Source organism: Micrococcus sp. KRD070 (assembly GCF_017168435.1).
GTDB classification, from domain to species: domain Bacteria; phylum Actinomycetota; class Actinomycetes; order Actinomycetales; family Micrococcaceae; genus Micrococcus; species Micrococcus luteus.
In genome coordinates, this window is record NZ_JABFNH010000007.1 from 101,802 (window position 1) to 151,245 (window position 49,444).

Annotated in this window: 44 protein-coding genes; 28 read left to right on the plus strand and 16 right to left on the minus strand. The window is 74.1% G+C overall.

What is annotated here, in order from left to right; genetic code table 11:
* Positions 1-49 precede the first annotated feature (49 nt).
* Together tal and tkt are read right to left on the minus strand one after the other, a co-directional pair.
* Positions 50-1,168 (minus strand): transaldolase, encoded by a 1,119-nt coding sequence (gene tal / locus J1M38_RS02550; RefSeq protein WP_036338557.1) that lies wholly within the window; start codon positions 1,166-1,168, stop codon positions 50-52.
* A gap of 59 nt (positions 1,169-1,227) precedes the next feature.
* Positions 1,228-3,402: a transketolase gene (tkt, locus tag J1M38_RS02555; RefSeq protein ID WP_095353369.1), complete on the minus strand. Its 2,175-nt coding sequence runs from the start codon at positions 3,400-3,402 to the stop codon at positions 1,228-1,230.
* A gap of 262 nt (positions 3,403-3,664) precedes the next feature.
* On the opposite strand from tkt, the gene J1M38_RS02560 reads away from it, so the two are divergent.
* Positions 3,665-4,648: a heme o synthase gene (locus tag J1M38_RS02560; RefSeq protein WP_049147876.1), complete on the plus strand. Its 984-nt coding sequence runs from the start codon at positions 3,665-3,667 to the stop codon at positions 4,646-4,648.
* 87 nt (positions 4,649-4,735) lie between these two features.
* Here J1M38_RS02560 and J1M38_RS02565 read toward each other — a convergent pair whose 3' ends face one another.
* The 3 genes from J1M38_RS02565 to J1M38_RS02575 are packed head-to-tail and all read right to left on the minus strand — an operon-like array spanning position 4,736 to position 7,533.
* On the minus strand, positions 4,736-5,752 hold the full coding sequence (locus J1M38_RS02565) for a heme A synthase (RefSeq protein ID WP_049147877.1): 1,017 nt from the start codon (positions 5,750-5,752) through the stop codon (positions 4,736-4,738).
* 42 nt (positions 5,753-5,794) lie between these two features.
* The gene (locus J1M38_RS02570) at positions 5,795-6,571 is read right to left on the minus strand and encodes an ABC transporter permease (RefSeq protein ID WP_134377164.1); all 777 of its coding nucleotides are present in this window, start codon (positions 6,569-6,571) and stop codon (positions 5,795-5,797) included.
* A complete protein-coding gene (locus J1M38_RS02575; protein ID WP_230277980.1) occupies positions 6,568-7,533 on the minus strand; it encodes an ABC transporter ATP-binding protein in 966 nt (321 codons plus the stop codon). The genes J1M38_RS02570 and J1M38_RS02575 overlap by 4 nt, the downstream gene beginning before the upstream one ends.
* Positions 7,534-7,676: 143 nt before the next feature.
* Here J1M38_RS02575 and J1M38_RS02580 point away from each other — a divergent pair, with 143 nt between their 5' ends.
* From J1M38_RS02580 to J1M38_RS02600, 5 genes are all read left to right on the plus strand, one after another.
* Positions 7,677-8,369, plus strand: coding sequence for a metalloregulator ArsR/SmtB family transcription factor (locus tag J1M38_RS02580; RefSeq protein ID WP_223247562.1), 693 nt, complete (start codon positions 7,677-7,679; stop codon positions 8,367-8,369).
* A gap of 76 nt (positions 8,370-8,445) precedes the next feature.
* Positions 8,446-9,918: a Fe-S cluster assembly protein SufB gene (sufB, locus tag J1M38_RS02585; RefSeq protein WP_036315257.1), complete on the plus strand. Its 1,473-nt coding sequence runs from the start codon at positions 8,446-8,448 to the stop codon at positions 9,916-9,918.
* 1 nt (position 9,919) lies between these two features.
* Positions 9,920-11,158 carry a Fe-S cluster assembly protein SufD gene (gene sufD, locus J1M38_RS02590; protein WP_095695708.1) on the plus strand — a complete coding sequence of 413 codons (1,239 nt, stop codon included), beginning with the start codon at positions 9,920-9,922 and terminating at the stop codon, positions 11,156-11,158.
* Between the two features lie 46 nt (positions 11,159-11,204).
* Complete coding sequence (sufC, locus tag J1M38_RS02595) at positions 11,205-11,969, plus strand: Fe-S cluster assembly ATPase SufC (protein WP_127435201.1); 765 nt, start codon at positions 11,205-11,207, stop codon at positions 11,967-11,969.
* 1 nt (position 11,970) lies between these two features.
* Positions 11,971-12,297 (plus strand): metal-sulfur cluster assembly factor, encoded by a 327-nt coding sequence (locus J1M38_RS02600; RefSeq protein ID WP_002855327.1) that lies wholly within the window; start codon positions 11,971-11,973, stop codon positions 12,295-12,297.
* A 108-nt stretch (positions 12,298-12,405) separates the two neighbouring features.
* Here the strand turns inward: J1M38_RS02600 and J1M38_RS02605 are convergent, their stop codons facing one another.
* On the minus strand, positions 12,406-13,452 hold the full coding sequence (locus J1M38_RS02605; protein WP_241246418.1) for a neutral zinc metallopeptidase: 1,047 nt from the start codon (positions 13,450-13,452) through the stop codon (positions 12,406-12,408).
* Positions 13,453-13,574: 122 nt separating this feature from the next.
* Here J1M38_RS02605 and abc-f point away from each other — a divergent pair, with 122 nt between their 5' ends.
* Positions 13,575-15,173 (plus strand): ribosomal protection-like ABC-F family protein, encoded by a 1,599-nt coding sequence (gene abc-f / locus J1M38_RS02610; protein WP_144825459.1) that lies wholly within the window; start codon positions 13,575-13,577, stop codon positions 15,171-15,173.
* A gap of 30 nt (positions 15,174-15,203) precedes the next feature.
* Here abc-f and J1M38_RS02615 read toward each other — a convergent pair whose 3' ends face one another.
* Positions 15,204-16,016, minus strand: a complete 813-nt coding sequence (locus J1M38_RS02615; protein ID WP_342356195.1) for an SURF1 family protein — start codon at positions 16,014-16,016, stop codon at positions 15,204-15,206.
* A gap of 352 nt (positions 16,017-16,368) precedes the next feature.
* Positions 16,369-16,836 (minus strand): DUF3099 domain-containing protein, encoded by a 468-nt coding sequence (locus J1M38_RS02620; RefSeq protein WP_134416958.1) that lies wholly within the window; start codon positions 16,834-16,836, stop codon positions 16,369-16,371.
* 171 nt (positions 16,837-17,007) lie between these two features.
* Between J1M38_RS02620 and J1M38_RS02625 the strand changes: the two genes are divergently transcribed.
* Entirely contained in the window at positions 17,008-17,754 is a 747-nt protein-coding gene (locus tag J1M38_RS02625; protein WP_123243848.1) for a beta-ketoacyl-ACP reductase, read from the plus strand.
* A 37-nt stretch (positions 17,755-17,791) separates the two neighbouring features.
* A complete protein-coding gene (locus tag J1M38_RS02630) occupies positions 17,792-18,550 on the plus strand; it encodes an SDR family oxidoreductase (RefSeq protein ID WP_144825460.1) in 759 nt (252 codons plus the stop codon).
* Positions 18,551-18,623: 73 nt separating this feature from the next.
* Here J1M38_RS02630 and serB read toward each other — a convergent pair whose 3' ends face one another.
* The gene (gene serB / locus J1M38_RS02635; RefSeq protein ID WP_098092821.1) at positions 18,624-19,460 is read right to left on the minus strand and encodes a phosphoserine phosphatase SerB; all 837 of its coding nucleotides are present in this window, start codon (positions 19,458-19,460) and stop codon (positions 18,624-18,626) included.
* Positions 19,461-19,546: 86 nt separating this feature from the next.
* Here serB and J1M38_RS02640 point away from each other — a divergent pair, with 86 nt between their 5' ends.
* The 6 genes from J1M38_RS02640 (at position 19,547) to J1M38_RS02665 (ending at position 24,595) form a co-directional block, all read left to right on the plus strand.
* Positions 19,547-20,371, plus strand: a complete 825-nt coding sequence (locus J1M38_RS02640; protein WP_206481483.1) for an ABC transporter ATP-binding protein — start codon at positions 19,547-19,549, stop codon at positions 20,369-20,371.
* Complete coding sequence (locus J1M38_RS02645) at positions 20,368-21,213, plus strand: sulfite exporter TauE/SafE family protein (protein ID WP_206481484.1); 846 nt, start codon at positions 20,368-20,370, stop codon at positions 21,211-21,213. The genes J1M38_RS02640 and J1M38_RS02645 overlap by 4 nt, the downstream gene beginning before the upstream one ends.
* Positions 21,206-22,048 (plus strand): RNA methyltransferase, encoded by an 843-nt coding sequence (locus tag J1M38_RS02650; protein WP_206481485.1) that lies wholly within the window; start codon positions 21,206-21,208, stop codon positions 22,046-22,048. Before J1M38_RS02645 ends, J1M38_RS02650 begins: the two co-directional genes overlap by 8 nt.
* Positions 22,049-22,157: 109 nt before the next feature.
* Entirely contained in the window at positions 22,158-22,415 is a 258-nt protein-coding gene (locus tag J1M38_RS02655) for a type B 50S ribosomal protein L31 (RefSeq protein WP_049160177.1), read from the plus strand.
* Positions 22,416-22,518: 103 nt separating this feature from the next.
* Entirely contained in the window at positions 22,519-23,577 is a 1,059-nt protein-coding gene (locus tag J1M38_RS02660; RefSeq protein ID WP_206481486.1) for a biotin/lipoate A/B protein ligase family protein, read from the plus strand.
* A gap of 388 nt (positions 23,578-23,965) precedes the next feature.
* The gene (locus tag J1M38_RS02665; RefSeq protein ID WP_230277982.1) at positions 23,966-24,595 is read left to right on the plus strand and encodes a hypothetical protein; all 630 of its coding nucleotides are present in this window, start codon (positions 23,966-23,968) and stop codon (positions 24,593-24,595) included.
* Between the two features lie 81 nt (positions 24,596-24,676).
* Here the strand turns inward: J1M38_RS02665 and pepN are convergent, their stop codons facing one another.
* Entirely contained in the window at positions 24,677-27,325 is a 2,649-nt protein-coding gene (gene pepN, locus J1M38_RS02670; RefSeq protein WP_134377169.1) for an aminopeptidase N, read from the minus strand.
* Positions 27,326-27,428: 103 nt separating this feature from the next.
* Positions 27,429-28,673, minus strand: coding sequence for a glucose-1-phosphate adenylyltransferase (gene glgC, locus J1M38_RS02675; protein WP_044658929.1), 1,245 nt, complete (start codon positions 28,671-28,673; stop codon positions 27,429-27,431).
* A gap of 113 nt (positions 28,674-28,786) precedes the next feature.
* Between glgC and glgA the strand changes: the two genes are divergently transcribed.
* Positions 28,787-29,983 (plus strand): glycogen synthase, encoded by a 1,197-nt coding sequence (gene glgA / locus J1M38_RS02680; protein WP_044658928.1) that lies wholly within the window; start codon positions 28,787-28,789, stop codon positions 29,981-29,983.
* Between the two features lie 76 nt (positions 29,984-30,059).
* Here glgA and J1M38_RS02685 read toward each other — a convergent pair whose 3' ends face one another.
* Both J1M38_RS02685 and J1M38_RS02690 read right to left on the minus strand, forming a co-directional pair.
* On the minus strand, positions 30,060-32,183 hold the full coding sequence (locus J1M38_RS02685; protein ID WP_044658927.1) for an acyl-CoA dehydrogenase: 2,124 nt from the start codon (positions 32,181-32,183) through the stop codon (positions 30,060-30,062).
* Entirely contained in the window at positions 32,180-32,893 is a 714-nt protein-coding gene (locus J1M38_RS02690) for a TetR/AcrR family transcriptional regulator (protein ID WP_041103822.1), read from the minus strand. The genes J1M38_RS02685 and J1M38_RS02690 overlap by 4 nt, the downstream gene beginning before the upstream one ends.
* 127 nt (positions 32,894-33,020) lie before the next feature.
* Here J1M38_RS02690 and J1M38_RS02695 point away from each other — a divergent pair, with 127 nt between their 5' ends.
* The 3 genes from J1M38_RS02695 (at position 33,021) to mshC (ending at position 37,565) form a co-directional block, all read left to right on the plus strand.
* Entirely contained in the window at positions 33,021-34,364 is a 1,344-nt protein-coding gene (locus J1M38_RS02695) for an acetyl-CoA C-acetyltransferase (RefSeq protein WP_044658924.1), read from the plus strand.
* 32 nt (positions 34,365-34,396) lie between these two features.
* A complete protein-coding gene (locus J1M38_RS02700; RefSeq protein ID WP_049146795.1) occupies positions 34,397-35,746 on the plus strand; it encodes a 3-oxoacyl-ACP reductase in 1,350 nt (449 codons plus the stop codon).
* A gap of 604 nt (positions 35,747-36,350) precedes the next feature.
* Complete coding sequence (mshC, locus tag J1M38_RS02710; RefSeq protein ID WP_241246426.1) at positions 36,351-37,565, plus strand: cysteine--1-D-myo-inosityl 2-amino-2-deoxy-alpha-D-glucopyranoside ligase; 1,215 nt, start codon at positions 36,351-36,353, stop codon at positions 37,563-37,565.
* A 22-nt stretch (positions 37,566-37,587) separates the two neighbouring features.
* Here mshC and J1M38_RS02715 read toward each other — a convergent pair whose 3' ends face one another.
* Positions 37,588-38,538 (minus strand): proteasome assembly chaperone family protein, encoded by a 951-nt coding sequence (locus J1M38_RS02715; protein WP_052833426.1) that lies wholly within the window; start codon positions 38,536-38,538, stop codon positions 37,588-37,590.
* A gap of 91 nt (positions 38,539-38,629) precedes the next feature.
* On the opposite strand from J1M38_RS02715, the gene J1M38_RS02720 reads away from it, so the two are divergent.
* The 5 genes from J1M38_RS02720 to dop are packed head-to-tail and all read left to right on the plus strand — an operon-like array spanning position 38,630 to position 45,048.
* A complete protein-coding gene (locus tag J1M38_RS02720; RefSeq protein WP_060974154.1) occupies positions 38,630-39,370 on the plus strand; it encodes an HAD family phosphatase in 741 nt (246 codons plus the stop codon).
* Positions 39,367-40,494, plus strand: coding sequence for a site-2 protease family protein (locus J1M38_RS02725; RefSeq protein ID WP_036384807.1), 1,128 nt, complete (start codon positions 39,367-39,369; stop codon positions 40,492-40,494). Before J1M38_RS02720 ends, J1M38_RS02725 begins: the two co-directional genes overlap by 4 nt.
* Before the next feature lie 16 nt (positions 40,495-40,510).
* A complete protein-coding gene (locus J1M38_RS02730; protein WP_012750880.1) occupies positions 40,511-41,575 on the plus strand; it encodes a tRNA (adenine-N1)-methyltransferase in 1,065 nt (354 codons plus the stop codon).
* Entirely contained in the window at positions 41,576-43,330 is a 1,755-nt protein-coding gene (gene arc / locus J1M38_RS02735) for a proteasome ATPase (RefSeq protein WP_044658916.1), read from the plus strand.
* On the plus strand, positions 43,327-45,048 hold the full coding sequence (gene dop, locus J1M38_RS02740) for a depupylase/deamidase Dop (RefSeq protein WP_041103801.1): 1,722 nt from the start codon (positions 43,327-43,329) through the stop codon (positions 45,046-45,048). The genes arc and dop overlap by 4 nt, the downstream gene beginning before the upstream one ends.
* Before the next feature lie 15 nt (positions 45,049-45,063).
* Here the strand turns inward: dop and J1M38_RS02745 are convergent, their stop codons facing one another.
* Both J1M38_RS02745 and J1M38_RS02750 read right to left on the minus strand, forming a co-directional pair.
* On the minus strand, positions 45,064-45,657 hold the full coding sequence (locus J1M38_RS02745) for a cyclodeaminase/cyclohydrolase family protein (protein ID WP_041103799.1): 594 nt from the start codon (positions 45,655-45,657) through the stop codon (positions 45,064-45,066).
* Positions 45,658-45,697: 40 nt separating this feature from the next.
* On the minus strand, positions 45,698-46,162 hold the full coding sequence (locus tag J1M38_RS02750) for a pyrimidine dimer DNA glycosylase/endonuclease V (RefSeq protein WP_036384792.1): 465 nt from the start codon (positions 46,160-46,162) through the stop codon (positions 45,698-45,700).
* A gap of 124 nt (positions 46,163-46,286) precedes the next feature.
* Here J1M38_RS02750 and J1M38_RS02755 point away from each other — a divergent pair, with 124 nt between their 5' ends.
* From J1M38_RS02755 to J1M38_RS02770, 4 genes are read left to right on the plus strand one after another with little or no spacing between them, the layout of a single operon-like run.
* Positions 46,287-46,478, plus strand: coding sequence for a ubiquitin-like protein Pup (locus J1M38_RS02755; RefSeq protein WP_041103796.1), 192 nt, complete (start codon positions 46,287-46,289; stop codon positions 46,476-46,478).
* On the plus strand, positions 46,475-47,869 hold the full coding sequence (gene pafA, locus J1M38_RS02760; RefSeq protein WP_041103794.1) for a Pup--protein ligase: 1,395 nt from the start codon (positions 46,475-46,477) through the stop codon (positions 47,867-47,869). The genes J1M38_RS02755 and pafA overlap by 4 nt, the downstream gene beginning before the upstream one ends.
* A gap of 37 nt (positions 47,870-47,906) precedes the next feature.
* Positions 47,907-48,998: an FKBP-type peptidyl-prolyl cis-trans isomerase gene (locus tag J1M38_RS02765; RefSeq protein WP_041103792.1), complete on the plus strand. Its 1,092-nt coding sequence runs from the start codon at positions 47,907-47,909 to the stop codon at positions 48,996-48,998.
* 32 nt (positions 48,999-49,030) lie between these two features.
* Positions 49,031-49,426: an FKBP-type peptidyl-prolyl cis-trans isomerase gene (locus J1M38_RS02770; RefSeq protein ID WP_010078659.1), complete on the plus strand. Its 396-nt coding sequence runs from the start codon at positions 49,031-49,033 to the stop codon at positions 49,424-49,426.
* Positions 49,427-49,444: the final 18 nt, after the last annotated feature.

A 49,444-nucleotide genomic window follows, 5' to 3' on the forward strand; every position in this document is an offset into this window, starting at 1 on the left:
CCTTCCGTGCGCGTGGCGAGCGGGCGGCGGGGTCGGGGGGCGGGTGCGGTCAGCGATGGGCGTCGAGCCCGGAGCGGACCGAGCCGAGCAGCTCGTCCCACGCGGCCTCGAACTTCTCCAGGCCCTCAGTCTCCAGCACGTCCACGACGTCCTGGTAGGACACGCCTGCCGCGCCGACCGCGTCGAGCAGGGCATCGGCCTCGGCGTAGGCGCCCGTGACGGTGTCCGCCGCAATCACCCCGTGGTCGGCGACCGCCTCGAGGGTCTTCTCCGGCAGGGTGGTCACGGTGTGCGGTGCCACGAGTTCGGTGACGTACAGCGTGTCCGGCAGGGCGGGGTCCTTGACGCCGGTGGAGGCCCACAGGGGCCGCTGCACGGGGGCGCCGGCCGCCTCGAGCAGGCGCCAGCGCTCCGAGTCCAGGGCCTGCTCGAAGGCTCGGTAGGCCAGGCGCGCGTTGGCGACGGCGGCCCGGCCGGTCAGCGCCTCGGCCTCGGGGGTGCCGATCGCGCGCAGCCGCGCGTCGACCTCCGTGTCCACACGGGAGACGAAGAAGGAGGCCACCGAGTGGAGGCGGCGGACGTCGTGCCCGTTCGCCCGGGCCTTCTCCAGGCCGGTGAGCCAGGCGTTGAGCACCCGGCGGTAGCGGGGCAGGGAGAAGATCAGGGTCACGTTCACGCTGATGCCCGCGCCGAGCACGTCCGCGATGGCGGACAGGCCCTCCACGGTCGCGGGGATCTTCACCATGAGGTTGGGACGGTCGACGGCCGCCGCCAGCTCGCGGGCCTGCGCCACGGTGCCGGCGGCGTCGCGGGCCAGGCGCGGATCGACCTCAAGGGAGACGAAGCCGTCCGCCCCGCCGGTGCGCTCGTGGACGGGCGCGAGCACGTCGGCGGCGCGGCGCACGTCCTCGGTCGTCAGGGCGACGACGGCCTCGTCCACCGAGGCGCCGGCCGCGGCGAGTTCGCGCAGCTGTCCCTGGTAGGCGCCCGCGTCCGCGAGGGCGACCGCGAAGATGGACGGGTTCGTGGTGACGCCGGTGACCGAGCGGGTGGCGATCAGCTCTTCGAGCGTGCCCTCGTCCAGCCGCGTGCGGGAGAGGTCGTCGAGCCAGATCGACACACCGGCCTGGGCCAGCGCGGCGGTGTTCGGGTTCTGCGGGGTGCTCATGGTCTGCGGGTGCCTTCCCTTCGGGGTGGACGTGCTCGGGGCGCCGTGGGCGCCGGGCCTCAGAGGAGGCCGCGGGTCACCTCGGCGACGTGCTCGCCAGTGAATCCGTACTTCTCCATCAGGCGGGCGCCGTCGGCCGACTCGCCGTAGTGCTCGAGGCTCACGCGGGCGCCCGGGGAGGAGGCCGTCACCGTGTGCTCGAACCACGGCATCGCGATGCCGGCCTCGACGGAGACGCGGACCGGGGCGTCGGGGCCGTCGGGCAGGACCTCGGCCCGGTAGGCCTCGTCCTGCTCGGCGAACCACTCGAGGCAGGGGGCGGAGACGACGCGGGTCGGGACGCCGTCGGCCTGCAGCAGCGCGCGGGCCCGCACGGCCACGGAGACCTCGGAGCCGGTCGCGATCAGCAGCGCGCGGGCCGGCGTCGGCGCGCCGTCGGCATCCGTGGCGTCGATGAGGACGTAGGCGCCGCGGGCCACGCCCGAGGCGGGGGCGAAGCCGTCCGTGTCCCGGGGGAGCACGGGCAGGCTCTGCCGGGACAGGACGAGTCCGGCCGGGCGGTCCCGGTGCTCGAGCACCGTCCGCCACGCCCACGCGGTCTCGTTGGCGTCGGCCGGGCGGACGACGTCGAGCCCGGGGATGGCCCGCAGGGCGGCCAGGTGCTCCACCGGCTGGTGCGTGGGGCCGTCCTCGCCGAGGCCGATGGAGTCGTGCGTCCACACGTACGTGCTCGGGGTGCCCATGAGGGCGGCCAGGCGGACGGCGGGGCGCATGTAGTCGGAGAACGTCAGGAACGTGCCCATGTAGGCACGGGTCAGGCCGCCGATCGTGATGCCGTTGACGATCGCCCCGGCCGCGAACTCGCGGACGCCGAAGTGCAGGGTGCGGCCGTACTCGTGGCCCTGCCACGTGGCGGTGGAGCGGCGGGCCGGGATGAAGGAGGGCTCGCCCTTCATGGTGGTGTTGTTCGACCCGGCGAGGTCGGCCGAGCCGCCCCAGAGCTCGGGCATGACCGGCGCGAGGGCCGTGAGCACCTCTCCGGAGGCCGCGCGCGTGGCCAGGCCCTTCTCGTCCGCGTCCCAGGACGGGAACGCGTCCGCGAAGCCAGCGGGCAGCTCTCGTCCGGCCAGTCGGTCGTACAGCCGCGCGTTCTCCGGGTTCGCCTCGCGCCAGGCCTGGAACGCCGCCTCCCAGCCGCGGCGGTACTCTGCCGAGCGCTCGGCGATGGACCGGGCGCGGGCCAGGAGCTCGGGGTCGACGTCGAAGGTCTTGGTCGGGTCCAGCCCGAGGCTCTCCTTGAGGCCGGCGACCTCGTCCGTGCCGAGCTTGGAGCCGTGGATGCCGCCGGTGTTCTGCTTCGTGGGGGAGGGCCAGCCGATCACGGTGCGCAGCTTGATCAGCGAGGGCCGGCCGGTCTCGGCCTTGGCCGCGACGAGGGCGTCGTACAGGGCCTCCACGTCCTCCGTGTACTCGGTCACGGCGTGGCCCTGGGCGCCGTTGGTCCAGTCGACCTCCTGCACGTGCCAGCCGTAGGCCTCGTAGCGGCGGACCACGTCCTCGGTGAACGCGATGTCCGTGTCGTCCTCGATCGAGATGCGGTTCGCGTCGTAGACGACGACCAGGTTCCCGAGCTCCTGGTGCCCGGCCAGCGAGGAGGCCTCGGCGGCGACGCCCTCCTGGATGTCCCCGTCGGAGGCGAGCACGAACACGTGGTGGTCGAACGGGGAGGTGCCGGGGGCGGCGTCGGGGTCCATCAGCCCGCGCACGCGGCGCTGCTCGTACGCGAAGCCGACGCCCATCGCCAGGCCCTGGCCCAGCGGACCCGTGGTCACCTCGACGCCGTGGGTGTGGCCGTACTCCGGGTGGCCCGGGGTCCTGGATCCCTCGGTGCGCAGCCCCTGGATGTCCTCGATCTCGAGCCCGGCGCCCGCGGCGAACAACTGCAGGTACTGGATGAGCGAGGCGTGGCCCGCGGAGAGGATGAAGCGATCCCGGCCCTCCCAGCGGTCGTCCGTGGGGTCCAGGTGCATGACGTTCTGGTACAGCTGCCACGCCACGGGGGCCAGCGAGATCGCGGTGCCGGGGTGGCCGTGCCCGGCCTTCTCCACGGCGTCCGCCGAGAGCGCCTTGAGCGTGTCCACCATCCGGCGGTCCTGCTCCGAGTAGACGAACCCGCGGGCCGGGGCCACCCGGTCCAGGGTCGGGGGGGTGGACGGCTGCGCGGCGTCGGTCACGGGTTCTCTCCTGGCGGATCGGGAGCGTCGGGGTGCGGCCCCGGCCGACGCCGGGGCGTCGCGGCGCGGGGCCGTCGTCCCAGCCTAGCCGCGCGACGGCGGGGCGGGCCCGACCGGGCGCCTCATGACATGCTTCGCCCCCGGGCGAACAGCCGTTGACACGAGTAGACTGGGTCAAGGCCTGACCGCAGGCGGACCGCCCGAGTGGCCGATCCGAACCCCGGGACGGGCACGCCCACCGTCCCCTCACCGTGAGAAGCAGATGTCATCCTCCCTGGAGTCGCCGTCCGCCGCCCGCGTCGCCGCCGCCGAGCCCGGCGTCGTCGACCGGTCCCCGCTGCCCCTGCGCCGCAAGGTCCGGGCGTACGTCGAGCTGACGAAGCCCCGGGTGATCGAGCTGCTGCTGGTGACCACGCTGCCGACCATGATCTTCGCGCAGCGCGGCTTCCCGGACGTGCTCACCATGATCGCCACGCTCGTCGGCGGTGCGCTCGCCGCCGGCGCCTCCGGCACCTTCAACTGCTACATCGACCGCGACATCGACCGGGTCATGAAGCGCACCGAGAACCGGCCGCTCGTCACCGGCGAGGTCACCCCCCGCGAGGCCCTCGTGTTCGCGTGGGTGCAGACGGTCGTGTCCATCCTGATCCTCGGGTTCGGCGCCAACTGGCTGGCGGCCGGCCTGGGCGTGGCCGCCATCTTCTTCTACGTGGTCGTGTACTCGCTCGTGCTCAAGCGCCGCACGGAGCAGAACATCGTGTGGGGCGGCATCGCCGGCTGCTTCCCCGTGCTGATCGGCTGGGCGGCCGTGCGCGAGACCGTCGAGTGGCCGGCCATCGTGCTGTTCCTCGTGGTCTTCCTGTGGACGCCCCCGCACTACTGGCCGCTGTCCATGAAGTACAAGCGCGACTACCAGCAGGCCGACGTGCCGATGCTCGGCGCCATCGCCTCCGCGCGCCACGTCTCCAACCAGGTCGTGCTCTACGCGTGGGCCACCGTGGCGTGCTCCCTCCTGCTCGTGCCGATGGGCTGGGCCGGCATCGTCTACACCGCGGTCGCGCTCGTCGTCGGAGGCTGGTTCATCTGGGAGTCCCACGTGCTGCAGGTGCAGGCCCAGCGCGAGGACTTCGAGGACCGCAAGGCCATGAAGGTCTTCCACCTCTCCATCACCTATCTGACGCTGCTGTTCATCGCCCTGGCCGTGGACCCGTTCGTGGGTGCGCCGCTGATGCACTTCGGCGCCTGACCTCGGGTCCGCCCCGGGCGCTCCCCGGGACGCAGACGACGACGGCCCCGCACCAGCCGGTGCGGGGCCGTTCGCGTGCGCGGGGTGTCAGCCCGCAGCGACGGTGCGCGCGGGCGTGGCGGTCTCGACCGCGGCACCGGGTCCGGCCGTGACGTAGCGGGCGACCTGCCGGTCCCAGGCCTCCGTCGCCGACGCCACGAGCAGTGCCGAGCCGAGCATGTGCAGCAGGACCACACCGATCGGCAGGCCCGTGAAGTGCTGGGTGTAGCCCACGGCGGCCTGGAACACGAGGGCGAGCAGGAGCCGCAGCACGGCGGCGCGCTGCAGGCGGGAGGCGCCGGCCGCGCGGCGCACCGTGAAGAACAGGACCAGGGCGGCCGCCAGGAGCAGGTACACCGGGACCACGTGGGCACGCGTGACCAGCAGCGGGTCGAACTCGTGGCGCGGCGAGCCGGGGTCGCCGGAGTGCGGGCCCGTGCCGGTCACCACGGTGCCCAGGTACACGGCGGCCCACGTCAGCGCGAACGCCGCCCAGGCGGCGGCACGGGACCGGCCGGTGGTGGCGCCGTCCACGAGGGGCACCCCCGCCCGGCCGGCACGGCGCTCGGCGGCGATGCGCACCACGAGCAGGGTCGCCACGGCCACCATGATCGAGGACACGATGAAGTGGCCGGCCACCCACCACGGGTTCAGATTCGTCAGGACCACGACGCCGCCCACGAGGGCCTGCGCGGGAATGCCGGCCAGCAGGCCCACGGAGAGCCAGAAGGGGCTCCGGTGGGTGCCGCGCAGGTTCCACAGGGACAGGAACATGGCGGCGGCGATGACCACCAGGACGAACGTCAGCGTCCGGTTGCCGAATTCGATGTAGCCGTGGATGCCCATCTCCGGGGTGTTGGTGAGGGACTCGGGCGAGCACTTGGGCCACGTGGGGCAGCCCAGGCCGGAGCCGGTGAGGCGCACGGCGCCGCCGGTGACGATGATGCCGATCTCGGACGCCAGTGACGCCACGGCGAGGGCCATGGTGGCCTTCGAGAGGCGCTGCGGCAGACGGGCGGCGAGTCCGGCCGGGGCGGTCCGGGCCGCGGGGGTGGTGGTGGACACGGTGTCCTTCCGATCGTTCGATGCAGGGGGACGGGGAACGGCTCAGGGCCGCCAGCGGAACCAGCGGAGCGCGGCCGCGACGGCCACGGCGCCCCACAGGGTGAGCACGAGCAGGGGGACGGGCGACCAGGCCCCGTCCAGGAGGGCGGCCCGCAGGGCCGTGCCCAGCGCGCCGGAAGGGAGCAGGCCCACGCCGGGGACCCGGGCGGGGAACACCGTGCCGCCGACGGCGCCGAACAGCACCCACAGCAGGTTGGCGACGGCGAGGGTCGCCTCCGGCCGGGCCGTGCCGGCGAGCAGCAGCCCGAGGGCCGTGAAGGCGGCGGCCCCCAGTGCGAGGGCGACCAGGGCCGGCAGGATCCCCTCGGGGTCCGGACGCCACCCGAGCGCCAGGCCGACGCCGCCGATCACGCTCACCTGCACCAGCAGGAGGGCCACCACCGCCAGGGCCTTGCCGGCGACGAGGCCGAGCGTGCCCAGCGGGGTGGTGGCCAGGGCGGCGAGCACGTCGTAGCGACGCTCGAAGCCCGTGGCGATCGCGGTGGCCGTGAACGCGGAGCTGATCACGGCCAAGGCGAGCACGCCGGGCACGGCCACGTCCAGGCCCGATCGGCCCGGGGCGTCGAGCAGGCCGGTGACGTGCACGCCCACGAGCGCGAGCAGGGGCAGCACCACGGTCACGAGCAGCTGCTCGCCGTTGCGCAGCGCGGTGCCGGTCTCGTAGCCGGCCTGACGCAGGACGCGGGCGGCCAGCGGGGCGGCGCCCGCGTGGGCTCCGGTGCCGGCCGGGGCGCGGTGGTCGACGACGGGCGTGCTCATGCGGCGGTCTCCCGGAGGATCTGCTCGAGGCGCAGTCCGGCGCGCTCGAATCGGGTGGGCATCAGGGCGTGCTCCCGCCAGCTCGCCGCGAGGACGGCCAGGTCGTCCGGGCCGCGGACGCCGGCCACGCGCAGGCGGGCGGACTCGCCGAGGCCGGCCGCGCGCAGCGGCGCGGGCAGGGTGTCCGCCCAGGCGCGGACGGCGTCGGGGGAGGCGTCGCCGAAGTCCACGTCGACGACGTCGCCCTCGGCCACGCGCGTGAGCTCGGACAGCGGGCCGGAGCGCACCACGCGGCCGGCGCGCAGGATGGCGACGTCGTCCGCGAGCCGCTCGGCGTCGTCGAGCAGGTGCGTGGTCAGCAGCACGGCGGCGCCGCGGTCGGTCTGTTCCCGCACGACGTCGTGCACGACGGGCCGGGTCTCCGGGTCGAGGCCCGCGGTGGGCTCGTCGAGGAACAGCATGTCCGGCCGGCCGACGAGGGCGGCCGCGAGCGCGACGCGCTGGCGCTGGCCGCCGGAGAGGCGGCGCAGGGGGCGGCCGGCGACCTCGGCGATCAGCAGGCGCTCCAGCAGCGGCTCGACGGGCAGCGGGTCGCGGTACAGGGACGCCACGTGGCCGACGAAGCGGCGGGCGGGGATCGCGGGCGGCAGGCCGCCCTCCTGCCACATCACGCCGATGCGGGCGCGCAGGTCGGCGGAGGCCCGCCACGGGTCTGCGCCGAAGACGCGCACGGTGCCGGCGTCGGGCCGGTCCATGCCGTGGCAGAGGCCGAGGGTGGTGGACTTGCCGGCCCCGTTGGGGCCGAGCAGCACCGTGACGGCGCCGGCACGGGCGGTGAGGTCGACGCCCCGCAGGACGGGGGTGCGGGACCGGCCGCGGCCGAGGCTCCGGTGGACGTCGCTCAGGCGCAGGACGGGCTCGTCGCGCGGCACGGGATCCGGGGTCAGGGGAGGTCGGGGCACTGTGCCAGTCTAGTCCTCGGGCCCTGCGACCCCGGCTCGTGGGGCCGGGGGTGCCCGGGCCTGCGGCGGGTTCCGCCGCGGGCGTCATCAAGCCAGGTGAGCCTCACTTGAACCGTTCCAGATCAATAGGTCATGATGGCGTGGTGTATTCGGATCAGTCTGCGTCGCCCCCCGCTCCGGCCCCGGCCGAGGGCACGCGCGAGCGTGTGCTGCAGCTGGTCCTGACGCGTGGACCCGTGAGCGCGGCCGAGATCGGCCGCGAGCTGGAGCTGACCGCGGCCGCCGTGCGCCGCCATCTGGACGCGCTCGAGGAGGACTCGCTCGTCGAGGTCAAGCGGGTCACCGCGGCCCGCGGCGCGGGACGGCCTTCCCGCCGCTACGTGGTCACCTCGCACGCGCAGGAGCACCTGCCCAAGGACCACCTCGCCGTCGCCCTGGACACCCTGGCCCGCCTCGAGGAGCTCGGCGGGGAGGAGGAGGTGCGCCGCACCGCGCGCCACGCCTTCCGGGAGATCGAGGAGCGCTTCACGGCCGCCGTCGACGGCCGGGAGACCGCGCTGCAGGACCGCACCCGGATCCTCGCGCGGGTCCTCGACGAGGCCGGCTACGCCGGCACGCTGCGCCACTTCGGCGCGGGCCTGGCGCCCACCCTCCGCGCGGACCAGGTCTGCCAGGGGCACTGCCCGTTCCAGGGAATTCCCGCCCGCCATCCGGAGTTCTGTGAAGAGGAGACCGCGCTGTTCGCCCGCCTGCTCGAGGTGGACGTGCGCCGGCTCTCGACCCTCGCCGCCGGCGCCCACGTGTGCACCACACACGTGCCGCTGGGCCGCGACTGAGCCGCGCGGGCCACGCCCCGGCTCCCGCCGACCACCCGACCGACCCCGACCGCAGTGACTAGTGAGAGAGGCTGAGATGACCGACCAGATCGTCCAGCGGGACTCCGCGGAGACCGCCGACCCCGGCGTGATCCAGGAGATCCTCGACAAGAACCCCGAGCTCAACGCCATCGGCGCCTACCAGTACGGCTGGGCCGACTCCGACGCGGCCGGCGAGAAGGCCGTCCGCGGTCTGAACGAGGACGTCGTGCGCGACATCTCCGGCAAGAAGGACGAGCCGGAGTGGATGCGCGACCTGCGCCTCAAGGCCCTCAAGTACTTCGAGCGCAAGCCGATGCCGGCGTGGGGCCCGGACCTGTCCGGCATCGACTTCGACAACATCAAGTACTTCGTGCGCTCCACCGAGGGCCAGGCCAAGACCTGGGAGGACCTGCCCGAGGACATCCGCAACACCTACGAGCGCCTGGGCATCCCCGAGGCCGAGCGCGAGCGTCTCGTGGCCGGCGTCGCCGCCCAGTACGAGTCCGAGGTCGTCTACCACCAGATCCGCGAGGACCTGGAGGAGCAGGGCGTCGTGTTCCTCGACACCGACACCGCGCTCAAGGAGCACCCGGAGATCTTCGAGGAGTACTTCGGCACCGTGATCCCGGTCGGCGACAACAAGTTCGCCTCCCTGAACACGGCCGTGTGGTCCGGCGGCTCCTTCGTGTACGTGCCCAAGGGCGTGCACGTGGAGATCCCGCTGCAGGCCTACTTCCGCATCAACACGGAGAACATGGGCCAGTTCGAGCGGACGCTGATCATCGCGGACGAGGACTCGTACGTGCACTACATCGAGGGCTGCACCGCCCCGATCTACCAGTCCGACTCGCTGCACTCGGCCGTCGTGGAGATCGTGGTGAAGAAGAACGCCCGCGTGCGCTACACCACCATCCAGAACTGGTCCACGAACGTGTACAACCTCGTGACCAAGCGCGCCGTGGTCGAGGCCGGCGGCACCATGGAGTGGATCGACGGCAACATCGGCTCCAAGGTGACCATGAAGTACCCGGCCGTGTACCTGACCGGCGAGCACGCCACCGGCGAGACCCTCTCCGTCGCGTTCGCGGGCAAGGACCAGCACCAGGACACCGGCTCCAAGATGGTGCACATGGCCCCGCACACGAACTCCTCGATCGTGTCCAAGTCCGTGGCCCGCAGCGGCGGCCGCGCCGCCTATCGCGGCCTGGTGCAGATCGCCGAGGGCGCGAACGGCTCCGCGAACTCGGTGGTGTGCGACGCCCTGCTCGTGGACACGGTCTCCCGCTCCGACACGTACCCGTACATCGACATCCGCGAGGACGACGTGACCCTCGGCCACGAGGCGACCGTCTCGAAGGTGTCCGAGGAGCAGCTCTTCTACCTCATGAGCCGCGGCATGTCCGAGGACGAGGCCATGGCCATGATCGTGCGCGGCTTCATCGAGCCGATCGCCCGCGAGCTGCCCATGGAGTACGCGCTCGAGCTCAACAAGCTGATCGAACTGCAGATGGAAGGATCGGTGGGCTGACATGACCGACACCGTGGAGAACACCCAGCGGACCATGATCCCGGGCATGGGCGAGGAGGGCGAGAAGCTCACCGTCGCGCAGAACCCGGCCGCCCGGGCCGGGGGCCGGGAGCGCAACGCCGCGGGCTCGCGCGCCGATCGCCTCAGCTCCTTCGAGCTGTCCGACTTCCCCGTGCTCACGGGGCGCGAGGAGGACTGGCGCTTCACCCCGCTCAAGCGCCTGGGCGGGCTGCACCTGCCCGAGGGCGACGACGCGCGCCTGACCGGTGCCGCGCCCGCCGTGGCCGTGGCCGAGCAGGCCGGCGTCACGGTGGAGACCGTGGCCCGCGACGACGCCCGCGTCGGCTCCGTCCTGACCCCCGACGACCGCGTGTCCGCCGCGGCCTGGAACTCGGTCTCCGAGGCCACCGTCGTCACGATCTCCGGCGAGGTCGCCGAGCCGGTGCGCATCGACGTCGTCGGCTCCTCCGCCGACCCGGCCGCGATGCACCTGACCGTGCTCGTGGAGGAGAACGCGCAGGCCGACGTCGTGATCGCCCACCGCGGCACCGCCGTGCTGGCCCAGAACGTCGAGTTCGACGTGCGCCGCGACGCCCGCCTGAACGTGGTCGCGCTGCAGGCCTGGGAGGGCGATGCCGTGCACGTCTCGGCCCAGCAGGCCTCGGTCGCCACGAACGCGCACTTCAAGCACGTGGCCGTGTCCTACGGCGGCGGCGTGGTGCGGCTGACCCCGACCGCGCGGTTCGCCGCCGAGCGCGGTGAGGCCGAGATGTACGGCCTGTACTTCGCCGACGCCGGGCAGCACCTCGAGAACCGCCTGTTCGTGGACCACAACCAGCCGGACTGCGTCTCGAACGTGCTCTACAAGGGCGCCCTGCAGGGCACGGACGCGCGCACCGTGTGGGTGGGCGACGTGCTGATCCGCAAGGAGGCCGAGGGCACGGACACGTACGAGAAGAACCAGAACCTGCTGCTCTCCGACGGGGCGCGCGCGGACTCGGTGCCGAACCTGGAGATCGAGACCGGCGTGATCGAGGGGGCGGGCCACGCGTCCGCGACCGGCCGCTTCGACGAGACCCAGCTGTTCTACCTGATGGCCCGCGGCATCCCCGAGACCGAGGCCCGCCGCCTGATCGTGCGCGGCTTCCTCAACGAGATCATCCAGAAGATCGGTGTCGGCGACGTCGAGGACGAGCTGACCGCCGTCATGGAGGACGAGCTCCGCATCGCGCAGCTCTGACCGACGCCCCGCAGACCCCACCGCCTTCCACCCGAGGAGAACCACCATGGCAACCCTGCAGATCACCGACCTGCACGTGCAGATCGCGACCGAGAACGGCCCCAAGGAGATCCTGAAGGGCCTCTCCCTGACCATCGAGACGGGCGAGACCCACGCGATCATGGGCCCGAACGGCTCCGGCAAGTCCACCCTGGCCTCGACCATCGCCGGCCACCCGCGCTACGAGGTCACCTCCGGCTCCATCACCCTCGACGGTGAGGACGTCCTGGAGATGGGCGTCGACGAGCGCGCCCAGGCCGGCCTCTTCCTGGCCATGCAGTACCCCGTGGAGATCCCGGGCGTCACCATGACCAACTTCCTGCGCACCGCCAAGACCGCGCTCGACGGCCAGGCCCCCTCGCTGCGCACCTGGACCAAGGACGTCAAGGGCGCCTTCGAGGCCCTGCAGATCGACCCGGCGTTCATGAACCGCAACGTCAACGAGGGCTTCTCCGGCGGCGAGAAGAAGCGCGCCGAGATCCTCCAGCTCGAGCTGTTCAAGCCCAAGTTCGCGATCCTCGACGAGACCGACTCCGGCCTCGACGTCGACGCGCTGCGCATCGTCTCCGAGGGCGTCAACCGCGCCCAGGCGCAGAACGAGATGGGCACCCTGCTGATCACCCACTACACGCGGATCCTCAACTACATCAAGCCGGACCACGTGCACGTGCTGGTGGACGGCCGCGTCGCCGAGTCCGGCGGCCCGGAGCTCGCCGAGCAGCTCGAGGCCGAGGGCTACGCCCGCTTCGAGAAGGCCGCGGCGGGGGCCTGAGATGACGGAGACCACGAACCAGGCGCCCACGGAGGACATCCGTGAGGCCCTCAAGGACGTGATCGACCCGGAGCTGGGCGTCAACGTCGTGGACCTGGGCCTGCTCTACGGGCTGCACTACGCCGACGACGGCGCGCTGCTCGTGGACATGACCCTGACCACCGCGGCCTGCCCGCTCACGGACGAGATCGAGGACCAGGTCTCCCGCGCGATCGGCACCATGGTGGACGAGTGGCGGCTGAACTGGGTCTGGATGCCCCCGTGGGGCCCCGAGCGGATCACCGAGGACGGGCGCGACCAGATGCGCGCCCTTGGCTTCAACATCTAGTCCGGTCCGGACGACGACGGCGGCCCGTCACCTTAGCGCAGAAGGTGACGGGCCGCCGTCGTGGTGGGGGAGTGCGGACGGGCCGGCAGGCGCCCCGGCGCTCCGGGCTCAGATGTCCAGGGAGGAGGCCCGGAACGTGTCGCACTGGCGGATGTCCGGCTCCTGCTGGGAGCTCTGGTAGCCGCGCATGAACCAGGCCATGCGCTGCTCGGAGGTGCCGTGCGTGAACGCCTCGGGGTCCACCCGGCCGGTGTGGGTGGACTGGATGCGGTCATCGCCCACGGCGGAGGCCGCGTCGATGGCCTGGCGCAGCTGGTCCTGCGAGATCGGCTTCAGGAACGGCGCACCGGACTCGGGGTCCACGGTGGAGGCGGCGTGCCCGGCCCACATGCCGGCGAAGCAGTCGGCCTGCAGCTCCGCGCGCACGGCGCCGGAGGTGGGGCCGGTGGTCCCGTCCTTCGAGTGCTGCAGGTAGCCGGTGACCTGCTGGACATGGTGGCCGTACTCGTGCGCCACGATGTACTCCTCCGCCAGCGGTCCGCCCTCGGCGCCGAAATCGGTCTGCAGCGTCTCGAAGAACGCGGTGTCGAAGTACATGGACTCGTCCGCCGGGCAGTAGAACGGGCCCGTGGCCGAGGAGGCGCTGCCGCAGCCGGTGCTCACGCCGCCCTGGAACAGGGTCAGCTGCGGCTGGCGCCACTGGATGTCCGAGAACTGGGCGAGGTACTCGCCCCAGAACTCGTCCGCGGCCTCGGTGGTCGCGACGACGCGGCAGTCCGTGTTCTGGTTGGCGTCCGCACCGCTGGCGCACGCCTCGTCCGAGAGGGGCTGGCTCTGGCCGCCCGAGCCCGTCTGCTGCTGGTACTGACTCTGGCCGACGGACCCGCCGCCCGTGTCGATCCCGAGCTGCTCGGCCAGCCCGGGGGCGAAGATCGCGAGCAGCAACGCGAGCAGGCCGCCGCCACCGCCGATGGCGATGCCCCGGCCCCCCAGCGCCGCGCGGCCGGCGCGGCGCCGCGTCCCGGGCCGCCCGCTCGAGCACGAGCAGCCCGCCCGGGGCGAGCCGCTCGGCCGCCGCCTCCACCACGGCCTCGAGCGGGGGGCCGGCCACCGGGTACGGCCGGCGTCGATCTGCACGTTCTCGTTGAAGCTCATGGGGCCAGAGTGTAGACGGACTAGACTGGCCCGGCACCGCACTGGCCCCCGCCCGTCGAGATCGGCCGGGCCCCGCCGATGCACCCCTGTTCTTCCCTCGACCCCTGGAGTCTGACACCCCCATGCTGACCGTCACCGATGTCGAACTGCGCGTGGGCGCCCGTCTCCTCATGGACGAGGTGAACTTCCGCGTGGACAAGGGGGACAAGGTCGGCCTCGTGGGGCGCAACGGCGCCGGCAAGACGACGCTGACCAAGGTCCTGGCCGGCGGCGGGCAGCCCACGGCGGGCACCGTGACCCGGACCGGGCGCATCGGCTACCTGCCCCAGGACCCCAAGGTCGAGGACATGGACCAGTCCGGCCGCGACCGCATCCTCTCCGCCCGCGACCTGGACCAGACCATCCGCCGCATGCGCGAGGCCGAGGCCGGCATGGCCGCCGTCGACGACGCCGAGCGGGAGCGGGCGATGAACCGCTACTCCCGCCTGGAGGCGGAGTTCGAGGCCCGCGGCGGCTACGCGGCCGAGTCCGAGGCCGCCCGGATCACGTCCAACCTCGGCCTGCCGGACCGCGTCCTGGACCAGCCGCTGCACACCCTCTCCGGCGGCCAGCGCCGCCGCGTGGAGCTCGCCCGCATCCTCTTCTCCGACGCGGACATCCTGCTGCTGGACGAGCCCACCAACCACCTCGACCACGACTCGATCGTGTGGCTGCGCGACTACCTGAAGACCTACTCCGGCGGCCTCCTGATGATCTCGCACGACGTCGAGCTCATGGAGATGACCGTGAACAAGGTCCTCTACCTGGACGCGAACCGGCAGACCATGGACGTCTACAACATGACGTGGAAGAACTACCTCGCCCAGCGCCAGCAGGACGAGGCGCGCCGCCGCCGGGAGTTCGCCAACGCGGAGAAGAAGGCCTCAGCCCTCATGGCCCAGGCCGAGAAGATGCGCGCCAAGGCGACCAAGGCCACCGCCGCGCAGAACATGATCAAGCGCGCCGAGCGGCTCATGCGCGGCGTCGAGGGCGAGCGCGCGGTCGACCGCGTGGCCGCGATCCGCTTCCCCACCCCGCAGGCCTCCGGCAAGACGCCGCTGCGCGCCGAGAACCTCTCCAAGTCCTACGGCTCGCTCGAGATCTTCACGGGAGTGGACCTGGCGATCGACCGCGGCTCGCGCGTGGTGATCCTGGGCTACAACGGCGCCGGCAAGACGACGCTGCTGCGCATGCTCGCCCGGGAGGAGACCCCGGACACCGGCGAGGTCCAGGCGGGCCACGGGCTCAAGCTGGGCTACTTCGCCCAGGAGCACGACACCCTGGACCAGGACGCGTCCGTCCTGGACAACATGCGCCACGCCGCCCCGCAGCTCGGCGACACCCAGGCGCGCACGCTGCTCGGCTCGTTCCTCTTCCAGGGCGACGACGTCGACAAGCCCGCCCGCGTCCTCTCCGGCGGCGAGAAGACCCGCCTGGCGCTGGCCACGCTCGTGGCCTCGAGCGCGAACGTGCTGCTGCTGGACGAGCCCACGAACAACCTCGACCCCGCCAGCCGTGAGGAGATCCTCCACGCACTGCGCCAGTACGAGGGCGCCGTGGTGCTCGTGACCCACGACGAGGGCGCCGTCGAGGCGCTCGACCCCGAGCGCGTGGTGGTGCTGCCGGACGGGGTCGAGGACCTCTGGAACGACGACTACAGGGACCTCATCACCCTCGCCTGAGTCCGCGGGCCGCCGAGGCGGAGGGCCGGCTCAGTCGAAGAGCGCGTCCTCGGCCTCCTCGTCCGTGAGCCGCCCGTCGCGCCGCCGCCGGGCCGGCTTGGCGCGGGGGACCCGGTGCGCGGAGAGCAGCCCGTCGTCCGCGGCGTCGTCGAGGGCGTCGGCCCGGTCGTTGCGCGCGCGCATCCACGCGGAGTACCCCCACACCCCGAAGCCCATGGCCGCGAACAGGTACCACTGGATCGCGTAGGACAGGTGCGGGCCCTCGTCCAGGGTGGGCTCGACGAGCTTCTGCGGCATCGACTCCACCGCCGGGTCCTCCGTGACCATGATCCCGTAGGCCGTCCCGGCCACGGGCCCGCCCACGGTGTCGGCGATCTCGGTGAGGTCGATCGAGGGCACCTGGCCGTCCGGGGCGTCGCGGTCCAGGGCCGGCTCCCCGGGCTTGACCCGCACCACGACCTCGGCGTGGCCGGCGGGCGGGGCCGGCACGGCGTCCGGCTGACCCGGGGTGTTGCCCACCGGGAGCCAGCCGCGGTCCACCACGACGACGGGGCCCTCGTCCGTCCGGAACGGCACGAGCACCTCGTAGCCGGGCTGGCCGGCGCGGGGACGGTTGCGGACGATGAGCGTCTCGTCGACGAGGTACTCGCCGGTCAGTGTCACAGGCGTCCACTCGTCCTCGGTCTGGAACGCGGTGAACAGCCGGGAGGCCTCGGCGAACGGGACCGGGTCGTCGTCGTAGTTCTCCAGGACGCGGTTGACGCGGTGCTGGACCTCCACGCGGCGGTCCCACTGCCACTGGGCGAGCGCGTGGCACAGGAACGCGAAGAGGATGCACACCACGAAGCCGAGGATCCACGGGCCGGTGGCGAGGAAGCCGAAGCGCAGGGGAGGCAGAGTGGGCGGGAGCGCCGCAGGAAGCCGCGGGCGCTCAGGAAGTCGTCCAGGAAGGGCCGATGGTCCGCGCAGGCCAGCCAGGTCTTCACCCGGTCCGGGGCGTGGACGCGCGGGTTGTTCCACTCCAGGGCCCAGGTCGCCTCCGCGGTGCAGCCGCGACGCGAGCAGACCGGCCGCTCGGGCCCGTCCGCGGCGGCGTGCGGGGATCGGGTGGCGGAGGCACCCGCGGCGGGGTCGAGGCGGCCGGCCGCGAGGGCGCCCAGCAGGTCCATGTCCGGCTCGCCCGGGCCCGCCCCGATCACGCGGCGCCCCGTCCGGGCAGGCCGGGACCGCCGGCGGACGAGGACCCTCGGCCCAGCGCCCGGGGCGCACGGTCGCGCGGGTCGTCCACGAGGTCGCCGGTGAGCACGACCGGCTCGGGCGCCGCCGTGTCGTCGGGGCGGGGGGCCAGGGCCGGTCCCTGGGCGGGCACGGCGCGCAGGGTGCCGGCCTGCTGCGGGCCGGTGTTGTTCACGCGCACGACGGCGACGTAGGGCAGCACGACCGCGCCGAGGATGAACCCGAGCTGCCACCAGCCGTGGGTGAAGAGCGCGGCGACGAAGCAGGCGGTGCGGAGCAGCATCTGGACCAGGTAGACCTTCATGCGCGCCTCCCGGTCCGCGCTGCGGCCGGCGGCGGCGGTGGTGACCCCCTGGACCTCCGGTGTCGTCCCGCGCCCGGCGCGGGCGGGACGGCCGGCTCGGGAGCTGGCGGCGGAGCTGGTCATGGCGCATCCTCCTGGCACGTCGCGCCCTGCGGAGGGCCCCCGCGCGGCCGCGGACGTAGAGTGGTGGTTCACATGCCGGCGCGCCCGCCCTCGGCGGCGTCCCGCAGGACGGCGTCGACGGCGCCGCGCCGGTGCTCCAGTCTAGTCCCGTCCCGTCCGGAAGGTGTTCCCATGGCCGATCAGACCACCACGCCCGCAGCGGACGCACAGGCCGCCGGCCGCAGCGTCCTCGTCACGGGGGGCAATCGCGGCATCGGCCTGGCCATCGCCCGGGCGTTCGCCGCGAACGGCGACCGGGTGGCCATCACCTCCCGCTCGGGGGAGGGGCCGGAGGGGGTCCGCGCGGTCCGGGCCGACGTGACGGACGCGGCCTCCGTGGACGCGGCCTTCCGCGAGGTCGAGGAGGCCCACGGCCCGGTCGAGGTGCTCGTGGCCAACGCCGGCATCACCCACGACCAGCTGCTGCTGCGCATGTCCGAGGACGACTTCACCTCGGTGATCGACACGAACCTCACCGGCGCCTTCCGCGTGGTGCAGCGCGCCACCAAGGGCATGATGCGCCTGAAGCGCGGACGCATCGTCCTGGTCTCCTCCGTGGTGGGCCTGCTCGGCTCGCCCGGCCAGGTCAACTACGCCGCCTCCAAGTCCGGCCTCGTCGGGATGGCCCGCTCGATCACGCGCGAGCTCGGCGCGCGCGGCGTGACCGCGAACGTCGTGGCCCCCGGCTACATCGACACCGAGATGACGCAGTCCCTCGACGACGAGCTCAAGGCCCAGTACAAGACGTCCATCCCGGCCGGCCGCTTCGCCGCCCCGGAGGAGGTAGCCGGCGTCGTGCGCTGGCTGGCCTCGGACGAGGCCGCGTACATCTCCGGGGCCGTGATCCCCGTGGACGGCGGCCTGGGCATGGGCCACTGACGACCACCGACCGCTGAGCAGACAGGAAGCACAGAACATGACCGAGCAGGACCTGGCCGGACGCGGCGTCGTCGTCACCGGCTCCTCCCGCGGCATCGGAGCCGCCACCGCCGAGCTGCTGGCCGCCCGCGGCGCGGGCGTCGTGGTGAACTACCGCCAGAAGGCGCCGCGCGCGAACAAGGTGGTGCAGAGGATCGAGGACGCCGGCGGCCGCGCCGTGGCCGTGGGCGGCGACGTGACCGTCGCCGAGGATCGGGCCGCGCTGCTGGACGCCGCCGTGGAGCACTTCGGCTCACTCGACGTGCTCGTGCTCAACGCCTCGGGCGGCATGGAGTCCCAGTTCGGCGAGGACTACGCCCTGAAGCTCAACCGTGACGCCCAGGCCGCGCTGGCCGACGCCGCGCTCGAGCGCATGGGTGCCGGCGGGCAGATCGTGTTCGTGACCTCCCACCAGGCGCATTTCATCGACGAGGTCGCCACGATGGACTCCTACGAGCCCGTGGCCCGCTCCAAGCGCGCCGGCGAGGACGCCCTGCGCGAGCGCATCCCCGCGTTCACCGAGAAGGGCGTGGGCTTCGTGGTGGTCTCCGGCGACATGATCGAGGGCACCATCACCGCCACCCTGCTCGACCGCGCCGAGCCCGGTGCCATCGAGGCCCGCCGCGAGGCCGCCGGCAAGCTCTACACCGTGGAGGAGTTCGCCGCCGAGATCGCCTCCCTCGTGGGCCGCGAGGGCCTCGAGGTCGGCCACACCGAGCTCGTGGGCGGCGCCGAGGACTTCCTCGGGCAGAACTGAACCCCACCACACCCCAGACGACGAGGGCCGGATCCGTGGGATCCGGCCCTCGTGACCTCCGGGAGCGGACGCCTCAGAGACCGAGGAGCCACCGCAGGGGGGTGAAGGAGGGCACGTCGACGACGACGTCCGCGTGCTCCCGGAGGATCGGCTTCGCGCACAGCGCCACGCCGCAGCCGGCCGCCTCGAGCAGATCGATGTCGTTGGCGCCGTCGCCCACGCCGACGGCCTGCTCGGGGGTGAGCCCCGCGTCCTCGGCCCAGGCGCGCAGCATGGCGGCCTTCGCCGCGCGGTCCACGACGTCGCCGAGCACCTTCCCCGTCAGGTGCCCGTCCCGCACCTCGAGCTCGTTGGCGCAGTAGGCGTGCACGCCCCACACCTCGGCCAGCGGGGCGAGCACCTGGGTGAAGCCGCCGGAGACCGCGCACACCCGGCCGCCGGCCGCGGTGATGGCCTCGATCAGCGCGAGGGCTCCGTCGGTGGGCCGGATGGCCCGCACCACGTCCGCCACGACGCCCACGGGCAGCCCCGCGAGCGCCTCGACGCGCGCGTGCAGCGAGGCGGCGAAGTCGAGCTCACCGCGCATCGCCCGCTCCGTCACCTCGGCGACCTCGGCCTCGCGGCCGGCGTGGGCGGCGAGCAGCTCGATGACCTCCTGCCGGATCAGCGTGGAGTCCACGTCCGTCACCACGAGGGGCGCCGGCGCGGCGGCGACCGTCGCCGGCACCGTGAGCACGTCCCACCCGGAGCCCGGCTCCGGGGCCGCCGCCCACTCGTCCGCGGCGAAGCGCCAGCCCAGCAGGCCGTCGTCGGTGAGCCGCTCGGCGTCGTCGGGCACGCCGGCCGGGGGCGCGTCCGTGACGAGGAGGGCGGGGTCGGCGGTGACGACGAGGCGGCGCAGGGTGCTCATGCGCGGCATCCTAGGCGGGGGTGCGGGCGCGGCCGGGCGTGCGTCGCATCGGCGACGCGCCGGCCGGCCGGACTAGGCTGGCCCCCATGACCACCCCCGCGCCTCCCGACGACTGGTTCCTCCCGGATGAGGACGCCGTGCTGCAGATGCGCCGCGTGCGCGTGCGCCGCGGCACCACCGACATCCTCGGCCCCCTGGACTGGACGGTCCGCGCGGGGCAGCGGTGGATCGTGATGGGCCCGAACGGCGCCGGCAAGTCCACGCTGCTCCAGTTGGCCGCGGCCCGCCTGCACCCGACCGCCGGCGACGTCGGCGTGCTGGACGAGGTGCTCGGCGCCGTCGACGTGTTCGAGCTGCGCCCGCGCATCGGCCTGTCCTCCGCCCAGCTCGCCGCCCAGGTGCCCGCGAACGAGACCGTGCAGGACGCCGTCGTCACCGCCTCCTACGGGATCACCGGCACGTGGCGCGAGCGGTACGAGACGGAGGATCGCGCCCGCGCGCTCGGCCTCGTGGCGACCTGGGGGCTCTCCCGCCTCGCGCACCGCGCGTTCGGCACCCTCTCCGACGGTGAGCGCAAGCGCGTGCTCATCGCCCGTGCCCTGATGACCGATCCCGAGCTGCTCCTGCTGGACGAGCCCGCCGCGGGCCTGGACCTCGCCGGGCGGGAGGACCTCGTGCGCCAGCTGACGGCGCTCGCCACGGACGAGGACGCGCCCGCCCTGGTCCTCGTCACGCACCACCTCGAGGAGGTGCCCCCGGGCTTCACGCATGCCCTGCTGCTGCGGGACGGCGGCGTCGTGGCGGCCGGGCCCATCGAGTCGACGCTCACCGAGGAGCACCTCTCCGCGGCGTTCGGCACGGACCTGAAGGTGACCCGCACCGGCGGTCGGTACACCGCCGTGGCCCGGTGACGGGGCTGCTGGCCGCGCAGCTGCTGGGCATGGACCTGTGGCAGGTCCTGCTCGTGCTGCTCGCGGGGTTCTGGGCCGGCACGATCAACTCGGTGATCGGCTCGGGCACGCTCGTCACCTTCCCGACGCTCGTGGCGGTCGGGTTCCCGCCCGTGACGGCCCAGGTCTCCAACGCGATGGGCCTGGTGGCCTCGGGCTTCTCCGGCACGTACGGGTACCGCCGCGAGCTGGCCCAGTCCCGGGCGCTCCTGCCGAAGCTGACCGTCGCGTCCCTGCTCGGCGGGGTCATCGGCGCCGCCCTGCTCACCACGCTGCCCCCGGCCGTGTTCGGCTACGTCGCGCCGGTGCTGCTCGTGGTGGCCCTGACGGTCGTCGTGCTGCAGCCGCGCATCCAGCGGTGGGTCCGGCGTCGGGCGGAGGACCAGGGGCCGACCCCCGGCGCGGACTCTCCCGTGCCGGTGGGCCCCGTGACCCCGACGCTGTGGACGCTCGTGTTCCTGACCGGCATCTACGGCGGCTACTTCGTGGCCGCCCAGGGCGTCATGCTCATGGCGATCTTCGGCGTGCTGCTGGTGGGCGGCACCCTCGTGCACGCCAACGCCGTGAAGACGTGGCTGTCGCTGGTGGTCAACCTCACCGCCGCGGCGTTCTACCTGGTCTTCGCCTTCGACCGCATCGACTGGCGGGCCGTGCTGTTGATCGCGCTCTCCTCGCTCGTGGGCGGGCTCGTAGGCGCGCGGATCGGCCGGCGCATCTCGCCGACGGCGCTGCGCGTCACCATCGTGATCGTGGGCCTGGCCGGGCTGGTGGTCATGGTGATGCGGCAGGTCTCGGGTGGGTGAGGTCGGGACCCGCGAGGTGCGCCTGGAACGGATCGAGGACCTCGCCGACCCCCGCCTGGCCCCCTACACGACCATGACGGACGCGGCCCTGCGCCGTCGCGTCGACGCGGAGCACGGCGTCTTCCTCGCCGAGTCCTCCCAGGTGGTCCGCCGCGCGCTGGACGCCGGGCACACCCCGCGCTCCTTCCTGCTGGGGGACCGCTACCGCGGGTCCTTCGCGGACGTGCTCGCCGCCCATCCTGACGTCCCGGTCTTCACCGGACCCGACGACGTGCTCGAGGCCCTCACCGGCTTCCACCTGCACCGCGGCGCCCTGGCCGCGATGGACCGCCCCGCACCCCGGCCGCTCGCCGACGTCCTCGCGGGCGCGCGGCGCGTGCTCATCGCCGAGGACCTCGTGGACCACACGAACCTGGGCGCCGTGGTGCGCTCCGCCGTCGCCCTCGGCTGGGACGCGCTGCTGCTCACCCCGCAGGCCGCCGACCCGCTGTACCGGCGCGCCATCCGCGTCTCGATGGGCACGGTGTTCCGCCTGCCGTGGGCGCGCCTGCCCGGCCCGGTCGCCGAGTCGCTGCCCGCGCTGCGGGCGGCCGGGTACGCGGTGGCCGCCCTCGAGGTGACGGAGCAGGCCGTGGGCCTGGACTCGCCGGAGATCGAGCCGCTGCGGACCGCCGAGCGCCTGGCCCTCGTCCTCGGCCAGGAGGGGCCGGGGGTCCGCCCCGAGACCCTCGCCCAGACCGACGCCGACGTCGTCATCCCCATGCCCGCCGGCGTCGACTCGCTGAACGTGGCCGCGGCCGCGGCGGTCGCGCTGTGGGAGCTGCGCGCGCGCTGACCGGCCCGGGTGCGGTAGAGTGGGCGGCTGGCCCGCCCTCCGGCGGACCCCCTGACCACACCTCTCGCGCCCCTGGTCCCAATCAGGTGGCTGACACGAAGGATGCACCATGAAGTCTGAGATCCACCCGGATTACCGCTACGTCATCTTCAACGACCTCGCCTCCGGTGAGAAGATCCTCACCCGCACCACCGCGAACTCCGAGAAGACCGCGGAGTGGACCGATGGCAACACCTACCCGGTGATCGACGTCGAGATCTCGGCCGCCTCGCACCCGTTCTACACGGGCAAGCAGCGCATCATGGACACCGCCGGCCGCGTCGAGCGCTTCAACGCCCGCTTCAAGGGCTTCGGCGGCAAGAAGTGACCGCGGCGGCCTGAGCCGCACGCCCACCACGACGACGGGCCCCGCGCCCCCGGAGCGATCCGGGCGGTGCGGGGCCCGTCGCGTCGCCCGTAGGCTGACGGGCATGACGACTCTCCACGGTGAATACAAGGTGATCGGCGGCAAGCTGGTCGCGGCGGACCTGAGCCTCGCGGACGGCCGGATCGCGACCGCGAGCATCAACGGCGACTTCTTCCTCGAGCCGGATGAGGCGCTCGAGGACCTCAACGCGGCGGTGGCCGGGCTGTCCGCGGACGCCGAGCACCGCGTCATCCGGGAGGCCGTCGAGCAGGGCCTGCGACCCGAGGCCGAGCTGTTCGGCGTGGACGCCTTCGCGGTGGCCTCGGCCGTGCGTCGAGCCCTCGGCAAGGCGACCACGTGGGAGGACCACGAGTGGGAGGTCATCGCGCCGGAGCCGATGCCGATCGCGCTCACCGTGGCCCTGGACGAGGTGCTCACCCGGCAGGTGGCCGAGGGACGTCGCAAGCCGACCATGCGCCTGTGGCAGTGGAACGAGCCGGCCGTGGTGATCGGCGCCTTCCAGTCGCTCGCCAACGAGGTGGACCCCGAGGGGGCGCGGCGGCACGGCATCAACGTGGTGCGGCGGATCTCCGGCGGCGGCGCGATGTTCATGGAGGCGGACAACTGCGTCACGTACTCGATGCACGTGCCGTCGTCGCTGGTCGACGGGCTGGAGACGGCGGAGACCTACCCGTTCCTGGACGAGTGGACCATGGACGCGCTCTCCCGACTCGGCGTGCACGCGTTCTACCAGCCGCTCAACGACATCGCCACGGACCAGGGGAAGATCGGCGGCGCCGCGCAGAAGCGGGTGGGCGCGGCCGGGCTGCTGCACCACGTGACGATGAGCTACGACATCGACGCGGACAAGATGCTCGAGGTGCTGCGCATCGGCCGCGAGAAGCTGCGCGGCAAGGGCGTGGCCTCGGCGAAGAAGCGCGTGGACCCGCTCCGCCGCCAGACCGGCGTCTCCCGCGCCGAGATCTGGGAGACCATGATGACCACCTTCGAGGAGCGCTACGGCGCCCGCAGCGTCGAGCTGGACGAGGCCACCCGTGAGGAGGCCGAGCAGCTGGCCCGCACCAAGTTCACGACCCCCGAGTGGACCGCGCGGGTGCCCTGAGCCACCTGACGGCGTCCCGGCACCGTCCGGCACGCTTCCGTCCGGGGGCGGTTTGCGGTGGTATTCGACGTGAGTACCGCCCGAAACCGCCCCCGACGCGTCGAGGTGTGGCGGGGCGGCTCTGTCAGGATCGGACCATGACCCCCGACGACGACGCCCCCGTCCGCCTGATCGCCCGCTCCGACGCCCCGGGGCGCCCACGGTCGACCGTGGACGTCCACTGCGCCCTCGAGCTGGAGCTGGCCTCCGGCCGCCGCGTGCCTCTGCTCACGGACCGCGGCTGGACGAGCCGGGCGGCGGCCGCACGCCTGCCCAGGAGGAGACGCGACACTGGGACGCGCTGGCAGCGGTCGCGGCCGAGGCCGGGGTGCCGGTGGGGGCCGCAACGTTGCGCGAGCTGCCGCTCGTGGGGGAGACCTCGCCCGAGCTGGCCGCCCTCGTGGACCGGGCGCACCGCGAGGCCCGCGCCCTGAACCGGCTGCTCGGCGTCCACCCGCTGGCCCTCGGCACGGTCGCGCCGGCCGACGTGCTGGGCGCCGACGCGACCGCCGCGCTGCGGACCGGGCTGGCCGCGGGACTCGGCGTCGCGCCGACGGCGTGGGAGGACCCGGGCGTCGTGCTCGCGCCCGCCGCGGACGCCGACCCGGAGCTGCTGCACGTGGTCCTGCTGCACACGACCGCGGTGGTCGCCGGGCCACCCGCACTCGTGGCCCGCCTCGCGGACGCCGACGTCTCCGACCTGCTCGACGACGCCTCCCTCGGCGCGCACCTGCGCCGCCCGGTGGAGGACGTGTCGGCGGCCTGGCTCCACGCGGCCGACCGGCAGGCGCTGTCCCTCGACCCGGACGGCGGGGCCGCGCACGTGGCGCGCCACGCCGAACTGACGGCCGTGCTGGAGACGCGGCCCGTCGTCGTCGAGCGGGTGGGGATGCGCGACCGGGACGCCCAGCGCGCCGCCGACGCCGTGGGCCTGCGCCGGGTGGGCCGGGAACGCGTGCTCCGCGTCGCCGCGCCCTGAGCCACCGTGGTCACGACACGCCGTCTGTCCCGCAGGGACGCGGCGTGTCGTGACCACTCCGGGCTGGACCGGGCCGGCGGCTCAGCCCGCCGGCTGCGCCGCCTGCACGCGCAGGGACCGCCGCAGGGCGTCCGTGTGCTCCACGACCAGGCGCCGTAGGGCCCCCGGGGCGTCGGGGTGCTCGTCCAGCCAGCGCTGGGCCGCGGCCAGCGTCGGGTGCGACTCCTGCGCGTCCGCGTCGCCGGCCACCGCGTCCTGGCGGCCCGGGAACAGCCCGCCGATCGCGCGCGAGGCCAGCCCGTTGGATCGTGAGGCCCACACCGAGGTCAGGCGCGGCCAGAAGCCGGACTCGTAGGGGGCGAGGAGCTCGACCTCGCCCGCGGCGAAGCCGGCCGCCGTGGCCGAGAGCAGGTCGTTGGACAGCTCCGTGCCAGTGGCCGTGCGACCGGACATGACCGCCTCCCACGCCGCGGCCTTGACCTCGGCATCGGGGCGGGCGGCCGTGGCGAGGCGATGCCACGTGACCGTCTGGGCGGTGCGGCCGGCCTCGAGCTCCGCGTCCAGGCGGTCCTGGTCGGCCCGGCCGGTCGCGGCGAGGGCCTGGAGCACGAGCCAGCGCAGCTCCGCGTCGATCGCCAGGCCCGGCGCCGACGTCGCCGCGTCCTCGCCGAGCAGGGCGGCCTCGAGGGCCGCGGCCATCCCGACGTCGGCCCGCGCCAGCGTCGCCCACGTGCGGGCCGCGGTGCGCTGGCGGTCGGAGCCGGCCTCGAGCGTCCGGGTCTGTTCGGCCAGCACCTCGCCCACCAGAGCGCGCAGCGCGTCCCGGTCCTCGGCGCGGGCGTACTGGCCCACGGCCGCGGCGGCCTGCGCCAGTACCTGCGCGTGCACGCCCACGGTCGCGATCCGCGCGGACAGCGTCGCCACCGCGTCGAGGAACCGGGCGACCGGCAGCTCGCCGTCGCGGGTCATCGACCACAGGGCGGCCCACACGGTGGCCTCCGCGAGCGGGTCCGCGATGGGGTGGGTCAGGGCCGCGCGCAGCGACCCCGCATCGAGCGCGACGGCGGCGTAGGTGAGGTCCTCGTCGTTGGGCAGCACGAGGCGGACGCCCCCGGGGACCTCGAGGTCCGGCAGGGGCACGGCCGCGCCCTCCGCCCCACCCGGCACATCGGCGGTGACCTGGGCGGTGCGGCGCAGGACGCCGTCCTGCCCGGGCATGAAGACGCCGACCTTCAGCACGTGCGGGCGGAGGATCGGCCCGCCCGTGACCGGGTCCGCGCCCTCCTGGCGCAGCACCGGGGCGTCGCCGTCGACGTCGACCCGCAGCCGGGGCACGCCGGAGGTGTGCAGCCACGCGTCCGCCCACCCGCGCATGTCCCGCCCCGAGGCGGCCTCGAGCGCGGCCATGAAGTCGTCGAGGGAGGCGTTGCCCCACGCGTGGGCGGCGAAGTAGCGGTGTGCGGCGTCGAGGAACGCGTCCCGGCCCACGTAGGCGGCCAGCTGCTTGAGCACGGAGGCGCCCTTGGCGTAGGTGATGCCGTCGAAGTTCTGACGGGCGGCCTCGAGGTCGACGATGTCCGCGACGATGGGGTGTGTCGTCGGCATCTGGTCCTGCACGTACGCCCAGGCCTTGCGGCGGGACGCGAAGGTCACCCATGCGGTCCGGAAGTCGGTGGCCTCGTCCACGCCGAGGGCGCCCATGTAGTCCGCGAACGACTCCTTGAGCCACAGGTCGTCCCACCAGTGCATCGTCACGAGGTCGCCGAACCACATGTGCGCCATCTCGTGCAGGATCACGTTGGCCCGGCCCTCGTACTGGACCGCGGTGGCCCGCGAGGTGAACACGAAGTCCTCGGTGAAGGTCACGAGGCCCGGGTTCTCCATGGCGCCGAGGTTGTACTCGGGCACGAACGCCTGGTCGTACTTGCCCCACGGGTACGCGACGCCGAAGAGGTCGTGGAAGAACGTCAGCCCCCGCTTGGTCACGTCGAACACGGCCTCGGGGTCGAACGCGTCGGCCATCGTGCGCCGGGTGAACAGCCGCAGCGGCACGGCCTGCGCGCCGCTGGCCGGGTGACCGTCCCAGGCGTCCTCCCACTGCGCATAGGGGCCGGCGAGCAGCGTCGTGATGTAGGTGGACTGGGGGAGCGTCGGGGCGAACTCCACCCGGACGACACCGTCCCCGGCCGGCGTCCGGGACACCTCCGGCCGGTTCGAGGCCAGCACCCAGTCCTCGGGTCCGGTGAGGGAGAAGGTGAAGGCGGCCTTGAGGTCCGGCTGCTCGAAGTCCGGGAACACGCGGCGCGCGTCGGCGGGCTCGTACTGGGTGTAGAGGTAGACCTCGCCGTCGGCGGGGTCCGTGAAGCGGTGCAGGCCCTCGCCCGACCGGGAGTACACGGACCGGCCGACCAGCTCCACCACGTTCTGCGCCGCCAGGTCGGGCAGCAGAACCCGGGCCTGGCCCACGACCTCGGTCAGGTCCAGCGTCGTGCCGTTGAGGGTCACCGACTCCACGCCGCCGTGGATCCAGTCCAGGTGGGTCTGCACGCCCGGCTCAGCGCACGCGAAGCGGATCACGGTGCGGACCGGATAGGTGTCGGCCGCGGCGTCCCGGGCGTCGGAGAGGTCCACGTCCACGACGTAGTCCTGCACCGTGAGCAGGCGGGAGCGGTCCGCGGCCTCCGCGCGGGTGACGTTGGTGGCGTCGAGGTCGGGGGTGGTGTCGGTCAAGGCGAGCCTCCGGTCGGGGATCCAGCGGGGACGGCGACGCGCGGACACACCGCGGCGTGCCCGCGCGTCGGCGGTGGTCCGGGACCGGCGGCCCGGGGCCGCGTCAGTGCGGCGTCGGGACGGGCTGGCCCTTGGAGAGCACCGTCAGGCCGGATTCTGTCACGGTGTAGCCGTTCGCCTCGTCCTCCGCCCGGTCGAAGCCGATGCGCGCGCCCGGGGGCACGACCACGTTCTTGTCCAGGATCGCGTTGCGCACGTGGGCCCCCTCGCCGATCACGACGGAGTCCAGCAGCACCGACTGCTCCACCCACGCCTCGTTGTGCACGCGCACGTCCGTGGAGAGCACGGACTGGGCCACGGTGCCGCCGGAGATGACCACGCCCTGGGAGAGGATCGAGTCGTTCGCCGAGCCGGGGCGGCGGGTGGACGAGCGCACGAGCTTGGCCGGCGGGGAGACGGACTGGCGGGTGTAGAGCGGCCACTCGCGGTTGTAGAGGTTGAACTCCGGCCACGGCTGCACCAGGTCCATGTGCGCGTCGTAGTAGGAGTCCAGGGTGCCGACGTCCCGCCAGTAGTGCTTGCCGGCCGTGCCGCCGGGCACCTCGTTGGCGGTGAAGTCGTACACCCCGGCCTCGCCGCGCTCCACGAACAGCGGGATGATGTCTCCGCCCATGTCGTTGTTCGACTCGGGGTTCTCCTCGTCCTGGTTCAGCGCCGCCACGAGGGCGTCCGTGTCGAACACGTAGTTGCCCATCGAGGCCAGGAACTGCGTGGGGTCGTCCGGCAGGCCGGGGGTCGTCTCCGGCTTCTCCACGAACGCCGCGATCCGCGTCCTGTCCTGCGGGTCCGTCTCGATCACCCCGAACGAGGAGGCCAGCTCGAGCGGCTGGCGCACCGCGGCCACGGTCGCCTTGGCGCCCGAGGCGATGTGCTGGTCCACCATCTGCTGGAAGTCCATGTGGTAGACGTGGTCCGCGCCGATGACGACGACGATGTCCGGCCGTGCGTCGTGGATCAGGTTCATGGACTGGTAGATGGCGTTCGCGCTGCCCGTGAACCAGTCCTTGCCCCGGCGCTGCTGCGCCGGCACGGAGGCAACGTAGTTGTTCAGGAGCGTGGACATCCGCCACGTCTCGGAGATGTGGCGGTCCAGCGAGTGCGACTTGTACTGCGTCAGCACCACGATCTCGCGGTACCGGCTGTTGACCAGGTTGGAGAGCGCGAAGTCGATGAGGCGGTACGTGCCGCCGAACGGGACGGCCGGCTTGGCACGGTCGGCCGTCAGCGGCATCAGGCGCTTGCCCTCACCGCCCGCCAGCACGACCGAGAGGACCTTCTTCTGCACCATCTGTGTCACTCCTCGTGAGCCGGGTCGTCGCGACCCGCACGCGTGCTCGGGGCGTGCGGGGCATCCGTGCCGCCAGACTATCGACCCCCGCCGGGCTGAACTAGGTTGGGGGCGTGCGCATCGACATCGTGAGCAAAGAGTTCCCCCCGTCCATCTACGGCGGTGCCGGCGTCCACGTCGCCGAGCTGACCCGTGTCCTGGCCTCCCGCGCCGACGTCCGCGTGCACGCCTTCGGCGCGCCGCGCGACCCGGACTACCACGGGGCCCGCGTCCTGACGTACCCGAACCCGCCCGGGTTCGACGCCGCCAACGGGGCCGTGCAGACCCTGGCCACCGACCTCACGATCCTCGGCGACCTCGAGGGCGCCGACGTCATCCACTCCCACACCTGGTACGCCAACCTGGCCGGCCACCTCGGCAAGCTCCTGCACCAGACCCCCCACGTCCTCTCCGCGCACTCCCTCGAGCCGCTGCGCCCCTGGAAGGCGGAGCAGCTCGGCGGCGGCTACGCCCTGTCCAGCTGGGCCGAGCGCACGGCGTACCTCGGGGCGGACGCGGTCATCGCGGTCTCGGACGGCATGCGCCGGGACATCCTGGCCTGCTACCCGGACGTGGACCCGGCGAAGGTGCACACGGTCCACAACGGCATCGACACGCAGGTCTGGACCCCGCAGACCGGCACCGCCGCACTGGAGAAGTACGGAATCGACCCGGACAAGCCCTCCGTCGCGTTCGTCGGCCGCATCACGCGCCAGAAGGGCGTGCCCCACCTGCTCCGTGCGGCCCTGCGGCTGCCGGAGGACGTCCAGCTCGTGCTGTGCGTGGGCGCCCCGGACACCGCGGAGCTGGCGCACGAGGTGAACGAGTTGATCTCCGAGCTGCGGCGCACCCGCCAGGGCGTCGTCGTGATCGAGGGGATGATCCCGCGCCACGAGGTGATGGAGATCCTCACGGCCGCCACCGTGTTCGCCTGCCCCTCGGTCTACGAGCCGCTGGGCATCGTCAACCTCGAGGCGATGGCGTGCGGCACCGCCGTCGTCGCCTCCGCCGTGGGCGGCATCCCGGAGGTCGTGCAGGACGGCGAGACCGGCCTGCTCGTCCCCTTCGAGCAGGTCGACGACGGCACGGGGGCGCCCGTGGACGAGGAGAGGTTCGCCGCCGACTTCGCGGCCGCGCTCACCCGCGTCGTGGAGGACCCGGAGCGCGCCCGCGCGATGGGTGAGGCCGGCCGGGCCCGCGCGATCGAGCACTTCTCGTGGGAGACCATCGCGGAGCGCACGATCGAGGTCTACGAGGCCGTGCTGCGCTGAGCCCGCCCGACCACGCACACGGGCCCCCGCCACCGCGAGGTGACGGGGGCCCGTGTGCGTCCGGGGACGGCCACGGTCAGCCGCGGCGACCCCGCGCCGCCTTCTCGCGGGCGCGCACGGCCTTCTCATCCTCCGGCTCCTCGCCGGCGGCCCGGCGGGCCGTGAACCAGGCGTGGGCCTCCTCCTGGCGCTGGGTCTCGGCGTCCGTGGCCACCGCCATGCGCAGGTGCTCGGGCTCGAGGCCGAACGACTCGACGAGCTCGAGGGCGAAGGGGCGCAGCCGCTCGGCCAGCCGGTTGACGTAGCCGCGCAGGGCCCGGGCGCGCTGGCTCGAGACGCGGCCGTGGGCCACGAACCAGCCGAGGTCGTCCTCGATGAGGCGCAGCGCGAACAGGTCGCGCAGCCACGTCAGGACGGTCTTCGTGGTCTCATCCGTGATGCCCTCCAGGGCGCGGGTGAAGGCCTCCCACTGCAGAAGCTCGCCGTGGTTGCGGGCGGCCTCGATGAGCTCGTGCTGGCGCGTGTTGAACGCCTCCGCCTGCGCCGCCTGGCCCTTGCCCCGGGCCCCCGAGAGGGTGCCGGCGATGTCGGCGGTCTTGGCACGGACGCGCTCGGTGAGCAGCTCATGCTGGACGGCGGGGTCCTTGAACCAGTTCGCCGAGCGGCGCTCGGACCCGCCGTCGGCCACGGACTGGACGGCCTTGTGCAGGCCCGCACGGTGGAGGGCGTCCGAGGCCTGATGGACCACGTAGCGGGAGACGGCGCCCACATTGAGACGTCCGAACTCCTTCGAGTAGTCGGTCAGCAGACGCTTGCCCACGAGCTGCAGGAGCACCGTGTTGTCGCCCTCGAACGTGACGTACACGTCCAGGTCGGCGCGCATCTGGGCCACCCGGTTCTCGGCGAGGAACCCGGCGCCGCCGCACGCCTCGCGGGCCTCCTGCAGGGTGTCCAGGGCGTGCCACGTGGTCAGCGGCTTCACGGCCGCGGCGAGCGTCTCGAGCTCCTGCCGGTCCACGTCCGTGTCGGAGCGGCCGGAGAAGACGTCGTCGAACTTCTCGACGAGCTCGTTGGAGGCGAAGGCGTCCGCGTAGGCGCGGGCCAGGCGGTCGATGAGGCGGCGCTGGTGGTTCTGGTAGTCCAGCAGCACCTCCTCCCGCTGCGGGTCGGAGGCCTTGAACTGGCGGCGCTGCTCCGCGTAGGCCAGCGCACCGTGCAGGCCGAGGAAGGAGGCCGTGGTGGCGGCGAGGGACAGGGAGACGCGGCCCTGGACGAGCGTGCCGAGCATCGTGAAGAAGCGACGCCCGGGGGAGGCGATGGGCGAGGAGTAGGTGCCGTCCTCGGCCACGTCGCCGTAGCGGTTGAGGAGGTTGGTGCGCGGGATGCGGACCTGAGTGAAGTGCAGACGGCCGTTGTCGATGCCGTTCAGTCCGCCCTTGAGGCCGTCGTCCTCGCCGCCCACGCCGGGCAGGAAGGCGCCCTCCTCGTCCCGGATGGGGACGTAGAAGCAGTGCACGCCGTGGTTGACGCCCCGGGTGATCAGCTGCGCGAAGACCGTGGCCGCCCTGCCGTGCAGCGCGGCGTTGCCGAGGTAGTCCTTCCAGGCGCCCTTGAACGGGGTGTGGATGACGAACTCCTGGGTCGCCTCGTCGTACGTGGCGGTCGTCGCGATCGAGGCGACGTCCGAGCCGTGCCCGATCTCGGTCATGGCGAAGGCGCCCGGGACGCTCAGGTCCATCGCGCCCGGCAGCCACCGGCGGTGGTGCTCCGCGGTGCCCAGGTGCAGGATCGCCGAGCTGAACAGGCCCCACTGCACACCGGCCTTGATCTGCAGGGAGGGGTCGGCGAGCACGAGGTCACCGAAGGCGGCGAGGTTGCCGCCGTGGTTGTCCTCGCCGCCGAACTCGCGCGGGAAGGCGCGGTGGACCGCGTTGCGCTCCACGAGGACGCCCAGCTGCCGCAGGACGCGGGCGCGGTGCTCGTCCATGCCGAGCAGCGGGTCGCGCCACAGGGCGGGATCCTTGACCAGTTCGCGGGATTCGCGGCGCTCCGCGGCCCAGCGGCCGAGGAGGGCCTCCTCGAGGGCCGCGGCGTCGAGGGAGCCGGGCGTCGGCCGCTCGGGCGCGATCTCGGCGACGTCGGAGGGAACCTCGGTGCTGGGCGTCGAGGACTGGGGGGCGAGCTTCTCGTGGACGGTCATGACGATGCTCCTGTTCGTGAGTGGGGGCGGGCGCGGTCGGCGTCCGCCGCCGCGGGTTCGAGGGCGGCGCCGGGCGCGGCGCCGATGAGGCCGGTGAGCAGCCAGTCGGCGATGGCGCGGGCCATCGCCTCGACCGGGATGCGACCGGCGGCCGGGGTCCGCAGCCAGGTCTCGGCGGCGGCCCGGACGAGGCCGACGGCGGCGCGCGGCCACAGGGCGAGCGGGTCCGCCGGCGCCGGGGCGTGGCCCCGCGCGGCCATCCCGCGCGCCAGGCCCGACTCGAGCATGGCGTAGACGCGCTCGAGGAACGGGCCCAGCACAGGGGCCTCGGCCGCGGCGGGGGACGGGGCGACGGCGAACGCGTACACCTCGGGCGACGTCGCCGCGACCGTGAGATACACCTCGACCATGCGACGCAGCGCCTCGGGTTCGGAGACCGGTTCGTCCGCGACCTCGAGCAGGCGGCGCTCCATGTGTGCGGTGACCCGCTCGGACACCGCCAGGCGCAGGCCCTCGCGGTCGCCGAAATAGCGGTAGTAGACGGTCTTGGAGGTGCCCGCGTGGGACGCGATCTCCTCCATCGAGGCGTGTGCGCCCAGGGCGTGCACGGCCGACCGGGCGGCCCGGACCAGTTCCAGACGGCGCTCGGCGCGGTGCCGGTCCCAGCGGACGCTGCGACCGTCCCGGGCGGTGGACGTGACGGGATTCACGAAACCGAGCGTATCAGGTACCGTGGATCACAGTCACCCACCCCGCCGACGTCCGTATCGTCCGTATCGTCCGGGGTGACAACGCCCCCGCCGCGTCGGCGGTGGGCCCGCCGTCGAGAGGACCGTCATGACCCACCACGAGACCCCCGCGTCCGAGACCGCCTCCCGCCCCGCCGTCGCCGGCGGAGCGCTGCGCCCCGCCGTCATCCTGGGCGGCAACCGCATCCCGTTCGCCCGTGCCAACACCGCCTACGCCGAGGTCGGGAACCAGGAGATGCTCACGGCCACGCTCGACGGCCTCATCGCGCGGTTCGGGCTCCAGGGCGAGCGCCTCGGTCAGGTCACCGCCGGCGCCGTCCTCAAGCACCCGCGCAACTTCAACCTCACCCGCGAGGCCGTCCTGGGCTCCGCGCTCTCCGCCGCGACCCCGGCCGCCGACGTCCAGGTGGCCTGCGCCACCGGCATGGAGGCCCTGGGCACCCTGGCCAACAAGATCCGGCTCGGCCAGCTCGACTCCGCCATCGGCGGCGGCGTGGACTCGATCTCGGACGCCCCCGTCTCGCTCTCCGACGGTGCGCGCCGCGTGCTGCTGCAGCTCAACACCGCCAAGACCACGAAGGACCGCCTGCGCGCCCTCGCCCAGCTGCGCCCCGGGCAGCTCGTGCCCGAGCCGGCCGGCGCGGGCGAGCCGCGCACCGGCATGTCCATGGGCGAGCACCAGGCCCTGACCACCCACAAGTGGGGCATCACCCGTCAGGCCCAGGACGAGCTCGCCGCGGCCTCCCACCGGAACCTCGGCGCCGCGTACGCCGCCGGGTACATGGACGATCTGGTGACCCCGTTCCACGGCCTGGCCCGCGACAACAACCTCCGCCCCGACTCCACGCCGGAGAAGCTGGCCGGCCTGAAGCCCGCGTTCGGTCGCCAGCTGGGGGACGAGGCGACCATGACGGCGGCCAACTCCACCCCGCTCACCGACGGCGCCTCCGCGGTGCTGCTCTCCTCCGAGGAGTGGGCCGCCGAGCGCGGGCTTCCCGTGCTCGCCGAGTTCGTGGACATGGAGAACGCCGCCGTGGACTTCGTCGACGGGCACGAGGGCCTGCTCATGGCCCCCGCCTACGCCGTCCCGCGCCTGCTGGCCCGGCACGGGCTCACCCTCGACGACCTCGACTTCGTGGAGATCCACGAGGCGTTCGCCGGCACCGTCCTGTCCACGCTCGCCGCCTGGGAGGACGAGGAGTACTGCCGCGAGCGCCTCGGGCTGCCGGGTGCGCTGGGCTCGGTGGACCGCGCCCGGCTCAACGTGCACGGCTCCTCGTTGGCGGCCGGTCACCCCTTCGCCGCGACCGGCGGCCGCATCGTCGCCCTGCTGGCCAAGATGCTGCATGAGAAGGGGGAGGGCTCTCTCGGCCTCATCTCCGTCTGTGCCGCCGGCGGCCAGGGCATCGTCGCCCTGCTGCGCGGCCGCTGAGCCCCGACCGACCCGATCCGAGAGGACCGACCATGACCGACCGTTACGGCACCTTCGTCGCCTCGCCCCTGGGCCGCCGCCTCACCGGCGCCCTGGGCCTGCCTCAGCCCGTCGAGCTGCGCCGGCACACCCCCGGCGACCCCGTGCTGCCCGGCTCCGTGCTCGTCCTGGGCGCGACCCCCGCAGCCGCGGACGCCCGCACCCTCTTGGCCTCGTGGGGCCTCGAGGTTGCCGACGCCCCCCGGGAGGGCGCCCGCCACGCGGCGATCGTCGCGTGCTTCGACGGGGTCGCCACGCCCGCGGACCTCGGCGCGGTGGCGCTGGAGATCGGCGGCGCGCTGCGCTCGCTGGGCTCCTCCTCGCGCGTGGTGACGGTGTTCGAGGACCCCGAGTCCGCCACGGACCCGACCCTGCGCGCCGCCCGCCAGGGCGTGACGGGCCTGACCCGCTCCATCGCGCACGAGATGCGCCGCGGCGGCACGGCCAACGGCCTGGTCCTGGGCGAGGGCGTTCCGCTCACCGCCCCCGGTGCGGCCGGCGCGCTGGCGTTCCTGCTCTCCGGCCGCGCGGCGTACGTCTCCGGCCAGTTCGTGCCCGTCGCCACCGCCGACGGCGCTGTCCCCGCCGACGCGGCGCGCCCGCTGGCCGGCAAGGTCGCCGTGGTCACGGGCGCCGCCCGCGGCATCGGCGCCGCCATCGTGCGGACGCTCGCCCGCGACGGGGCCGTCGTCGTCGGCGTGGACGTCCCGGCGGCGGGTGAGGCGCTGGCCGAGGTCGTGAACGAGGTGGGCGGCACCGCGCTCGCGCTGGACATCACGGCGCCGGACGCCGGCGCGCGCATCCTCGAGCACTGCCGCACCCGGCACGGCCGGATGGACGTGGTGGTGCACAACGCCGGGATCACCCGGGACCGGATGCTGGCCAACATGGACGCCGCACGCTGGGACTCCGTCCTTGCCGTGAACACCACGGCCCAGCTGGCCATGAACGAGGCCTTCCTCGCCGAGGACGCCCGGGACGTGGCGGGTCAGGGGCTGCGCATCGTGGGCCTCGCCTCCATCTCCGGCATCGCGGGCAACCGCGGCCAGACGAACTACGCGGCCTCGAAGGCCGGGGTCATCGGCCTGACTGCGGCGTCCGCCCCGGTCCTCGCGGCCCGCGGGGGCACGATCAACGCGGTGGCCCCGGGCTTCATCGAGACCGAGATGACCGCGAAGATCCCGCTCGCCACGCGCGAGGTGGGCCGGCGGCTCAACGCGCTGCAGCAGGGCGGCCTGCCGCAGGACGTGGCCGAGACGGTGGCCTGGCTCGCCTCGGACGCCGCCGGCGGCACCAACGGGGCCACACTGCGGGTCTGCGGCCAGTCGAAGCTGGGGGCGTGAGGATGCAGACCACGCAGCTGTCCGCCCCGCCCTCCCTCGGCCGGCTCTACGTCCGGGCCGCCGGGCGGGCCGCCACGGACGCCGTCGTCCGTCGGCGCCGTCCCCGCGAGCTCCCGGACCGTCAGGTGGTCGTGACCGGCCACCGCATCCCGGCCGAGGCCGTGACCGCGTGGCGCGGGGCCGTCGGGTCCGCGGATCCGGCGGACCTGCCCTCGGTCCTGGTGCACACCCAGGTGTTCGGCGCGGCCATGGAGCTGATGGCCGACCCCGAGTTCCCGCTGCCCCTGCCCGGGCTGGTGCACCTGAGCAACACGGTCCTGCACCACCGGCCCGTCCCGGCTGAGACCGCCCTGCGCGTCACCGCGCGTGCGGTGGGTCTCGTCCCGCACCACGCGGGCACGGCCGTGGACGTCGTCGTGACCGTCGAGGGGCCCGGCGACGACGGCGGGGAGGCACTGCTGTGGGAGGGCGTCTCCCGGTACCTCGCCAAGGGCGTCCACCTCTCCGGCCTGCGTCCCGAGCGGCTGTCTCTTATAAACATCTCCGAGCCCACGAGACGAGTAGTAATCTCGTACCGCCCGCCGTGCCGAGCCGCCCCGACCGGCTGCGGCTGCACGACACCGCCACGGGACGGACTCGGCATCCGGGCAACGACGCGCAGCGCGCCTCGCTGTACGTCTGCGGGATCACCCCGTACGACGCGACGCATCTCGGCCACGCGAGCACCTATGTGGCCTTCGACCTGCTGCACCGCTACTGGCGCGCGGCCGGTCTCGAGGTCGCCTACGTCCAGAACGTGACCGACGTGGACGACCCCCTGCTCGAGCGGGCCGAGGCGACCGGCGTCGACTGGCGCGCGCTCGCCGAGGAGCAGACCGACCTGTTCCGTGCGGACATGGCCGCCCTCGAGGTGCTCGCCCCGGACCACTACGTCGGCGCGACCGAGGCGGTGGGCCTGGTGGTGGACGCCGTCGAGACGATGCTGGCGGCGGGCCGGGCCTACCGCGTGCCGGGCGGCGACGGCGAGCCCGACGGGGACGTCTACTTCGACGTCCGCGCGGCCCAGTCCGCGACCGACTGGCGCCTCGGACAGGTCTCCGCGATGGGCCTGGACGAGATGGCCGCGGTGTTCCCGGAGCGGGGAGGCGATCCCGACCGCCCCGGCAAGCGCGACCCGCTGGACCCGCTGCTGTGGCGCGTGCACCGCGAGGGCGAGCCTGCCTGGGACGGTCGGTCGCTCGGCTCCGGCCGGCCCGGCTGGCACATCGAGTGCTCCGTGATCTCCCGGGCCCACCTGCCGGCGCCGTTCACGGTGCAGGGCGGCGGCTCCGACCTGCGGTTCCCGCACCACGAGTTCTCCGCCGCGCACGCCACCGCCGTCGACGGCCTGCCGCTCGCGCACACCTACGCGCACACCGGCATGGTGGCCCTGGACGGCGAGAAGATGTCCAAGTCCCTCGGCAACCTCGAACTCGTCTCCCGCCTGCGGGCGCGGGGCGTCGAGCCGGTGGCCGTCCGCGCGGCGATCCTCGCGCACCACTACCGGTCGGACTGGGAGTGGTCCGAGCAGGTGCTGGCCGACGCCCAGGCGCGGGTGGCCCGTTGGCGCGCCGCCCTGGACGGACCGCATGCCGCCGCCGGCGTCGCCGTGCTGGACGCGGTGCACGCGGCGCTCTCGGACGACCTCGACGCCCCCCGCGCGCTGGAGGCCCTCGACGCATGGGCGGCCGGCACCCTGCCGGGCCTGGCCGAGGCCGCCGCCGACCCGCTGCCGGTGGTCGACGTCGTGGCGGCGCTGCTGGGTCTGCGCCTGCGCTGACCCCGCCGGGCGCGGCCGGGCGTCAGCGTCCGCCGCGCCCGCGCAGATAGCGCTCGAACTCCCGCGCGATCGACTCGCCCGAGGCCTCCGGCAGCTGCTGGGTGTCCTGGGCCTCCTCGAGCTGCCGGACGTAGGCGGCGACGTCGGGGTCCTCGGCGGCCAGCTCGTCCACGCCGCGCTGCCAGGCCCTCGCGTCGTCCTCGAGCCCGCGCGTGGACACGCTCACGTGCAGCAGGTCCTCGACCGCCTCGACCAGCCCGAGCAGCGTCTTGGGGGAGGGCGCCTGGGCCACGTAGTGGGGCACCGTCCCCCACAGCGAGAGGCTCGGCAGGCCGCGGCGCGCGGCCTCGTCCGCGATGACGCCGATGATCCCGGTGGGCCCCTCGTAGACCGGACGGTCCGCGCCGACGGCCACCCGCACGTCCACGAGCGGCGAGGTCGGGCGGGCGCGCAGGGGCCGGGTGTGGGGCACGTCCGCCAGCAGCGCGCCCAGCGTCACGACGGCGTCCACGTCACGCGCGTCGGCCGCCGTGAACAGCTCCTCGAGGAACGCGCGCCACCGCACGTTCGGCTCCACGCCGACGGCGAGGAGCACACGCACCCCGTCCGGCGGGGCAGCCTCGCCCGCGACGGGCCGACCCTCACGGTCCAGGAGCGCCTCGTGCAGGGTGACCGCCGGCCAGTCCAGCGTCCCCAGCCCGTCGGCGTCGCGCCGGACCAGGGGTCGAGTGACCTGGTAGTCGTAGAACTCGCCGTCGCACACCCGTCCCGCGTCCGCCGCGTCCCACTGCTCGCGCAGCGCGCCCAGGGCCCCGGTCGCGGCCTCCCCGGCGTCGTTCCACCCCTCGAAGGCCAGCAGCAGGACCGTGGGGGCCCGCCGCCCGGCCTCGAGCGCGTCCACGGTCGCCGTCAGGTGGGTCCGCAGCGGGCCCAGGACGTCGTCCGGCTGGTCCTCGGAGGTAGCGTCGGTCATGGCGGCCAGCCTAGACACGGCCCGACGACGGGGTCACGGCCCGCGACCCGCCCGGCACACCCCGGCGGCGGCGCTCGATAGGATGCACTCCATGCCCCGCCACCCCGCGCCCGCCCCGGACGACCGTGCCCGCCGCCTGCCGCGCGCCGTCCTGTGGGACATGGACGGCACCCTCGTGGACACCGAGCCCCTGTGGAACGCCGTCCAGCGCCGGCTGGTGGTCGAGCACGGCGGCACCTGGTCGGAGGACCTGGCCGCCTCCCTCGTGGGACACCCTCTGGACGAGGGAGCGCGCCGCCTGCAGGAGGCCGGTCTGGACCTGCCCGTGCAGCGGATCATCGACCTGACGATGGACGAGGTCGTCCAGGGGGTCGTCGGCGGGGTGCCGTGGCGGCCGGGCGCCCGGGAGCTGCTCGTCGCGCTCGCCGAGGCCGGCGTGCCGGGCGCCCTCGTGACGATGTCCCATGCCCCACTGGCCCGCGCACTGGCCGAGCGGGCGCCGGCGGGCACGCTGGACGTCGTCGTCTCGGGGGACATGGTCTCCCGGGGCAAGCCCGACCCGGAGGCGTACCAGCTGGGCCTGCAGCTGCTGGCCGAGCGGACACCGGGGCTGACGGCCGCCGACTGTGTGGCGGTCGAGGACTCCCCGGTGGGCGTCGGCGCGGCCGTGGCCGCGGGCCTGCCGACGGTCGGCGTGCCCAGCGTGCTGCCGCTGCCGGCGGGGCTCGCGACCGTCGAGTGGACGACGCTCGCCGGCCGCACGCCGGCCGACCTCGCCGCGGTCCGTCGGATCGCCGCCGCGCGCAGGCCCGGGGCGGACGAGCCCGGATGAGCGGGCCCGCCTCCGTCCGGCTGGGCACGATCGCCGGCGCGCCGGTGCGCCTGTCCTGGTCCTGGCTCCTGATCGCCGCGGTCATCACCCTCGCGTTCGGCCCGCAGATCCAGCGCGCGCTGCCCTCGCTCGACGGCGGCGCCTACGGGGTCGCCCTGGGGTACGCCGTGCTCCTGGCCCTCTCCGTCCTGGTCCACGAGGCCGCCCACGCCCTCACCGGCCGCGCCTTCGGCCAGCGCACCGAGGAGATCGCGCTCACCCTGTGGGGCGGGCACACCCAGTTCCGCAGCCCGTCCGCCCGACCGCTGGACACGGTCCTCACCGCGATGGCCGGCCCCGCCGCGAACCTCGTGCTCGCGGGCCTCGCCCATCTGGCGGCCCGCGCCGTGCCCGGCCCGTCCGTCCCCGCCCTGCTGCTCGAGGTCACGGTGTGGGCCAACCTCCTCCTGGCCGCGTTCAACGCGCTGCCGGGCACCCCGCTCGACGGCGGCCGCATGGTCGAGTCCGCCGTCTGGGCCGCCACCGGCTCCCGGGCCCGTGGCGTCGAGGCGGCCGGCTGGGCCGGGCGCGTCGTCGCGGTGGGCGTCCTCGCGGCGGTGTTCGGCCCCCCGACCCTCGCGGGCCGCGCGCCGGACCTGTTCGTCGTCGTCCTGGCGGCCTGGGTCGCCCTCACGCTGTGGCGGGGCGCGGACGACGCCGTGCGCCACGGGCGCTGGAGCCGCCGGCTGGAGACCCTGCGGCTCGAGCAGGTCGAGGCGCCCGCCATCGCCCTGCCCGAGCACCTCTGCGTCGCCGAGGCCCTGGCCCAGGCGGACGGCGGCCGCCGCGCCGTCGTGGCCGTGGACGGGGCCGGTCGGCCCCGCGGCGTGCTGGACCACACGGCCGCGGCGGGCCTGACCCCGGCGCGCCGCACGACCACCGCCCTGGCCGCGGTCGCCGTCGCCCTGGCTCCGGAGGCCGTCCTCGTCCGCGACGACGTCCCCGCCGCCGGTCCCGACCTGGCCTCCCGCCTGGCCGACCCCCAGACCCCCGTGTGGGTGCTGACCGACGCGCACGGCCTCGTGCGCTCCGTGGTGCCCCGCGAGACGATCCTCGCCGCCGTCGACGCGACGCGGCGTCCCTGAACCGAAGGAGCCCCCCATGACCGAACCCACCGGCGTGAGCGCGCGCCGCGGCCCCCTGCGGGCCGGCCAGCGCGTGCAGATCAAGGACGCGAAGGGCCGCCTCAACACGATCACCCTGCTGCCCGGCGGGGAGTTCCACAGCTACCAGGGCGTGCTGCGGCACGACGACCTGATCGGCGGCTTCGAGGGCGTCGTGGTCGAGAACTCGGCCGGCCAGCCGTACCAGGTGCTGCGCCCCCTGCTGAACGACTTCGTCCTGTCCATGCCCCGCGGCGCCACGGTGGTCTACCCGAAGGACGCGGCGCAGATCGTGCAGCAGGCGGACATCTTCCCGGGCGCCGTCGTGGTCGAGGCCGGCGTGGGCTCCGGCGCCCTGTCCATGTCCCTGCTGCGCGCCGTGGGCGACCACGGTCGCCTGCACTCCTACGAGCGCCGCCCGGAGTTCGCGGACGTCGCCCGGGCCAATGTGGAGGCCTTCTTCGGCGCCGAGCACCCCGCCTGGTCGGTGCACCTCGGCGACGCGCAGGAGGAGATGCCCAAGGTCCACGAGCCGGGCTCCGTGGACCGGGTGGTCCTGGACATGCTGGCCCCCTGGGAATGCCTCGACGCCGTCGCCGAGGTCCTGGCCCCCGGCGGTGTGTGGCTGAACTACGTGGCCACCGCCACCCAGCTCTCCCGCGTGGCCGAGGCCATCCGGGACTCGGGCCGCTTCACGCAGGTCGAGGCCAACGAGACCCTCGTGCGCGGCTGGCACCTGGACGGGCTCGCCGTGCGCCCCGACCACCGCATGGTCGCGCACACCGGCTTCCTCCTCACGGCCCGCCGCCTGGCCTCGGGCGAGGAGGCGCTGCGCCTGAAGAAGCGCTCCAAGGTCTCCGAGTTCAAGGCCGAGGACGTCGAGGCCTGGCAGCCGGCCGACGAGGCCCGGTGGACGCCCGAGGCCCTCGGCGAACGGCCGGTCACGGACAAGAAGGCGCGCAAGGCGGCGAAGGAGGCCCGCCTCATGGCCGCGCGGTCACGCGCCGCCGAGCAGGGCGTGGACGCGTACGGTGGGAGGACCCCGACCGGGGAGCAGGACTGAGTGGACGGAGCACCGGTGGACCACCACGCGCAATCAGGCACGGAGCACGCCGAGCAGCGCCTCGCCGAGGCGCGGGAGCTGCTGCGGCAGTCCCAGGCCGAGGCCGAACGGCTGCGGCACCAGCTGCAGTCCGCCCAGCGGCACGCCGCCGGCCTGAGCGAACGCCGTCGGGCCGCCGAGGCCCAGACGCAGACGGCCGCCCGCAACAACCGGCGCATGGTCGAGCTGCTCGAGGCCACGCGCGCCGAGATCGCCACGCTCAAGGAGAACCTGGACGCCGTCACGCATCCGCCGTTCACCTTCGCCACCCTCGAGGCCGTCCACGCCCCGCGCGAGCCCGAGGAGGGCGTGGAGACCGGCGCCGTGGTGCGCGGGGGAGCGGACGTCGTGCAGAACGGCCGGCGGCTGCGCGTGACGGTCTCCCCGCTGCTCGACGCCGCCCGCCTCACCCCCGGCGCCCAGGTGCTGCTGGACGAGTCCAGCTCGATCGTCGGCGTCGCCCCGGGCACGGGGTCGGGTCAGCTGCTGCGCGTCAAGGAGGCGCTGCCCGACGGCGGCCTCGTCCTGGCCGGCACGGCGGACGAGGAGCGCGTGGTGCGGCGCGCGCCCGCGCTGGAGGGCGTCGACCTGCGCCACGGGGACGCCGTCACCGTGGACGCCCGCGTCGAATGGGCGCTGCGGCGGGTCGAGCTGTCCGAGGTGGACGAGGTGCTGCTGGAAGAGGTCCCGGACGTCACGTTCGAGGACATCGGCGGCCTCGGCCCGCAGATCGACCGGATCCGCGAGGCCGTCGAGATCCCGTTCCTGCACCCCGAGGTCTACCGCGAGCACGGCCTGCGCGCCCCCAAGGGGATCATGCTGTACGGCCCGCCCGGCACCGGCAAGACCATGCTCGCCAAGGCCGTGGCCAACGCCCTCTCGGTTCGCAGCGCGGACGGCGAGCGCTCGTTCTTCCTCAACGTCAAGGGGCCCGAGCTGCTGAACAAGTACGTGGGCGAGACCGAGCGGCAGATCCGCGTCATCTTCGACCGGGCCCGCGAGAAGGCCGACGCCGGCTTCCCCGTGGTCATCTTCTTCGACGAGATGGAGTCGCTGTTCCGCACGCGCGGCTCCGGCGTCTCCTCGGACGTGGAGACCACGATCGTCCCGCAGCTGCTCACCGAGATCGACGGCGTCGAGGCCCTCGAGAACGTGATCGTCATCGGCGCCTCCAACCGCGAGGACATGATCGACCCGGCCGTGCTCCGCCCCGGCCGACTGGACGTGAAGATCCGCGTGGACCGTCCCGACGCCGCCGGCGCCGCGGAGATCATGGCCAAACACCTCACCGCGGACGTGCCCCTGCACGCCGACGACGTCGTCGCGGCCGGCTCCGCGGACGCGGCCCGCGCGACGCTCATCGCCCGGACGGTCGCCGCCCTCTACGACCGCGGCGCGGACACCGCGCTGGCGGAGCTGACGGACGTGTCCGGCACGACCCACGCCCTGCACCTGGCCGACCTCGTCTCGGGCGCCGTGGTGGCCGACGTCGTGGACCGCGCCAAGCGGCACGCGGTGCGCGACTACCTGGCCGCCGGCCAGGCCCCGGCCGCGCTCGGCGTCCGCGAGGGCCACCTGCGCGAGGCCGTGGCCGCGGTGCTGGAGGACCAGACGGACCTCCTGGCCACGGTCGCGCCCGCCGAGTGGGCGCGCACCTCCGGCTGGCGCGGTCCTCGGCTGCGCTCGCTGCGCATGGTCCGGGGGGTCGAGGCATGAGCGCGTTCGGCCGCGGGGCCGCGGACGGCTTCGCCCGGGCCGTCGACGTCGGCCCGACCCCCGCCTTCGAGGGCCAGCGCCGGCTTTTCCACGGCGCGGCCGTTCCCCCGAACGGGCGGGACGCCGCCGGCTGGGGCGTGCACCGGGTGATGGGCACGGAGACCGAGTTCGGCATCCACGCGCCGGCCAACCCGGGGGCGCACCACAGCGTGCTCTCGGTCGAGCTCGTGAACGCGTACGCGGACCTGGCGACCCGGTCCGGCTCGGCGGTGGCCGGCACGGAGTGGGACTACACGGGGGAGTCGCCGCTCGTGGACGCCCGCGGCTGGCGGCTGCCGCGTTCGGCGGCGCACCCCTCGCAGCTGACCGACGAGGCGCTCGTGGGCCCGGACGGGGAGCCCGTGCACCTGCTGCTGTCCACCGTGCTGGCCAACGGCGCGCGCTGGTACGTGGACCACGCCCACCCGGAGTACTCGTCGCCGGAGACGACCACCCCGCGGGACGCCATGGTGTGGGACGCCGCCGGGGACCTGGTCGCCCAGGCGGCGGCCGAGCACATCGGCCAGGCCGAGGGCGCCCCGGAGGTGCTGGTCTACAAGAACAACGTGGACGGCAAGGGCCAGTCCTACGGCGCGCACGAGAACTACCTCGTGGCCCGGTCCCTCGACTTCGAGGAGCTCACCGCCGTCCTGCTGCCGTTCTTCGCGGCGCGGCAGGTGCTCGTGGGCGCGGGCCGCGTGGGACTCGGCCCGGCGGGGGAGCGGCCGGGCTTCCAGCTGTCCCAGCGGGCCGACTACTTCGAGGAGCCCGTGGGCCTGGAGACCACGATCCACCGGCCGATCGTCAACACGCGGGACGAGCCGCACGCCCGCCCCGAGGCCTACCGCCGGCTCCACGTGATCATCGGCGACGCGACGCTGAGCCAGCACGCCACGTGGCTGCGGATGGGCATGACCGCGCTCGTCCTCGCGATGGCCGAGGCCGGGACGGCGCCCCGGCTCACCCTGGACGACCCGGTGGCCGCGTTGCAGACGATCAGCCACGACCCGGGCCTGCGGGCCACGGTGCCCCTGCTCGAACGCACCGCGGACGGCCCCGTGCGCCGGCACTGGACCGGGCTGCAGATCCTGCGGTCCTACCTGGACGCGGCCCGCGCCCACTGCGCCGCCTTCGGGGCGGCGGATCCGCAGACGCGCGAAGTGCTGGACGCCTGGGCCGTCGACCTCGACGACGCCACCGCGGATCCGCTGTCCCTGAGCGACCGCGCCGACTGGGCGGCCAAGCTGCGCGTCCTCGAGGGCCTGCGGGCCCGCACGGGCGCGGACTGGACCGACCCCCGCCTCGCGATGGTGGACCTGCAGTACGCCGACCTCCGCCCGGCCCGCTCCCTGCACCGCCGCCTCGTGGCCGCCGGCGCCCTCCGGACGCTCGCCGATGAGGCGGAGATCCGTGCCGCCGTCGCCACGCCGCCGCGGGCCACCCGCGCGTGGACCCGCGGCAACCTCGTGGGCCGCCACGGTGACCGCGTGGCCGGCGCCGCGTGGGAGACGCTGCTGCTGCGCGGGGCGGGGGAGCGGGTGCACCGGCTGCACCTGGCCGAGCCGCTGGTCGGCGCCGCCGTGGACCTGCCCGGCTGGTGGGAGGACGCCGCCGCGCCCCGGCCCGACGACGAGGCGCTCGTGGCCACGCTGGCGCCGCTGTTCGGCGCACGGGCCTGAGGCGGGGGCGGGCGCTCAGCCCGTGACGGCCGCGCGCACGCGGCCCAGCAGGGCGTCCGCCCGCGCGACGAGACGGTCCGCCCGGTCGACGTCGGTGCGCAGGACGCCCTCCAGGCCCTCGTCGCGGAGGGGGCCCAGGTTGGTCTCGAGGGTCACCGCGGCGGCGGTGAGGCCGCCCCGGACGCAGCCGAGCGCCGCACCGACGTCGGAGAGCACGTTCGGGTTCGCCGCGTCCAGCACACGCTCGGCCAGGTCCAGTGCACGCGCGGCGGCATCGACGATCCCGCGGGGTGGCCGGACGGCCTCGGCCAGGGCGGCCTGGATCGCGGCCGAGCGCCGGGCCCGGTCCTCCGGGGTGTCGCGGGGCAGCCCGAACGCCTCGGCCACGGCGCCGAAGCCCCGCTCGTCGCCGTCGGCGAGGCCGAGGCACGCCGCGATCAGGCCCTCCGATGCCCGGGCGTCCTCCTCGGCTGCGCTGAACCGGGCCGCCATGGCCAGCAGTCCGGCGCCCTCGGCGACCGCCAGCGCGCCCGTCGCGCCGCCACCGGGGGTGGGCTCGCCGGAGGCGAGGCGGCCCAGATAGCTCTCGATGCTCTCGTCGCGGATCATGCCCCCACGGTGCCAGACCGGGCCCGACCGCGGCCCGCCCTCAGGCGCGCTCCCAGGACGCGACCGGCCCCGGGACGATCGTGAACAGCGGGTGCACGTCGGGGACGGGCGTGTCCGACCACTGTTCGAGCCAGGCGGGGCTGCGCGCGGCCAGCTTGGCGCACAGGTGACGCCACTCCAGGTCGCGCTGGCCCGTGGTGGCCGGGATCGGTGCGAGACCGGCGGGCGGGATGCGCACGGCGCCGTCGGGGGCGGGGCACGGCCGGTCGATCCGGGAGTGATCGAAGCGATAGCCGCGCGCCGTGGCCTCGGCCTCGAGGCCGGAGAGGAACGCACCGACGGCGCCGGACGGGTCCGGGTGCTCCCGGAACCTCAGCAGCTGCGGGTGGTCCCGATATCCGCGCGTGCGGCCGGCCAGGACGGCCTGCGCGAGCAGGGCCTCGCGCCAGGCGCCCGTCAGGCCCTGGCGGTCGAGGTGGCGGGGATGAAGGGTCCACAGGCGCATGCCCCCATCCTGCCAGCGTGGGGCAACCCGGGGACGTGGGGCTGAAACGTGGCCCGCGCGTGGGGCAGGATGGGTGGACGCGGACGGAGCACACCGACCCGCGTCGACGCACGAGGAGGCCACCATGTCCCAGGAGCAGATCCGCCCACGCCCGTCCGGCGGCGACGACGAGACCGGCGCCGCGGCGGGCCAGGCGCACGTGAAGCCCGCGGCCCAGGACCAGGGCCTGGACAGCCTGCTGGACGAGATCGACTCGGTGCTGGTGTCCAACGCCGAGGAGTTCGTCAAGGGCTTCGTCCAGAAGGGCGGCCAGTGACCGACGCGGACCGCGCCCGCCGGATCCTCGGGCTGGAGACGGAGTACGGCGTCCAGCATTGGAACCCGCAGGGGCGCCCGCTCAGTCCCGAAGAGGTCGTCCGCTACCTCTTCCGGCCCGTCGTCGAGTGGGGGAGGTCCTCGAACGTGTTCGTGGCCAACGGCTCCCGGCTCTATCTCGACGTCGGCTCCCACCCCGAGTACGCGACCGCCGAGTGCTCGACGCTCGACGAGCTCATCGCCTCGGACGGGGCGGGGGACCTGCTGCTGCACGACCTCGTGGTCCAGGCCGAGGAGCGCATGGCCGCGGACGGGGTCGGCGGCCGGATCCACCTCTACCGCAACAACGCCGACTCCTCGGGCAGCTCCTACGGCTCCCACGAGAACTACCTGCTGCGCCGGCGCACCGAGTACCGGCGGCTCACCGAGGCGCTCGTCCCGTTCCTCGTCTCCCGGCAGATCCTCGTGGGCGCGGGCCGCGTCGTGCCCGCCGGCACGTGGCCCGAGGGCGAGGGCCCGGCCCACTTCGCGTTCTCCCAGCGCGCCGACTTCGTGCAGGACGGCGTGTCCTCCTCCACCACGCGGTCCCGGCCGATCATCAACACGCGGGACGAGCCGCACGCGGACGCCTCCGAGTACCGGCGCCTCCACGTGATCGTGGGGGACACGAACCTCTCCGAGCACACCCACCTGCTGCGCTTCGGCGCCACCGACCTGCTGCTGCGGATGATCGAGGCGGGCTTCCCGCTCGGGGACCGCGTCGTCGCCCACCCCACCCGCGCGGTGCGGCAGATCTCCCACGACCTCACCGGCACGGCCCGCATCGCGCTCCGGGAGGGGGAGGCCTCCGCCCTCGAGCTGCAGGAGCACTACCTCGAGCGGGCCCGCGCCTTCGTCGCCGCGGAGGGTGCCCACCACGACCGGGTGGGGGAGGTCCTCACCCTGTGGGGCGAGGTGCTCGACGCCGTCCGCACCGGTGACCGGTCCCGCATCGAGGACCGCATCGACTGGGCGATCAAGCTGCGCCTGCTGGAGGACTACCGGGCCCGCCACGACCTGGGTTGGGACGCGCCCCGCCTCGCCCAGCTGGACCTGGCCTTCCACGACATCGACCCCGACCGGGGGCTGTTCCGCCTGCTGCTGCGGCGCGGCGCCGTCGCGCGCCTGCTGCCCGAGGACGCCGCCCGGTCCGCCGTGGAGACCGCCCCGCCCACCACCCGGGCCCGCGTGCGCGCGGACTTCGTGGCCCGCGCCCGGGAGCGCGGCCTGGACTACGCCGTCGACTGGACGACCCTGAAGCTCACCGACCATCCGCTGCACGCGATCGTGACGAAGGACCCGTTCGACACGTCGTCGGCCGCCGTCGACCGGCTGTTCGAGCGGATCGCCTGACAGCGCGCGTCCAGGACGCGCCGTTAGGGTGACCCGCATGAGTTCGTTCGAGACCCCCCAGCCCCCGACGGCCCGCCGCCGTCGCCGCCTGCTGCCGCTGCTGTCCCTCGGCGCCGCAGGCCTGATGCTGGCCACCGCCTGCGCCACCGGCGACGACGGCGCGGACCAGCCCCACAGTGACACCGCGTCGGCCTCCACGTCGGCCGCCCCCGAGCGGGCGGCCGTCGGCGAGGGCCAGGGGGAGCCGGACGCCCTGACGGGTGTCACCTTCACGGAGGGCGACGGCGGGGCGCCGACGGTCGAGATCGACGGGGAGATCGACACCGACCAGCCCACCACGCGCGTGCTGACCGCCGGCGAGGGGGAGCAGGTGCAGGAGGGCGACGTCCTGAAGATGTCGATCGCCGTCGTCGATCCGGCCAGCGGCGAGGTGGTCGCCGAGAACTTCAGCGGCGAACCGGAAGCCGTGCCCGTGGACGACCAGCTCAAGTCCATGAACCCGGAGATCCACGAGATGCTGGTGGGCAACGGCGCCGGCACGATCGTCGCCGCGTACAGCCCCGAGTACGACGTCTCCGTCCCGCAGACCGAGAGCGCGTCGCCGAGCGCCTCCCCCTCCACCCAGACGCAGCCCGCCCAGCTGTTCGTCTACAAGATCGACGCCATCCTGCCGAAGCAGGCCGAGGGCGAAGAGGTGACCGAGCGGGACGAGCGCCTGCCCGACGTCACCGTGGACGAGGAGAGCGGCCGGCCGAGCATCGCGAAGCCCGACGGCGAGGCGCCCCAGGAGCTGGTGGTCCAGCCCCTGATCGAGGGCGAGGGCCGCGAGGTCGGCGCGGACGACACCGTGACCGTGCAGTATGAGGGCGTGACGTGGTCCGACGGTGAGGTCTTCGACTCGTCCTGGGAGACGGGTCAGGCCATCACGTTCTCCCTCAACCAGGTCATCGAGGGCTGGAAGGAGGGTCTGGCCGGCCAGAAGGTGGGCTCGCGCGTCCTCCTGTCGATCCCGGCCGAGAAGGCCTACGGTGAGCAGGGCAGCCCGCCGGACATCGGCGAGAACGAGCCCCTGCTGTTCGTGGTGGACATCCTGGACGCCCAGGCGTCCGCCACCCCGTCGGCGAACTGACCCCGTCCACGAGAACCCAAGAGGAGAGCACCGTGTCCTTCGGACAGCGCGACTACGACCGCACCAAGCCCGAGATCGACTTCCCGGGCGAGACCCCGCCCACCGAGCTCGTGGTGGAGGACCTGATCGAGGGCTCCGGCCCGGCCGTCGAGGCCGGCTCCCGCGTGCAGGTCCACTACGTGGGCGTGGCCTGGTCCACCGGCGAGGAGTTCGACGCCTCGTGGAACCGCGGCACCCCGCTGCCCCTGACCGTCGGCGTCGGCCAGGTCATCGCCGGCTGGGACCAGGGCCTGCTCGGCATGAAGGTCGGCGGCCGCCGCCGCCTCGAGATCCCGCCGCACCTGGGCTACGGCGCCCGCGGCGCCGGCTCCGCGATCGGGCCGAACGAGACGCTCATCTTCGTCTGCGACCTCGTCTCGGTCGACTGACCCCGGGCCCCGTGACCC

What these genes read in the sequence shown, in the direction of transcription:
- tal (WP_036338557.1), bottom strand. Translation starts at nt 1,168, where the DNA reads ATGAGCACCCCGCAGAACCCGAACACCGCCGCGCTGGCCCAGGCCGGT.
- J1M38_RS02560 (WP_049147876.1), top strand. Translation starts at nt 3,665, where the DNA reads ATGTCATCCTCCCTGGAGTCGCCGTCCGCCGCCCGCGTCGCCGCCGCC.
- J1M38_RS02570 (WP_134377164.1), bottom strand. Translation starts at nt 6,571, where the DNA reads ATGAGCACGCCCGTCGTCGACCACCGCGCCCCGGCCGGCACCGGAGCC.
- sufB (WP_036315257.1), top strand. Translation starts at nt 8,446, where the DNA reads ATGACCGACCAGATCGTCCAGCGGGACTCCGCGGAGACCGCCGACCCC.
- sufD (WP_095695708.1), top strand. Translation starts at nt 9,920, where the DNA reads ATGACCGACACCGTGGAGAACACCCAGCGGACCATGATCCCGGGCATG.
- sufC (WP_127435201.1), top strand. Translation starts at nt 11,205, where the DNA reads ATGGCAACCCTGCAGATCACCGACCTGCACGTGCAGATCGCGACCGAG.
- J1M38_RS02600 (WP_002855327.1), top strand. Translation starts at nt 11,971, where the DNA reads ATGACGGAGACCACGAACCAGGCGCCCACGGAGGACATCCGTGAGGCC.
- J1M38_RS02605 (WP_241246418.1), bottom strand. Translation starts at nt 13,452, where the DNA reads ATGAGCTTCAACGAGAACGTGCAGATCGACGCCGGCCGTACCCGGTGG.
- abc-f (WP_144825459.1), top strand. Translation starts at nt 13,575, where the DNA reads ATGCTGACCGTCACCGATGTCGAACTGCGCGTGGGCGCCCGTCTCCTC.
- J1M38_RS02620 (WP_134416958.1), bottom strand. Translation starts at nt 16,836, where the DNA reads ATGACCAGCTCCGCCGCCAGCTCCCGAGCCGGCCGTCCCGCCCGCGCC.
- J1M38_RS02625 (WP_123243848.1), top strand. Translation starts at nt 17,008, where the DNA reads ATGGCCGATCAGACCACCACGCCCGCAGCGGACGCACAGGCCGCCGGC.
- J1M38_RS02630 (WP_144825460.1), top strand. Translation starts at nt 17,792, where the DNA reads ATGACCGAGCAGGACCTGGCCGGACGCGGCGTCGTCGTCACCGGCTCC.
- serB (WP_098092821.1), bottom strand. Translation starts at nt 19,460, where the DNA reads ATGAGCACCCTGCGCCGCCTCGTCGTCACCGCCGACCCCGCCCTCCTC.
- J1M38_RS02640 (WP_206481483.1), top strand. Translation starts at nt 19,547, where the DNA reads ATGACCACCCCCGCGCCTCCCGACGACTGGTTCCTCCCGGATGAGGAC.
- J1M38_RS02655 (WP_049160177.1), top strand. Translation starts at nt 22,158, where the DNA reads ATGAAGTCTGAGATCCACCCGGATTACCGCTACGTCATCTTCAACGAC.
- J1M38_RS02660 (WP_206481486.1), top strand. Translation starts at nt 22,519, where the DNA reads ATGACGACTCTCCACGGTGAATACAAGGTGATCGGCGGCAAGCTGGTC.
- glgC (WP_044658929.1), bottom strand. Translation starts at nt 28,673, where the DNA reads ATGGTGCAGAAGAAGGTCCTCTCGGTCGTGCTGGCGGGCGGTGAGGGC.
- J1M38_RS02685 (WP_044658927.1), bottom strand. Translation starts at nt 32,183, where the DNA reads ATGACCGTCCACGAGAAGCTCGCCCCCCAGTCCTCGACGCCCAGCACC.
- J1M38_RS02695 (WP_044658924.1), top strand. Translation starts at nt 33,021, where the DNA reads ATGACCCACCACGAGACCCCCGCGTCCGAGACCGCCTCCCGCCCCGCC.
- J1M38_RS02700 (WP_049146795.1), top strand. Translation starts at nt 34,397, where the DNA reads ATGACCGACCGTTACGGCACCTTCGTCGCCTCGCCCCTGGGCCGCCGC.
- J1M38_RS02715 (WP_052833426.1), bottom strand. Translation starts at nt 38,538, where the DNA reads ATGACCGACGCTACCTCCGAGGACCAGCCGGACGACGTCCTGGGCCCG.
- J1M38_RS02720 (WP_060974154.1), top strand. Translation starts at nt 38,630, where the DNA reads ATGCCCCGCCACCCCGCGCCCGCCCCGGACGACCGTGCCCGCCGCCTG.
- J1M38_RS02725 (WP_036384807.1), top strand. Translation starts at nt 39,367, where the DNA reads ATGAGCGGGCCCGCCTCCGTCCGGCTGGGCACGATCGCCGGCGCGCCG.
- J1M38_RS02730 (WP_012750880.1), top strand. Translation starts at nt 40,511, where the DNA reads ATGACCGAACCCACCGGCGTGAGCGCGCGCCGCGGCCCCCTGCGGGCC.
- dop (WP_041103801.1), top strand. Translation starts at nt 43,327, where the DNA reads ATGAGCGCGTTCGGCCGCGGGGCCGCGGACGGCTTCGCCCGGGCCGTC.
- J1M38_RS02745 (WP_041103799.1), bottom strand. Translation starts at nt 45,657, where the DNA reads ATGATCCGCGACGAGAGCATCGAGAGCTATCTGGGCCGCCTCGCCTCC.
- J1M38_RS02750 (WP_036384792.1), bottom strand. Translation starts at nt 46,162, where the DNA reads ATGCGCCTGTGGACCCTTCATCCCCGCCACCTCGACCGCCAGGGCCTG.
- J1M38_RS02755 (WP_041103796.1), top strand. Translation starts at nt 46,287, where the DNA reads ATGTCCCAGGAGCAGATCCGCCCACGCCCGTCCGGCGGCGACGACGAG.
- J1M38_RS02765 (WP_041103792.1), top strand. Translation starts at nt 47,907, where the DNA reads ATGAGTTCGTTCGAGACCCCCCAGCCCCCGACGGCCCGCCGCCGTCGC.